Source organism: Stagnihabitans sp. (genome assembly GCF_964946895.1).
This window is the reverse complement of sequence record NZ_CBBQHX010000013.1, coordinates 57,672-114,601: the sequence shown is the minus strand read 5'-3', so window position 1 is coordinate 114,601 and position 56,930 is coordinate 57,672. Positions and strand designations below refer to the sequence as shown.

The following is a 56,930-nucleotide window of genomic DNA, read 5'->3' as shown; positions in this document are numbered from 1 at the left end:
ACGCCCGAACCTGCAAAAGTCCAGGCGTGTTTGGCAATGGCCTTTGCCAGCACACGCACCGCCAAAGGCGCTGGCAGCAACCGGATGACGCGCTGCGCAAAGCCCGGGATGCGGTGGGCGAGGATATAGCTCCCAGTCGCCAGACCCGCCTGCCGCAGCAGATCGGGCGCTTGGTCCGGCAGCCAGGTGCAGACGGCACGGTGCAGCCGGATCACGTCGGTTTCCGGCAGCATCCCGGCGTCAGGGGGCGGCAGCGCCACGCCGGCATCGGCGAACAGACCCTTGCGGGCGCGCTCGCCGATGGCACGGTCAAGCACCGGCACCAGTTGCAGAATGGCGTTGGGGCCAATTCGCGCCGGTTCGTGGCGAAAGCTGCCGTCCATCGCGCTTTACTCCGCCACTTCGGTCATCTGCTGCGTGCCACCGCCACAGGCCATCGGAGCGCCTTCCTCCGGCATCTGGAATTCCTTGATGGCACTGCGCTCGGCGGCGCGTTCCTTGACCTGCGCGCGCACGGCCAACTGCCGTTCGCGGGCGCGGGCGGCCTTGTCGGCGGTGGCGTCCCAATCCTCCATCTGCGCTTCGGCAATTGTGCGGGTCTCGTCGAAGTGGAAGTCGACCTTGCCCTTGGTCTGCGGCCCCCAATAGCCCGCCTTGCCAAGGTCATAGAAGGTCCGCCCCACCCCGGCCTTCAGGAACGCCCTAAGGCAGCCCAGCAGATATTTCCGCCGGAACCCGGTGCCGCGCCACGGATAGTGGAACAGTGCCTTGCGCATGTAGAACCGCCGGTAGTTCTTCATCACGCCGTCCAGAAGTTCGCCCCTAGTCATGGCGGCGGGCTTCATGATCGGCGTGACGAAGTTGTATTTCGAGAAGTCAAACACCTCGACCTGATCGCGGAGTTCCTGAAACAGCGGGGTAAAGGGCCACGGCGTATACATCGCCCAGTTGGCAAGGTCCGGCTGCCAATCCCACGCCATCTGGAAGGTTTCCTCCAGCGTCTCGGGCGTTTCATTGTCCAGACCGACGATGAACTGCGCCTCGACGAAAATGTCGGCATCCCGCAGCAGTTTGATGGCCTCCTTGTTCTGCGCGACGGTGGTTTCCTTGTTGAACACCTCCAGCTTCATCTGCGCCGCAGCTTCGGTGCCCAAGGACACGTGCACCAACCCGGCCTCGCGGAAGAATTTCAGCAGTTCCCGGTCGCGGTAGATGTCTGTCACCCGCGTGTTGATGCCCCACTTGACCTTGTGGTTCAGGCCACGGTCGATCAACTCCTGACAGAATTCGATGAATTTGCGGCGGTTGATGGTGGGTTCTTCGTCGGCAAGTATGAAAAACCCAACCTGATGGTCGTTGACCAGCCGCTCGATCTCATCCGCCACTTTCTTGGGATCGCGCACCCGGTAGTCGCGCCAGAACTTCCACTGGCTGCAGAAGGAACAGGTGAAGGGACAACCGCGCGCCATGTTCGGAATGGCGACCCGCACGCCCAGCGGCGTGTAGATATACTTGGACCAGTCCAGAATGGTCCAATCCGGGTCGATGCCATCGAGGTTCTTCACCGTCGCCGCCGCCTGCGTGGCGACGATCTCGGTGCCGTCCATATAGGCCAGACCCTTGATCTTGGCCTTGTCGGCGGGCCAGCGGCCGTCCTGCACGGCTTGCATCAGGGCGGTGATGATCTCTTCGCCCTCGCCACGGACGATCACGTCAACCCAAGGCGCCTCGGACAGGACCTGACGGTACATGAAGGTCGCGTGGATGCCCCCCAGCACCCGCAGCGCGTTCGGCACCACCTCTTGCGCGATCTTCAGCACGGTTTCCGCCTCATAGATCGCCGGCGTGATCGCGGTCGTGCCCACCACATCGGGCTTCAACTCCGCCATGCGCTGGCGCAGATCCTCGGCCGAGACGTTCATCGTCATCGCGTCGATGAAGTGGATGTCATCAAATCCCGCCGCCTTCAGCGAACCGGCCAGATAGGCAACCCAAGCTGGCGGCCAAGTGCCGGCAATCTCGGCCCCGCCCGAATGATAGTTGGGATGGACGAACAGAATCCGCATGGCACCCTCCGCTGTTTTGCAAAAAGTGACACATTTTTCGTCAATCAAGGTTGACACAGATCAAAGCTGCGCCAGATGGTGAAGGGTTAGAAGACAAGCGCCGCCGCAACAGAAAAAAGCCCCCCGAAGGGAGCGTTTTCCAAGCCAAGGATCAGGCCAAATGCTATTCGTCGTCTTTGCTCAAAAGACCGAACTTGCGCAGCTTGACGTACAACGATTGCCGGGACAGGCCCAGCATTTCCGCCGCCGCAAGCCTGTTGTTGCGCGTCAGGTCCACCGCCGTCTGAATGCACATCTTTTCAACGACATCCGTGGTTTCAGCGACAATGTCCTTGAGCGTGGAAGACCCCACCAACTCCATCACGCCGCGCATCGCGTCGTCGTTGCCGGCAAAGCCCGGTCGTCGCAACAACTCGGCCCGGCTGGAATCGCGGATCACCAGACCATAGCCGGGCTTGGGCCTGTCATTCAGATAGGTCGCCGAAATCTCCACCGGAATCTGGCCGTTGAATTCATTCAGGACCTTGGTGGCATAAAGCCGCAATTGGCGCGATCGTCGCGAATTGTCGAGGATCACGCGCAGATCAACCGATCCCCGCGCCAGAAAATCAGCCAGCGAGCGGCCCCGCACATTTGACAGATGCGTGCTGTCGGTCAGCTTCAGGAACGAGTCATTGCCAAAGGCAATCGCGCCATCCTGATCCAGAAAGACAATCGCATCGACGCCTTCATGGAACAGACGCTCCAGATTGTCGGCCACTTCGCTTTGCGCGACATTCACCTGCTCGGTGGTTTCCAGCCGGCACAGCATCAGCCGTTCGCCCGCCGCACGGAACAGCTTGGGGATCACGCGCAACTTGCGCTGCGACCGGCGCGCCACCAGCTCCACCGGGCTGACCGCATCGGCAGAAGCGATGTTGGACAGGCTTTCCAGAAACTCGCCCCGCCGGCGGCCCTCGAACTCCTGCGCGATCGCGGCACCGATCAGGTCTTGCCGGGCCCCACCCAGCATGGCCGCCGCCGCCGCGTTCAGATCGGCAATCCGGCCGTTGTTCATCGACAACAGCACCACAGCGTCGCGGGTGGCCTCCATCAGCACGCGGTAGCGCGTGTCCATTTCGCGCTGGGTCTCATAGTCGCGCTCCAGCGCGATCTGCGCCATGACCAGCTGCTGCTGCATCTCGGCGATGGGGCGCATGTCGCGGCCCAGCATCAGAATGGACTTATCCGGCCCGATGCAATGCATCACATAGCGCACCGGGAATTCCCAGATCGCCAGTCCGACATGGTTCACTTCCACCGCCAAGGACTTCGCCCCCGGCTTGAACAATTGTTCGGTCCGCCGGATCAGCTTTTCGCGGCTTTCCTCGGTGACAATGTCATGGATGTGCTGACCAACCCAATTGTCCAGCTGACCAAAGGCCAGATGATGCGGGTTCACCATCACCGAAGCCACGCGGCCGTCGGCGGAAATGATCATCGAAAGATCGGCTGCCGTCGAGACGATCTCGGCCAGAAGGCCCGGATCAATCAGCGGCATCGCCATTCCGTCGAGAAAGTGTTTGGTATCCGTGTTCACCGGTGATTTCGCCATTTTTGCCGCCCACCCGTCCGTTCGGGACAGCGGTCTGTTACGCGCGCCGGAGCACGCAAGAGGCGTCGAACTTGAGACCGATGGCCTCAAGAGCGGCGCCGATGTCATTGGAAGACAGATCAGCCCCAGTGCATGACGCGGGATCCTCCACTTTCGACATCACCGCGCCACCGACCACGATGGGACACGGCGCCTCCATGACCGTTCTCAGAAACTGCACCGTTTTGGCAACCGTCTCCAGTTTGTCCTTCGTCGCCACCGAAATCAGAATTCCATCGAACTGCCGCGCTGCCACAAGACTGCGCAACTCGTTGAAACTCGGCGCGAATCTTAGGCAGACTGAAACCCCATAGCGCCGCATCTGACCCATGGCCACCATCGGACCCAAGGTGTGCTGCTCGCGGTCCGGCACCAGCATCATGACAGTACCGTGCCCGGTGTCGCCCGCCTGATCCGCCACCCATGCCGTGCCGATCTCCCGCAAAAGGCTTTGCATCCGCCCGACACCGATCGTCACATCCATCCAGGACATTTCGTCCTCGTGCCACAGCGCGCCCATCCGTCGCGCGGCTTCCGGAATGTAGATGTCGGCCAAAGCCGCCAGACTGATCCGGGATCGCCGCACTTCCGTCAGCAACTCGGCAAAGGCGGTTTTGGTTCCCGAAAGAGAGGCCGCAATCAGGCTTGCCACCAAAGGCTCTCGCAGCTCTGACACGGCCTTTGCGGTTCGATCGGCCAGCAGCGAAACGACCTGAGATGCAAAATAGTTCACGCCGGCAATATCTTGCGCTGTCGTACGGCCCTGATCTCGTGGCTGGATTTCTTGCATCCAAGCAGCCCCCCAAAGGGTCACCCTCGAAACCGTCGCATGAGTCTGTCTGCACGATCGGGGTCATCCTTGAGGTTAACTTTCCCTTAGCTGCGATCCATTGTCAAAGAAAATTGACACTTCTGAGTATAGGCATCGCGCTAACCATTTGCAAGGCACTGTAATTTAATAGGAATACACGAAATTTTGTGCAGCAGAAACACTCGGCGTCGGGGCTCGGGGTGCAAGTCGTGTAAACCTACATTGTGTAAGTTTTGATTGACACATTAAGAATCGCGGGGCTAGGGTTGGCCTCAGGACACGCCGTCTGAAAGACCCGTCATGGCCCAGAATCGCCCAAATCAGCCCGCCCGCCGACCGCTCTACACGGCCGCAGAACGTGCCCGGCGCGATGCCACAAGGTGGACTTTGGTGCAGGGCATCCTTGCCCCGTTGCAATTTCTGGCCTTCGCGACCTCGCTGGTTCTGGTGTTGCGCTATCTGGTTTCGGGCCAGGGATATGAGGCCGCAACCGTCTCGATCGTGGTCAAGACCGGCTTTCTATATCTGATCATGGTCACGGGGGCGATCTGGGAAAAGGTCGTCTTCGGCCAATACCTCCTCGCGCCCGCGTTCTTCTGGGAGGATGTCTTTTCCTTTGCCGTGATCGCCTTGCACACGGGGTATTTGATAGCGCTTTGGACTGGCGCTTTGTCCCCGATTGGCCAGATGACTTTGGCCTTGGCCGCCTATGCGACCTATGCGATCAACGCAACCCAGTTCATCTTCAAGTTGCGCATGGCCCGGCTGGATGCGGCCCGCACCGACACGGTGCAAGCATGAACGCGCCCCTCCCCGCACTTGGCTGCACCACGACGCCCGTCCTGAAAGAGCGTGGCCAGCGCGAGGTGTTCTGTGGCCTGACCGGCATCATCTGGCTGCACCGCAAGATGCAGGACGCCTTCTTCCTCGTCGTAGGCTCCCGCACCTGCGCCCATCTTTTGCAATCCGCCGCGGGGGTTATGATCTTCGCCGAGCCGCGCTTCGGCACAGCCATTCTCGAAGAGAAAGACCTCGCCGGCCTCGCCGATGCCCAGACCGAGCTTGACCGCGAGGTGGATCGCCTGCTGTCACGCCGCCCTGACATCCGTCAACTGTTTCTGGTCGGCTCCTGCCCCTCGGAAGTCATCAAACTGGACCTCCATCGCGCCGCCGAACGGATGTCGATGAAGCACGCGCCGCATGTCCGCGTGCTGAATTATTCCGGCTCGGGAATCGAGACGACGTTCACGCAAGGGGAAGACGCCTGCCTTGCGTCGATGGTTCCGACACTTGCGTCCAGCGCCGAAAAACAACTTCTGCTTGTGGGCGCCCTGCCCGATGTGGTCGAGGATCAGGCCGTGGCCCTGCTGACCGCTTTGGGCATCAAGACCATCCGCTGCCTGCCCGCCCGCCGCTCGGCTGATGCGCCCTCGGTCGGCGCCAACACCGTCTTCGCCCTGGTGCAGCCCTTCCTCGGCGACACCGCCCATGCCCTCACCGGTCGCGGCGCCCGCCACATCGCCGCCCCCTTCCCCTTCGGCGCCGAGGGCACCACCCTCTGGCTGCAAGCCATCGCGACCGAGTTCGGTGTCTCGCCCGAGGTGTTCGCCCAAGTCACCGCCGCCCCGAAGGCCCGCGCCGAAAAGGCCATCGCCGCAGCGGCCCAGACCCTCACCGGCAAGTCGATCTTCTTCTTCCCCGACAGCCAGCTGGAACTGCCCCTCGCCCGCTTCCTGACCCGCGAATGCGGCATGACCGCGATCGAGGTCGGCACCCCCTTCCTGCACCGCGACCTGATGGCCCCCGAACTGGCCCTCCTCGCTGCCGGCCCAACCCTCTCCGAAGGCCAGGACGTCGACAAGCAACTCGCCCGCGCCCGCGCCGCCCGCGCTGACCTGACCGTCTGCGGCCTCGGCCTCGCCAATCCGCTGGAGGCCGAGGGCCTCGCCACCAAGTGGGCCATCGAACTGGTCTTCACGCCCGTCCATTTCTACGAACAGGCCGGCGACCTCGCCTCCCTCTTCGCCCGTCCCCTCCGCCGTCGTGCCCTGCTTGCCCCGCTGGCCCCAACCCTTGAGGCTGCCGAATGAAGCTGACCCTCTGGACATATGAAGGCCCCCCGCACGTCGGCGCCATGCGTGTCGCAACCGCGATGAAAGGCCTGCACTACGTCCTGCACGCCCCGCAAGGCGACACCTACGCCGACCTTCTCTTCACGATGATCGAGCGTCGCGACCACCGCCCGCCGGTCACCTACACCACTTTCCAGGCCCGTGACCTTGGCGGCGACACCGCCACCCTGTTCAAGACCGCCTGCCAGGACGCCGTCACCCGCTTCAATCCGGAAGCCATCATCGTCGGCGCCTCCTGCACTGCCGAACTCATTCAGGACAACCCCGCAGGCCTTGCAGGCTCCATGAACCTCGGCCTGCCCGTCATCGCCCTCGACCTGCCCTCCTACCAGCGCAAGGAAGGCTTCGGCACGGATGAGACCTTCCTGCAGATCGTCCGCCATCTCGCCAAACCTGTCGAGCGGACCGCGCAGATCACCGCCAACCTGATCGGCCCGACGGCCCTCGGCTTCCGCCACCGCGACGACATCACCGAACTGACCCGCATGCTCTCGGAAATGGGCATCGGCATCAACGTCGTGGCCCCGATGGGCGCCCGCCCCTCCGATATCGCCCGCATGGGTGCCGCCCATTTCAACGTCCTGATGTACCCTGAACACGCCGAATCCGCCGCCCGCTGGCTGGAAACCAACCTCAAGCAGCCTTACACCAAGACCGTCCCGATCGGCGTCGGCGCCACCCGCGATTTCCTCGCCGAGGTCAGCAAAATCACCGGCCTGCCCGCGAAAACCGACACCTCCCGCCTGCGCCTGCCATGGTGGACCCGCTCGGTCGACTCCACCTACCTCACCGGCAAACGTGTCTTCCTCTTCGGCGACGGCACCCACGTGCTGGCCGCCGCCCGCATCGCGCGCGAGGAGATGGGCTTCGAAGTCGCAGGCCTTGGCTGCTACAACCGCGAAATGGCCCGCCCGATCCGGGCGCTGGCTAAAGAGTACGGAGTCGAGGCCCTGATCTCCGACGACTACCTCGAAGTCGAAGCCGCCATCGCCGCCCTGCATCCCGAACTGATCCTCGGCACCCAGATGGAACGGCACATCGGCAAGCGCCTCGGCATCCCCTGCGCCGTCATCTCTGCCCCTGTCCATGTGCAAGACTTCCCCGCAAGATATTCCCCGCAAATGGGCTGGGAAGGCGCCAATGTGATTTTCGACACCTGGGTCCATCCCCTTGTCATGGGCCTCGAAGAACACCTCCTCACCATGTTCCGCGACGATTTCGAGTTCCATGACGAGGCTGGCGCCTCCCACCACGGCGCCAAGCACCAACCCAAGGAATTTGCTACCGAAGCCGCCCCTGCGGCCGCGACCGAAGCGGCCTCGATGGCCGCTGAGGTCGCACCCGCCACGCTGCCAACCGTCCAGCCCTCCGGCCAGATCGTCTGGCTGCCCGCTGCCGAAAACGAACTGAAGAAGATCCCGTTCTTCGTGCGCGGCAAGGCCAAGCGCAACACTGAGAAATACGCCGAAACCAAGGGCGTCACCGCGATCAGCATCGAAACCCTGTACGAGGCCAAGGCCCATTATGCGCGCTGACAGCCCTCTCTCCGGAACCCGTGTCTGCTACAACATCGTTGTGGTCACCCTTGACCAGCACGCCGCAGGCCCCGCCGCCCGCATCGCCCCGCGTCTGGCGAAAGACTTCCCCGGCCTCAACATCTCGATCCACGCCGCCGCCGAATGGGCCGAAAATCCCGCCGCCCTCTCGCGTTGCAAGACCGCGCTCAAGACCGCCGACATCGTCGTGGCCAACCTGATCTTCATCGAAGAACACATCAACGCCATCCTCCCCGACCTGACCGAGGCTCGCAGCCATGCCGACGCCTTCGTCGGCCTGATCGCGGACTCAGCCATCGTTAAGTTGACCAAGATGGGCGACTTGGACATGTCCAAGCCAGCCTCGGCAGCCATGGCGCTTTTGAAGAAGCTGAAACCCACCGCCAAGACCTCGTCCAATTCCGGCGAAAAGCAGATGTCCATGCTGCGCCGCCTGCCCAAGATCCTGCGCTGGATCCCCGGCAAGGCGCAGGACCTGCGCGCCTGGTTCCTGTCGATGCAATACTGGCTGGGCGGGTCCGACGACAATATCGAACAGATGATCCGCTTCCTGATCGGCCGCTACTCCACCCGCAAAGACTGGCGCGGCACCGCCTCCAAAGCCCCTGTCGACTACCCCGAGGTTGGCCTTTACCACCCCAAGGTCCCCGGCCGCATCACCACCACCCTCGCCGACCTGCCCCGCCCCGCCGGCGCCAAGCTGACCGTCGGCCTGCTGATGCTGCGCTCCTACATCCTCGCCTCCGACACCGCGCACTACGACGCCGTGATCGCAGCGCTTGAGGCGAAAGGCATCGCCTGCATCCCCGCCTTCGCCGGCGGCCTCGACGGACGCCCTGCGATCAACACCTACTTCAAGACCGCGCACCACGTCGACGCCATGGTGTCGCTCACCGGCTTCTCCCTCGTCGGCGGCCCGGCCTACAACGACAGCCCCGCCGCCGTCGAAGCCCTCAGCGCCCTCGACGTCCCCTACATCGCCGCCCATCCGCTGGAATTCCAGACCCTCGGTCAATGGGCTGACGCCGGCACCGGCCTCGGCCCGATCGAAACCACGATGCTGATCGCCCTGCCCGAAATTGACGGCGCCACCAACCCCACTGTCTTCGCCGGACGCCACGGTCTTGACGGTTGCAAGGGCTGCCCGATCCAGTGCAAAGGCTCGCCCGACAGCCGCGCCATGTCGCCCTGCCCCGAGCGTGTGGCCTCTCTCGCCGAGAAAAGCTTCCGCCTCGCCAGCCTGCGCCAGAAGCGCAACGCCGACAAGAAGGTCGGCATCGTCCTCTTCGGCTTCCCGCCAAACGCAGGCGCCGCCGGCACCGCCGCCTATCTGTCCGTCTTCGAAAGCCTGCACAACACCCTGAATTCCATGAAGGCCGAAGGCTACACCCTCGACGTTCCCGCCACCGTCGATGACCTGCGCGAGGCTGTCCTGGGCGGCAATTCGAAAACCTACGGCCAGCCCGCCCATGTCGCGGCCATGGTCGACGCCGACACCATCGTGCGCCAAACCACGCACCTCAAGGACGTCGAGGCCGTCTGGGGCCCCGCCCCCGGCAAAGTGCAGACCGATGGCCGCAACCTCTTCATCCTTGGCCGCCAGTTCGGCAACATCTTCGTCGGCCTGCAACCGACCTTCGGCTACGAAGGCGACCCGATGCGCCTGCTGTTCGAACGCGGCTTTGCGCCCACCCACGCCTTCGTGCAGTTCTACCTGTGGCTGCGCAACACCTACCAAGCCGACGTCTACCTCCATTTCGGCATGCACGGCGCTTTGGAATTCATGCCCGGCAAGCAAGCCGGCATGGGGGCCCGCGACTGGCCCGACCGTCTGATCGGCGAGGTTCCGAACATCTACCTCTACGCCGCCAACAACCCCTCCGAGGCCACCCTTGCCAAGCGCCGCTCCAACGCCGTCACCATCACCCACCTGACGCCGCCTCTCGCGCAAGCCGGCCTCTACAAGGGCCTGATCGAGCTGAAGGACAGCCTCAAGCGCTGGCGCTTCATGGCGCCCAACGCACCGGAACGCGCCGAACTCGAAACCCTGATCGCCGAGCAAGCCTCTGCCGTCGACATGCCCAACCAGAAGCCCGCCGCCCTGTGGCTGAAGCTGCTGGAGGCCGAAGACGCCCTGATCCCCGATGGTCTGCACGTGGTCGGCAAGCCAATGACCCAAAAGGCCCGCGCCGAATACCTCGACCTTCTGCCGCCGATGGATGACATCCAGCGCGCCAAGATCGACAAGCAACTGCAACAGGATACCGAAATCCCCGGCATCCTGCGCGCCCTCTCAGCCCGCTTCATCACCCCCGTCCCCGGCGGCGACCTGATCCGCTCGCCCCAAATCCTGCCGACGGGGCGCAACATCCACGCCTTCGACCCGTTCCGGATGCCCACCGAATTCGCCCTGCGCGACGGTGCCGCCCAGGTTGACCGGCTCTTGGCCGCCCACCCCACCCTGCCGCGTTCGATCGCACTGGTCCTGTGGGGCAGCGACAACATCAAATCCGACGGCGGCCCGATTGCCCAAGCCCTCGCCCTGATGGGCGCCCGACCCCGGTTTGACAGCTACGGCCGCCTGTCCGGCGCCGACCTGATCCCCTTGGCGCAGCTTGGCCGCCCGCGCATCGACGTGCTGATGACCCTGTCCGGCATCTTCCGCGACCTCCTCCCCCTGCAAACCAAGATGCTGGCCGAGGCCGCCTACAAATGCGCCATGGCCGACGAACCCCTGTCCCAGAACTTCATCCGCGCCCATGCGCTGGCCTATGCCGAGCAGATGACCTGCGACATGGAAACCGCCTCGCTCCGCGTCTTCTCGAATGCCGAGGGTGCCTATGGCTCGAACGTCAACCAGTTGGTCGACAGCTCTGCCTTCGGCGAGGAAGACGAACTCGCCGACGCTTACGAGGCCCGCAAGAGCTTCGCCTATGGCATGAACGGCAAGCCGGTGAAGCAGGCCGCGCTGATGCAAAAGGCGCTGAAGAATGTCGAGATGGCCTACCAGAACCTGGAATCGGTCGAATTGGGCGTCACCTCGGTCGACCACTACTTCGACACGCTGGGCGGCATCGCCCGCGCGGTGAAACGCCAGCGCGGCACGGAAACCCCGGTCTATATCTCGGACCAGACCCGCGGCACTGGCAAGATCCGCACCCTGCGCGACCAGATCGCGCTGGAAAGCCGGTCCCGCGCCTTGAACCCGAAGTTCTACGAAGGCCTTTTGAAGCACGGCGCCGAAGGTGTCCGCCAGATCGAATCCCACGTCACCAACACGATGGGCTGGTCGGCCACTGCCGAAGCGGTGGAGCCTTGGGTCTATCAGCGCCTGTCGGAAACCTTCGTGCTGGACGAAGCAATGCGCAAACGGATGGCGGCGCTGAACCCGCAAGCCGCTTCGCGCATGGCGAACCGCCTGATCGAAGCCTCGGAACGGTCCTACTGGACCCCCGACGCCGCCACTTTGGCCGCCCTGCAAGGGGCTGCCGACGAACTGGAAGACCGTCTGGAAGGGATCGCAGCCGAATGATCGCGTCCTTCACCACCTCTGCAGACCCCACCGCCGGAGCCTCCGGCGGGGATATTTATGAACACATGAAAGGGGCAGAAGCATGAGCCTTGATGCAGTTCCAATCCTGCGCGGCCTTGACGGTGAAGGCTCCGTTCAGGTCCATCAGGACGCCGACGCCAAGATCGAAGGCGCCAAGGTGTTTTCGGTCTATGGCAAGGGCGGGATCGGGAAATCCACCACCTCGTCCAACCTGTCGGCCGCCTTTTCCATGATGGGCAAGCGCGTGCTGCAGATCGGCTGCGACCCCAAGCACGACAGCACCTTCACCCTGACCGGGCGCTTGCAGGCCACGGTGATCGACATCCTGAAAGAGGTCGATTTCCATGCCGAAGAACTGCGGCCGGAAGACTATGTGGCCGAGGGCTTCAACGGCGTGAAATGCGTTGAAGCGGGCGGCCCGCCCGCGGGCACCGGCTGCGGCGGCTATGTCGTGGGGCAGACGGTGAAACTGCTCAAGCAGCACCACCTTCTGGACGACACCGACGTGGTGATCTTTGACGTTCTGGGCGACGTGGTCTGCGGCGGCTTTGCGGCCCCCCTGCAACACGCCGACCGGGCGGTGATCGTCACCGCCAACGATTTTGACAGCATCTACGCCATGAACCGCATCATCGCCGCGGTTCAGGCCAAGTCCGGCAACTACAAGGTGCGCCTGGCCGGTTGCGTCGCCAACCGTTCGCGCGAGACCAACGAGGTGGACCGCTACTGCGCCAAGGTCGGTTTCAACCGTCTGGCCCATATGCCCGACATCGACGCCATCCGCCGCTCGCGCCTGAAAAAGAAGACCCTGTTCGAGATGCCGGACGAACAGGATATCGTCATGGCCCGCGCCGAATACATGCGGCTGGCCGATACGCTGTGGCGGTCTGTCGGCGGCGAAGGCTCCTCGCCCGCGCCCTTGCCCGACCGCGAAATCTTTGAACTTCTGGGGTTTGACTGATGGCCGACTACACCGCCACCCTCTCGCGCGTCGAACACTACTTTGACCGCTCCGCCACCAAGGTGTGGGAGCGGTTGACGTCGGACGCCCCGGTCAGCCGGGTCCGCCAGACCGTGCGTGAAGGCCGCGACAAGATGCGCGCCCTGATGCTGTCCCGGCTTCCTGCGGACCTGCGCGGCGCAAGGGTGCTGGACGCCGGCTGTGGCGCCGGGCAGATGACGGCAGAACTGGCCGCGCGCGGGGCCGATGTGGTGGCGGTGGATATCTCGCCGGCGCTGGTCGACATCGCCCGCGCCCGCCTGCCAGCCGAACACGCCCACAAGGTCAGCTTCGCCAGCGGCGACATGACCGCCGATCACGGACGCTTCGACTTCGTCGTCGCGATGGACAGCCTGATCTACTACGACACCAAGGACATCAGCAGCGCGCTCGACCGTCTGGGACAGAACACCGACCAGGCCGTGGTCTTCACCGTCGCACCGAAAACCGCCTTCCTGATGACCTTCTGGACCATGGGCAAGCTGTTCCCCCGCGCCGACCGCAGCCCGACCATGGTGCCGCATGCCTTCCCCACCCTGCACCGGGCGACCGCGGGCCGCCTGACCAAGATCGACCGCATCTCGCGCGGTTTCTACATCTCGGAATGTCTGGAGTACCGGCCGTGATCATCTTCAAATCCAAACATATCCAGAACCTTGGCACCAAATGGATGCCGTTCGCCGATGCCGCCTCGGAGGGATTGCCGCTGCTGCAATTGCTGCGGCTGGGGCTGTTTCAGGTCTCGGTCGGCATGGCCTATGTGCTGATGATCGGCACGCTCAACCGTGTCATGATCGTCGAACTGGGCGTGCCGGCCACCGTGGTCTCGTTGATGATCGCCCTGCCGGTGATCTCGGCCCCGTTCCGCGCGCTTCTGGGCCACAAGTCTGACAATCACAAAAGCTGGATCGGCTGGAAGCGCATTCCCTACCTGTGGTTCGGCTCCCTGTGGCAGATGGGCGGCCTGGCGATCATGCCTTTCGCGCTGATCATCCTGTCGGGCGATCAGACCCATGGGCCGGTCTGGGCTGGCAAGGCGCTGGCCTCGGTTGCCTTCCTGATGACCGGCATCGGCATGCACATGACCCAGACCGCCGGCCTCTCCCTCGCCTCCGACCGCGCGACCGAGGAAACCCGGCCCCGCGTCGTGGTGCTGCTCTACGTCATGTCGCTGCTGGGCATGGCGGTCTCGGCGCTGGTTCTGGGTGCCCTGCTGCGCGACTTTGATGAAATCAAGCTGATCCGGGTCGTGCAGGGCTGTGCGGCAACCACCATGGTGCTGAACGTCATCGCCCTGTGGAAGCAGGAAAAGGTCCGCCCGATGACACAGGCGGAAATGGCGCAGACCGCCCCGGTCTTCCACGAAGGCTGGCGCGATCTGATGGCCGGGGGCACCGCCGCGCGCCTGTTGGTCGTCGTGCTCTTGGGTACCATCGGCTTTCAGATGCAGGATGTCCTGTTGGAGCCCTATGGCGCCGAGGTTCTTGGCCTGTCGGTCAGCGCCACAACGCTGCTCAGCTCCTGCTACGCGATGGGCGTGCTGTCGGGCTTCGTTCTGGCCGGGCGCTGGATCGGCCTCGGCCACGATACCTTCCGCATGGCCGGGCGCGGCATCCTTGTCGGCATCGCGGCCTTCGTGATCGTCACCCTCGCGGCCCCGATGCAGTCCGAGGCGCTGTTCTTCGCAGGATCGTTCAGCATCGGCCTTGGCTCGGGCCTCTTCGCCGTCTCGACCCTGATCGGGGCCATGGCGCTGCCGGAAAAGGGCATGGCGGGGCGCGGGCTGGTGCTGGGCGCCTGGGGGGCGGCGCAAGCCACCGCCACGGGCCTGTCCATCGCGGTGGGCGGCTGGCTGCGCGACACGACCGGCGCCTCTGCCCTGCAGGGCCACTTTGGCGCGGCCCTGCAAGCGCCAGCCACAGGCTATGCCTGCGTCTACCTGACGGAAATCATCATCCTGTTTGCAACGCTTCTCGCTCTGGCCCCGCTGGTCCGCGTGACGCTGTACCGTTCCCAAACCAAGGCCAACGCCGCCCGCCTGGGCCTCGTTGACTTCCCCAACTGATCTTCGGAGGACACCATGATAGGCGTACACTTCTTTGGCAACTTCGACCTTGCCGCACTGGCGATCTGGCTATTCTGGGGCTTCTTCGCATTGCTGATCTACTATCTGCAGACAGAGAACATGCGCGAAGGCTACCCGCTGGAACTTGAAGACGGCACCCCGGCGCCCAATCAGGGCCCCTTCCCGCTGCCCAAGCCCAAGACCTTCATCCTGCCGCATGGCCGGGGCGAAGTCACCGTGCCCAACGGCGCCCGCGAAGCGCGCGAGGTGGCCTTGGGCCGCACCTCCGTCTCCGAGGGCTTCCCGCATGCCCCCTTGGGCGATCCGATGGTCGATGGCGTCGGCCCCGCCGCCTGGGCCCCGCGCCGCGACATTCCCGAGCTTGACGGCCACGGCCACAACAAGATCATCCCGATGGCCGCAGCCCCCGCCTTCGGCGTCACCGCCGGGCGTGACCCGCGCGGCCTGCCGGTGCAGGGCGGCGACAACGAGGTGGTCGGCACCATCTCCGACATCTGGGTCGACGCCCCCGAACAATGTGTGCGCTATCTGGAAATCACCCTGAACTCCGGGGCCAGAAAGCTGGCCCCGATGCCGATGATCAAGATCTGGAAAGACCGGGTCCGGATCAATTCGCTGACCTCGGACCTGTTCGAAGGCGTCCCGGTCACCAGATCGGCCACCGAAGTGACCCTGCTCGAAGAAGACAAGATCTGCGCCTACTACGCCGGCGGCACGATGTACGCTGCGGCCAAGCGCAAGGGCGGTTCGGAGTCCTGGAAGCCATGAACACGCAAGACGATTACGACATCGAGCCGGTCCGCGGCCTGCCCGAACGCCCCCCGGTCGGCGAAGAACTCCTCTGGCAAGGCCGCCCCGCGACCTTCGCCCTGGCGCGCGATGCCTACAAGGTCACCTGGATCGCCGGCTACTTCCTGGCCCTGGCGCTGTGGCGGGCCACCGTCGTGGCGCAAGGCCCGGTAGAGTTCATCGCGGTCATGCTGCCCTACCTCGGCATCGGGCTGGTGGCCTGCGCGATCCTTTACGGCATCGCCGCCGTTCAGGCCCAGTCCACCGTCTACACCCTGACCACCGCCCGCGTGGCGATGCGGATCGGCGCGGCGCTGAACGTCACCCTGAACATCCCCTTCGTTCAGGTGGCCAACGCCAACCTCGCCCTGCGCGCCTACGGCACCGGCACCATCGCGCTGGAGACGCTGGGCGATACCCGCATCTCCTACCTTGTCTGCTGGCCCCATGTCCGGCCCTGGCACTTTGCCCGCACCCAACCCGCCCTGCGCTGCATCCCTGATGCGGCACGGGTGGCCAAGATGCTGGCTGACGCCGCGGAAACCCGGCTCAACGAACCCCGTGTCGCCCAGCGTTCGATGGGCGGCATGGCTGTCGCGGCGGAGTGACCCTGATGCAAGCCCAAGCCCGCCCCACCCTCGCCGCCAAGGCCCGCCCCTCCGACAGCAAGGACATGATCCCCAAGCCGCTGCTCTGGGCCATGCTGGCGCTGGTGCTGACCAGCCTGACCCTCGTCAGCTACTCGGTCTACACCGGGCGCGCCCATGTCGGCGTGCCCAAACCTGCCGCCATCGTGGCAGAGCGTGACATCATCCTGCAAGGCGGCGGGGCGCAGGCCGTCACCGTGCTCGACAAGGATGGCACTGTGCTGATGGACCTGCCGCATGGCGGCTTCATAACCGTCATTCAGAACGGGATGGAGCGGGCGCGCTACACGGCAGGCGTTGATAAACTGCTGCCCGTGCGTATTGTGGAATACGCCAATGGCCGCCTGACTGCATTGGATGACTACACCGGATGGAGTGCCGAATTGGGCGCCTTCGGTTCCGACAACAGGGCCGCATTCGAACGGCTCATGTCACAGCACTGACAACCAATATGGGAACCAAATCATGGGAATTTTCAGCAAATACGCCGAGGACGTACCCTGCACCGTCGAAGTCAGTCACCGCTTCGAAAGCCTGCACGCCCACGTCCGCTTCAACAATGGCGCCGTCATCTATCCGGGCGATGAGGTTCTGGTGCACGGCAAGCCGATCCTGGCCGCCTACGGCGAGCTGATCGTCGAGGACCGTCAGGCCACCATCACCCGCGCCTCCGCCATCGAACGTCTGTGGACGCGGATGACCGGCGATTTCGGCTTCATGGAACTGTGCGAATTCTCCTTCTCGGATGAGGTGACACTATGAACGCCACACCGCAGGACCTCTATCCCGACAGCGGCCACGAAATCGCAGCCGGTCTGGTCAACACGACCGACACCACCGCGATGGCCACCGAAACCACGCTTCTGAACCCACGCTTCTACACCACCGACTTCGACGAGATGGACCGCATCGACGTCTCCTCGGTCCGCGAAGATTGGGACAACCTCTTGGCCCAGATGCGCCGCGACCCCAACAAGGGCCACTTCAAGAAAAACGCCGACTGGGACGCCGACTGGGCGAACATGGACCCCAAGCTGAAGCGCGAATTCATCGACTTCCTGGTGTCCTCCTGCACCGCCGAATTCTCCGGCTGCGTGCTCTACAAGGAAATGAAGCGCCGCGGCAACAACCCCGACATCTGCGAGCTGTTCAACTTCATGGCCCGGGACGAGGCCCGCCACGCCGGCTTCATCAACGACGCCCTGCGTGAGGCGGGCGTCGCGGTAAACCTCGGCTTCCTGACCAAGGCGAAAAAGTACACCTACTTCCGCCCCAAGTTCATCTACTACGCCACCTACCTGTCGGAAAAGATCGGCTACGCCCGCTACATCACGATCTTCCGCCACCTTGAAGCGAACCCCGACCACCGCTTCCACCCGATCTTCAAGTGGTTCCGCGAATGGTGCAATGACGAGTTCAGCCATGGCGAAGCCTTCGCGCTTCTGATGCGCACCGACCCCAAGCTGACCAACACATTCGCCAACAAGCTCTGGATCCGCTTCTTCCTGACCGCCGTCTACTCCACCATGTACGTCCGCGACCATGCGCGGCCTGAATTCCACAAGGCCCTCGGCGTCGACATCGAGTGGTACGACCAAGAGGTGTTCCGCAAGACCTCCACCATCGCCCGCCAGGTCTTCCCGGTTGAGATCGATATCGACCACGCCCGCTGGCTGCCCAACCTGCGCAAGATGCGCGACGCCTTCGGCCAGATGGACGCCGGCAAGCGCAAGGGCGGCCTCGGCGGCTGGCTCACCCACAAGATCGGCGCCACCAAGGCGGCGCTGGCCTTCGCGTCGCTCTACACCATCCCGGTGATCCACCGCGAACCGCCCAAGAATGTGCGGCTGGAGCCGGTCTATTGACCGTCACCCCGCATAAGGCCGGAGGTTCGGGGCGGGCGCGCCCCGGCCTCCGGCTGCCTCCTCATATCCATACAATTTGCCTAAAATCCTCCCTGCCCGCTTCATCTTGGTCCAAATACTCCACGGGGGTGCGGGGGTGCGAAACCCCCGCCGCCGGGCGGGGGGCGCAACGATGACCGCCAGCCCCTGGCTCGCCGCCATCACCACGCTGTTCCTCTGGTGGTTCTCCACCGGCATCATCCTGTGGCGGGTGCGCGTGGCCGATAACGGCACCGCGCAGGACCACCTGAACTCGGTCTTCTTCGGCCTGCCGCTTCTGGTGATCGGCGTCGTCGCCACCCGGGCCTCGCTGGCCGACCTCTCGGCCAATGGCATTTACCTCGCCTTCCTCGCCGCCCTGGCCCTTTGGGGCTGGATCGAGCTGGCCTTCCTCTCGGGCATCGTCACCGGCCCCAACCGGGACCCCTGCCCGCCCTTCGCCCGCCAATCCGACCGTTTCCGCCGCGCCGTGGGCACCATCCTGTGGCACGAACTGGTGCTGATCGGCACGCTGCTCTGCCTCGGGCTGGCCACGATCCATGCCGCCAATCCCTTCGCCTTCGGCACCTTCGGCCTGCTCTTCGTCGCCCGCATCTCGGCCAAGCTGAACCTTTTCCTCGGCGTGCCGCGCATCAACACGCAATTCCTGCCCCGCCCGCTGTCGCACCTTGCCAGCCATTTCCGGCAAGGCCGCATCACCGCCTTCTTCCCGATTTCCGTTTCCGCCCTGACCGTCTTTTCCGCCCTTCTTCTGGAACGGGCCATCAACGTTGAACATCCCGGCATGTCGGCAGGCTACAGCCTTCTGACCTGCCTCTGCCTTCTGGCCCTGCTGGAGCACTGGTTCATGGTTCTCCCCCTGCCGGACGAAAAACTGTGGCGCTGGATGATGCCAGATCTTCACAAAGCCGCCGCAAAACCAACCAAGAAGCTTGAGGACGCCAATGGACTTTGACCAGATCTTCCGCAGCCAACTTGAAACCCTGAAATCCGAAGGCAATTACCGCACCTTCGCCGAGTTGGAGCGCAAGCGGGGCAGTTTCCCCAAAGCCGCCAACCACAAGAACGGCGAAGTGTCTGAAATCACCGTCTGGTGCTCGAATGACTACCTCGGCATGGGTCAGCACCCCGATGTCGTCAAGGCGATGATCGACAGCATCCAGACCGATGGCACGGGGGCGGGCGGCACCCGCAACATCTCGGGCAACAACCACAAGCACCTGCTGCTTGAGGCTGAACTGGCCGACCTGCACGGCAAGGAATCAGCCCTTCTTTTCACCTCCGGCTACGTCTCGAACTGGGCCGCCCTCTCCACCCTCGGCAGCCGCATCCCCAACGTGGTGATCCTGTCGGACGCCGGCAACCACGCCAGCATGATCGAAGGTGTGCGCCATTCCCGCGCCGACAAGGTGATATGGAAGCACAACGACTGGCGCGATCTGGACCGCAAACTGGCGGCTGCAGGCGACCGGCCCAAGATCGTGGCCTTTGAATCCGTCTACTCGATGGACGGCGACATCGCCCCCATCAAGGAAATCGTCCAGGTCGCCAAAGCCCACGGCGCCCTGACCTATATCGACGAGGTGCACGCCGTCGGCATGTACGGCAAGCGCGGCGGTGGCGTAACCGAACGCGAAGGCCTCGCCGACCAGATCGACCTGATCGAAGGCACCCTTGGCAAGGCCTTCGGCGTCGTCGGCGGCTATATCACCGGCTCGCACGCCCTGTGCGACTTCATCCGCAGCTTCGCCAGCGGCTTCATCTTCACCACCGCCCTGCCCCCCGCCGTGGCCGCCGCCGCCACCGCCTCGATCCGCCACCTCAAGACCAGCCAGATCGAACGCGACCGCCAGAAGCAGCAGGTGGCCAAACTGCGCGCCCGGCTCAACCAGCTGGGCATCCCGCACATGGCCAATGACAGCCATATCGTTCCCGTCCTGATCGGCGATCCGGTCAAATGCCGGATGATCTCCGATATCCTGATGCGCGACTGGGGCATCTACGTCCAGCCGATCAACTACCCCACCGTCGCCAAGGGAACCGAGCGTCTGCGCATCACCCCTTCGCCCTTCCACAGCGATGCAGATATTGACCATTTGGCCAACGCGCTACATTCCTTGTGGCAACACTGCGCCTTGTCGCGGGCCGTGGCTTGACCTATCCAAAAAGTGATCTGGCAAAACGCCAGAGACGTATAAAACCTGAATGTCGAACGAGGAGAACCTGATGAAATTCGAATTGGCCATTCTTGCGGTCCTGGCCACCGCAGCAGCCCCCGCCTTCGCCGCCGGCGACGCCACCAAAGGCGCCGACGTGTTCAAGCAGTGCCAAACCTGCCACTCGGTCATCGACAAGGATGGCAAGATGCTGGCTGGCAAGGGCGGCAAGATCGGCCCGAACCTGTTCGGCGTGTTCGGCCGTCAGGCTGGCACCTATCCGGACTTCAAGTACGGTGACGCCATGATCGCCGCCGGCACCGGTGGCCTGATCTGGAACGAGACGGATTTCGTGGCCTATGTCCAGAATCCGGCGGAATACCTCAAGACCAAGACCAACAATCCCGCCGCCGTCGCCAAGATGTCCTTCCACGTCAAAGACGCCGCCACGGCAGAGGATGTCTATGCCTACCTGTCGCAGTTCAGCCCGCCCGCCGCGAACTGAGCCTGCCGCCCCTGAATGCCAAAAGCCCCCGGTCTTCCGGGGGCTTTTGCTTTGCCGACGCTCTGGTTCAGACGCTCTGGTTCAGACGCTCTGGTTCAGGCCCGCCGCGCCAAGGCCTGCGCCGCAGGCAGCGCGCCGGTCACCGTCCGCACGATATCGGCCACCGTCAGCCCGGCATCGGCATACATCGCCGCAGGGCTGGCCTGTTCGATGAAACGGTCCGGCAAGGTCATCGTGCGCAGCCGCAACCCGTGGTCCAACCCGCCCGAGTTCGCCAGATACTGCAGCACCTGCGCGCCAAAGCCGCCGCCCGCGCCCTGCTCGACCGTGATCAGCGTGGCGTGATGCCGCGCCAACTGGTCGATCAGGCCGGTGTCCAAGGGCTTGGCAAACCGCGCATCCGCCACCGTCACCGAAACGCCCTGCGCCGCCAGGGCCTCCGCCGCCATCAGACACTCGGGCAAATGCGCGCCAAAGGACAGCAGCGCCACATCCGTCCCCTCGCGCATCACGCGGCCTTTGCCTATCTCCAGCACCTGCCCCCGTTCGGGCATCTGCACGCCGGACCCCTCGCCGCGCGGATAGCGGAAACTGATCGGCCCGCCGTCATAGGCCGCCGCTGTCGCCACCATATGCACCAGTTCCGCCTCATCCCCCGCCGCCATGACAACAAAGCCCGGCAGGTTGGCCAGGTAACCCACGTCAAAGGCCCCGGCGTGGGTGGCGCCATCCGCCCCCACCAACCCCGCCCGATCAATCGCAAACCGCACCGGCAGGCCCTGCAGCGCCACGTCATGCACGATCTGGTCATAGCCGCGCTGCAAGAACGTCGAATAGATCGCCACGAAAGGCTTCAGCCCGCTCGCCGCCATCGCCGCCGCAAAGGTCACCGCGTGCTGCTCGGCAATCCCTACGTCAAACACCCGCTTGGGGAACCGCTCGGCCATGATGTCAAGGCCGGTGCCTGACGGCATCGCCGCCGTCACCGCCACGATCCGGCCATCCCGCGCCGCCTCATCGGTCAGCGTCTTGCCAAACACCGCCGTATAGGCCGGCGCATTCGACTTGGCCTTGGCTTGCGTGCCCGAGACGACATCGAACTTCGCCACGCCATGATATTTGTCGGCCGAGGTTTCGGCCGGCCCATAGCCCTTGCCCTTCACCGTCACCGCATGGATCAAGACCGGCCCGGTGGCCCGCGTCTTGGCTGCCCGCAGCGTCGCCAGCAACTCGGGCATGTTGTGGCCATCGACCGGGCCTATGTAGCTAAACCCCAATTCCTCAAACAAGGTACCGCCGCCCGGCGTGCCCGTCACCAAGGCCCGCGCCCGCCGCGCGCCATCCCGCAAAGGCCCCGGCAAAGCCGCCTCAAACCCCTCCGCCATGCCGCGCAAGGCGGCAAAGGGCGTATGCGCCGAAAGCCCGTTCAGATACTTGTTCAGCGCCCCCACCGGCGGCGCAATGCTCATGTCATTGTCGTTCAGAATGACGAACAGCCGCTTGCCCAGATGGCCCGCCGCATTCATCGCCTCATAGGCCATGCCCGCCGTGATCGCGCCGTCGCCAATCACCGCAATCGCATCGCCGGTGGGCATTCCCATGTCCCGGCCAATGGTGAACCCCAAAGCCGCCGAAATCGAGGTCGAGCTGTGCGCCGCCCCGAACGGGTCATAGCCACTTTCCGACCGCTTGGTGAAGCCCGAAAGCCCGCCGCCCTGCCGCAATGTCTTCATCGCCTCGCGCCGACCGGTCAGGATCTTGTGCGGATAGCATTGGTGCCCCACGTCCCAGATCAGCTTGTCCAGCGGCATGTTGAACACCGCATGGATCGCCACCGTCAGCTCCACCACCCCCAACGACGATCCCAGATGCCCGCCGGTCTGGCTGACCACGTCGATCACCTCGCCCCGCACCTCGTCGGCCAGCCGCGCCAGATCGCCATCGCTCATCCCTTTCAGGTCGGCAGGAGAACGCACCTTGTCCAAAAGCGGAGTATCGCGCATCATGGCATGGCCTTTCCGGGATATCTTTGGGAAAAAAGGTGCCGGGTGTGTCAGGCACTCGGCACCAGGTCCCTGTCGCCAACAGGAAGGGAACCGGGCTGTGGAATGGGCCCAGGTCCGGACCGGCATATGGTCCGAACGTCAGTGCGGGCCGGACGGCGTACCGCCCGGCCCGAAGTTCGTCAGACGACCTCGTGCACCTGCACGATTTCAATCGCGCTGTAGGGCGAGGGCATCTGTTTGCTTTGCGCGGGCAACAGCAGGCTGACCACCCAGACCGCGAACAGGACCCCGGCGATCACCGCCAAGACCACGCCGGCCAGAAACGCGCCCCAGACCATCTGCCCCAAGGCCCAGACCCGCAGGCGGATGATGTGGTTGTCGCCGTCGTAAATATTCTGCTCAGACATGATCACTCCTATTGCAGCGGCGCATAGCCGTGGTCTTGCGCCCAGACATACCAGTTGTCGACCACCGTGCCGGTCAACAGGATGCCGATGCCACCGCAGATCGGCACCAGCACCGCAAACCACCAGGCCCAGCGGTGAATGCCTTCCATCGTGGCGTTGAAACCCATGGTCCAGCGCCAGAACAAGGCCGCCCGTTCCGAGGCCGTGCCGCGGTCGACGATCTGCTCCAGCTCGCGGTCGCCGCCCAGACGGGTCACCGACAGGATGGTGGCCCCATGCATGGCAAACAGCAGGGCTGACCCATACAGGAAGGCGATCGAAAGCGCGTGGAACGGGTTATAGAACAGGTTGCCATAGGTCAGACTGAACAGGTTGGTCCAATCCAGGTGCGGGAAGATGCCGTAAGGCACCGCCTCGGACCAGTGGCCCATCAGCACCGGCCGGATCAGACCCAGCACCATCACCAGCCACAGGGCGGCGGCAAAGGCCCAGGACACGTGCTTGCCCATGCCCAAAGCCTCGGCCCGCAGATAGGTGCGGATCCACCAGGTCCACAGGGAGATGAAGAAGAAGAACCCCGCCACAAGGAACAGCCCACCCTTTTCCATCGGCGGGATCGACAGGCCATATTCCGGCGCCGGCGGCTCCAGCGACATCCAGAACAGGTCGCGCAGGAACACCGCCGGGTTATACCCCGCCAGATGCCAGAACCAGCCGCCGATGATCATGAACCAGATCGCCCCGCAGGCCAGACTGATCACCCCGAAGGTGCCCAGATAGATCGGCCCCAGCTGCGCGTTGCCAAACAGACCCAGAAGCGTCGAATAGGTCGCCCCCTTGGTGCGGTTGCCGACGTCGACATCCTCGATCAACCCCATCTCGGGCTCGGCCGCAACTTGAACCTGGGTGAAGAAGTTCTGATACTCAACCATTGATGCCTCCATGGACGCCGGCGAAGATCGGCAGACGCAGCCACCACGACCACCAATCCACCCACTGGTCGAAGTAGATCGTGCCCGACACGACAATGCACATCGCGCTGAAGAAAGCCGCACTCATCGCCAAAAGCATGCCCAGACGGTGGATGCCCAAGGTGCCCACCGAATAGCCGATCAGATCGCGGAAGAAGGTATCCTCGTGATCGGGCGTCTTCATGACCTTGCCCTTGCCGGGATTGGCCGCCGACAGGATCAGACCGCCGTGCAGCGACAGGGCCAGCGCATTGGTGAAGAAGAAGCTCACCGCGATCATGTGGAACGGGTTGTAGTGGAAGTTGCCGTAGGTGTAGCCGGTGTTGCTGACCCAATCGAGGTGGCTGAAGATGCCATAGGGGAAGGCATAGCCCCAGGCCCCCATCAGGATCGGCCGGAACACAACCAGCGTGCAATAGGCGAAGATCGCCACGCTGAAGGCCATCGGCACATGCAGCCCGATGCCCAGCTTGCGGCAGATTTCCACCTCACGCAGGGCCCAGCTGACAAAGGCGCCAATCGCACAGCCGGTGATGATCTGCCACAAGCCGCCCTTCATCAAGGGCGCCGCCGCCAGCCCCAGCTTCACATCCGGCGGGTTGATCGAGATCAGCCACGGGTCCCAGGTGGGGCCCATCGCCGCGCCGTACAGGATCAGCAAGGTGCCAAGCCCGGCGAAAAAGATCGTCGTGACGCCAAAGAAGCCGACGTAGAAGGGCCCGACCCAGAAGTCGAACAGATCCCCGCCGACAAGCGTACCCCCAGGCACGCGGTATTTTCGTTCGAAGCTGAGCAGTGCCATGCTTCCCTCTCCGCCATTGGACGCGTCAGCCTAAGTCGCACGTGGGCGCGGCAGAACCGTCACTCGCTTCTGAATGCATCGGATGATTTGGTGCGGCCGACCCAGGCCGCCCGCACCATAAGCAAGCCCGTCAGGGCGACTTTGCCGCATCGGCCGGTGCCGCAGCATAGCCATGCTTGGCCGCCGCGATTTCCAGCCAGTTGTAAGACGGGTTGGACAACAGCACGAGGTGGATCATCACCGCCAGCAGGAACAGGAACACGCCCTGCGCCACGAAGACGCGACGGGGATCGAATATCAGCCAGATCTTGTAGAACTTGCCCATTTCATTCTCCCCTTAGAACCACGGACGCCACAGAAACACAGCCACATGGGCGATCACGGCGATGGTCACGAACAACCAAAGCCCGCTCATGTAGACCGAGTGCAGCTCTTGCGCCTGCTGGTCGGTTAGACCTGTAAAAGACAGGTCGGATTTATCAGCCATAGTATCCTCCGGATATTCGGACTGACGCCACAATCCCTGCGGCCGGGCCACGGCGGGCGGAATGCCCCTCCGATGCTCCGCCCTCCCGCGAGGCTTGTGCCCATTGCGGAAGAGCGAATTCTGTAATCGCGGTTACCCGCGGAAAATCATGGGCGTGACCGCCTGCGCATCCTTCCAGGCCCGCGCCACCGGCGACAGCCGGGGCATCTGGGCATGGCGGACAAGCTGGTAGGTCCAGCCCAGCACATGCGGCAGAACCGCAAGGCTGAAGATCAGGGCGAAGTAGACGACGAACTCGGCCTTGTTCACGCGTTTGACGTGATGCATCTCACCGTTGGCGGTGTAGTCGCTCATGTTCTCTCTCCCTCGTTGCGCGAAAACCTTGCCCCCGGCAAAGCCTCCACAGTTTCTCGCACCACCCGCTCGGCGCCGGCATCCAGCGCCGCCTTCTCCGCCGCATTGCGCAGCGAAAGCGCTGCACTGATGCGCGTCAAAATCGGATGAGTGTTCACAATGCGTTCCAGCGCGTCCTGCGCATCGACATCCCACGGGAAATCCCGGCGCAGCGTCGTCGGCGTGGCCGCGACCGAGTCCATCTCGGTCCCCAAGGGCAGAATATGGAACAGCGCATCAAACAGGCTGTTGCACACCTCTTGCAGCACCCAGACCGCGCCCGAATATCCCATCATCGGCGTGCCGATCGCCCGCCGGATCGCAGCGCCCGGAAACGACGCCGGAATGAAACTCGGGCTTGGCCCGAAGCCGCCCTTCATCTCTGCCAGATACATCTTTTCATTGATCGACCCGAACACCACCAAGGGCCGATGCTGCTTCAACAGCCCGCGCACCGCCTCGTTGTTGGTCTTCTTGCCGGGAATGCGGGCGACCGCAAAGGCGCAAGGCAGCCCCAGATCGCCCTCAAGATAGGCCCGAACCCCCCGCGCATAGGTCTCGTTCGCCACGATCCCGAACGAGGCCGTCGCAAAGAAATCCTGCGTCACAGACCGCCACAGGTCCCACACCGGCTTCAACGTTGAGTGCTTCTCGCGCTCAATGAACGGCTCCGGGTCCAGCCCCAGCAATTCGCCCAAAGTCCGCAGGAACTTCGTGGTGGAATCGATCCCGAACGGCGCCTGCAAATACGGCTTGCCCAACACCTCCGCCAGGCCCCGCCCAAACTCGCGGTACATGGTGATATTCACATCGGCATTCACAAGGTTCCGCATCTCGGCCACATGGGCGCCCAAGGGCATCACCATGTTGACCTCGGCCCCAATCCCCTCGACCAGCCGCCGGATCTCATGCAGGTCCGACGCCATGTTGAACACGCCGTACATCGGCCCAAGGATATTGACCCGCGGCTTCGACCCAGCAGGCCGCGCCGTCTCCGGCGGCATCCGCCCCTTGGTCTGGCCGAACTCGGTGAAAATCCAGGTCATCGCCCGGTCCGCCGTCTGCCACTGATCCTCGTCAATCGTGCGCGGCAGGAAGCGTTGAATGTTGGTCCCCATCGGCGTGACACCACCCCCGATCATCTCGGCAATCGAGCCCGTCACGACAACCGCAGGCAAAGCCGGGTCCAGCGTCTTCCAGGCCCGCCGCATGGCACCCTCGGTGCCATCGCGCCCCAGCTCTTCCTCGCCCAAGCCCGTCGCCACAATCGGCAACTCATGTGGCGGCAGCGCATCGGTGTAATGCAGGACCGAGGTCACCGGCAGGTTCTCGCAGCCCACTGGCCCGTCGATCACAACCTGCAGTCCCTTGACCGCACAGAAGGCGTAAACCGCCCCCCAATACCCGCCTGCCCGATCGTGGTCTTGAATTAACATTTCAATGACCCACCGCGCTGCGTGTAGCTACAGATGCACTACGCAAACCCGACACGGAAACGACGGAGAACTTACAGCGTTTCATATCATCTCCTCCGCCTTAGCAGCCTTCGCCGCCTTGTCGAGTTTCTTCTGATGCAGCGCCCGGAAGTCCGGCCGCAGGTTGGGTGACCCCTCCCAGATGCCCGCCGTATCGCCCTTGCCGACACCCTCGAAGAAGGCCTTCATCCCCTCCATCCGGGTCTTGCCCGCGATGGCCGCATTGACCACCTGCCCCAAAGACCCCGCCCCCGCAGGCCCCATCAAGGGCCGCGCCGAAATCAGGTTCGTGAAGTAAAGCGCTGGAATCGCGAGCTCTTTTGCCTTTTGCACCAGCGGAGTGGTCCCAATCGCCAGATCCGGCCGGATGCCCTCCATCGCGGAAGCATCATCCTCCAGCGAGGCGCGGAACTTCACCTTGACACCCCTTGCCTCCAGCCATTCCAGATCCGGCGCGCTCCAAGGCGTCTTCGGGCAAGCCGTGCCGACATAAGGCACATTGGCCCCGCTCTCGATCAACAACCGGGCCACCAGCAATTCGGACCCTTCATAGCCCGAAAGCGTGATGGTCCCCTTGATCGGAGCCGCCGAAAGCGCCCCCTTTATAGCCGGAAGGAAAGCATTCTGCGCAGCAGAAACCCGTGCAGGATCAACGCCATAAGCCTCGCCAATCGCCTTCAGCCAGGCCGCCGTGCCATCCACCCCAACCGGAGCCGACCCCACAACCTTGCGCCCCGCCGACTGGAATTCCCGGACCGCCGCCGTGTAGAACGGATGGATCGCCGCCACGACATCGCAGTCGAGCGCGGCATACAATTCCCGCCATTCCCGGCACGGCACCACAGGCCCGCACGCAAGCCCTAGCGGTGCCAGCATCGCGCCCAACATCATCGGGTCCGCCGGGAACATCTCGCCCAGCAAGGCAACCTGCGGCCGGTCACTGCGACCGGATGCCGGAGCCTGCACCGGCCCCGCCTCAATCTCGGCCCGCGCGTATTTCAGCATGGCGCCAGCCAGAACGTCCTTCGCCTCTGCATGGGTAGGGATACCAAAGCCGGGAACATCAATCCCGACAATCCGCACCCCGTTGATTTCACTTGGCAAAAGCTTCAGCGGCACGCCCGAAGCCGTGGGCACGCACAGATTGGTCACCACAATCGCATCATTCCTCGCGGGATCGGCCAGCTCATGAACCGCGTCGCGAATGTCCTCAAACAGCTTCCCGGTAACCAAAGATTCAGAATTGAAGGGTACATACCCGACAGAGCGACGTGCCCCGTAGAAGTGACTGACGAAGGTCAACCCGTAAACACAGCAAGCCGACCCTGAAAGGACCGTAGCAACCCGCCGCATCCGCAGACCAACCCGCAACGACCCAAAGGCCGGACACATGCTTTGCGGCTTGTCATGCGGCCCCTGCGGGTAGTCCCGCGCATATTGATCCAGAAGTTCGGAATTCCCGGCAGCCCGCGCCGCCGCTTCCATCGTCGCAGCGCCCGCATGACAGCCCATCCCGTCAACAGGCTCGGCGCCCTGCGGTTCAGGCAGATCAACCGAGGCGATCTCGGTCAACGGTGCCTCTTGGGCGTTGTCATACGAGATCTGAGTCATTTGCGACCCGTCCCCGAGATGCGTTGCAGCAGCTCTTCCAGTTTTGCGAGGCTGTCGAGATCAAACATTGTCGTAGATCACTTCCAGGGACTTCTTTAGAACGGCATTCTTGCCGCGCATGTCTTCATCGCTCGCCGGGGTCAGCACGAAATCCGCCCCCGTCACCTCAGCCGAGAACAGCGCCAGCAACCCGTCCTGATTGACCGGCGACGGGCGCACCGGCGGAGCAATCGCCACCGCCTCGGCCAAGGCGGCAAACATCGGCCCCCACTGGCTTTCATAGCTGCCAACTATCTGATAATTAGCGCTTTTCTTGCGAAGGTCATCGTCCTGCGGAATGGCCGCCAGCACCGGAATCCCGACCGTCTTGGCGAAAGCCGCAGCCTCACCCGTGCCGTCATCCTTGTTGATCACCAGCCCGGCGATCCCCACGTTGCCACCCAGCCGCCGGAAGTATTCCACCGCCGAGCAGACATTGTTGGCCACATACAGCGACTGCAAATCATTCGACGCCACCAGGATCACCTTCTGCGCCATGTCGCGGGCGATCGGCAGACCGAAGCCGCCGCAGACCACGTCACCCAAGAAGTCCAGAAGCACATAGTCAAAGTCCCAATCATGGAACCCCAACTTCTCAAGCAGTTCAAAACCATGGATAATCCCGCGACCGCCACAGCCACGACCCACTTCGGGCCCGCCCAGCTCCATCGCAAAGACACCGCCGCGCTTGAAGCAGACGTCACCGATCTTGACCTCTTCCCCGGCCAATTTCTTCTTGGTCGAGGTTTCGATGATCGTCGGGCAAGCCTTGCCGCCAAACAGCAGGCTCGTCGTGTCAGACTTCGGATCGCAGCCGATCAGCAGCACCCTTTTGCCCATCTCGGCCATCATGTGGCTAAGGTTGGCGAGCGTGAAACTCTTGCCAATCCCGCCCTTGCCATAGATCGCGATGATCTGGGTCTTCTTGGTCGGCTCGCCGTGCGGCACTTCCAGCGTCGGCTCTTCCGCCGCTTCCTGGCGCAAACGGGCGTCGAACTCTTTCAGATTGGGAATGTCGAGAGTCATGCGTGGCCCTTCCAGTCGAGGATCATCTTCAGGCAGTCGGGGTCGGTGAAGGCAGTCTCATATGCCTCTGGTGCGGCATCGGCGCGCCGCGTGTGCGTCACCAAACCTCCCAAGGAAAGCGCACCAGATTCAACGAGTTGCCTTGTCGCCACCATGTCTTCGGCGGCCCATTCCGCAGCAATCCGGAAGCGGGCTTCCTTCATGAAAGCCGGCGCGAAATGGAAGGAAATCGGTTGCGTGTAAAAGCCCGCCAGCACCACCTCACCGCCCTTGGCGATGCGCCCGATCAGGCTGTTGAGCAGATCCGGCGCACCCGAAGCGTCATAGATCGCCTTGTAATTGCGGCGCGGATCGGCGTCGGGCTGGATCACCTCATAGCCCACAGCGCCGGCATGGCGGGCCGCGTTGGTTTCCCAGACTGTCGGCGGCGGCGCGCCAGCGGCAACCGTCAAACGCGCCAGCAGCCGGCCCAAAACACCGTGGCCCACGATCAGATCAGGCAAGGCGCGGTCAAACCCGGCCAAAGCGTGCCGCGCTGTGGCTGCCAAGGCCAGCAAAGCCCCTTGCGCGCCAAAGCCCGCGTCGATCCGCGTCACCCGCGCACCCGGCGTCACCAGCACCCGAGAGGCCGCGCCGAACAAGCCGCGAACCGGACCCAAGTCATTGGCCTCAAAGCAATTTGCGCCGGGAACGAAAACGTGGTCGCCCACAGCCAGACCGGACTCAGACCCCGCCTCAACCACCTCGCCGGCCGCTTCATAGCCCGGCACCAGCGGATACCCCATGCCCGGAAACGGCGGCATCGTGCCGGACCAGAACAACTTTTCGGTGCCAGTGGAAATGCCGGAATGCGCCACCTGAACCACCACATCCGCCACACCCGGGCGCATCAGGCTCACCTGACCCAAAGCGAGGTTTTTCGGCCCTGACAAGATGACGGCATTGGTTTTCACGTTCATTCCCCAAGACAGCTTCGGTGAACCTTTGGCTTAGATTCTTCCGACCGCCTTCCCTTGAGTGTCATTCTAGACTTACATACTTAACTGTCAAACAAAATAGACACTCTGACAGGGAACTGTTTACAACTTCTGCTTTTCCGCCGTGATGACAGAGGTCACGAACGGGCGGAAACCTGCTTTGATTTCAATGGCTACGAAGCCTGCTTGCATCAAAATCGCGCGAATTTCCTCGGGGGAGCGCGTCCGTCCGGTTTGCATCGCCAGCGTGTAAATGGCGAAGTAGACGTCATTTGTGCGGCAAGGATTTGCGCCACCCGACATCGGCTCGGACAGGATCAGGCGCCCGCCCGGCGGCAGGGCGGCATGCACGGCGGCCAGCAAAGCGGCCACGGTAGAATCATTGTGATCATAAAGCACCCGGATAAGGCTGATCACATCGGCCCCGGTGGGCAGCGGATCGTCGCGGAAACTGCCGGGATGCAGGGTCACGCGGCCTGACAGGCCCGCCTGCGACAGGCGGGCGCCGGCCCCCTGCAGAACCACCGGCAGATCGAAGAGGTCCAGGGCCAGATGTGGATGGGCGGCCCCGACGGCGGCCAGAAAGGCGCCGGTGCCGCCCCCAACATCCATCAGCCGGCGCGCCGAGGACAGGTCGACAAGGCGCAGCGTATCTTCGGCGACGAGGATCTGGCTCTCGGCCATCAGGCTGGAATAGGTCGCGGTCACGGCCGGATCGACCGCGCCGGCTGCACCGAAGACATAGGGCCAAAAGCGTGACAATTCCGTGTCTTGCCCGCTGCGAAAGAACGCGACCGGGTCGGACAGGTCACTGTAAAGCGCCCGGTGATGCCGGATCATCGCCTCCAGCCCCGGCACCCCCAGCAACGAGGCGCCGCGCAGGGCCAAGCCAAAATCGCCATTGCGGTGCCGCCGCAGCAGGCCCAACCCGGCGCCCGCCTGCAGCAGAACCTGCATTCGCTCCACCGGAACGGCACAAAGCCCGGCAAGGTGACGCGCCGGGACCGGGCCATCTTGCAGCAGATGAAGAATACGGAATTCCACAAGCGCCATAAGGGTTTGGCTGTTCACGAAGCCCGCAACCAGATCAAACAGCGCAGCCCCCTCGGCCCGCGCGATGCGGCGCAAGACCGGCATGCGCGCGGCCCAGGCCTGAAACCGTCGTGACGCCGCCAGTCGCAGAAACCATCCCTTCGGCGCGGGCTTGGCAACGGAAATGGCCGTCATCCTAGCGCCGCGCTTCGGCCTGATGCAGGGCCGGGGCAACCGGCGTCATCCGCTCGGCATAGCGGCGGACCATGTCGGCCAGCATCGCTTCGCCCGGACAGGCCGGGATCGAGGCGATGGCGCCGCCCAGAATATCCTTCAAGCGCCGGATAGCCCCCTGCACCCCCAGTGAGGTGACAGCGTTCGGGCGGTTGTGTGCGGCATCCTGCCCGGCGGGCTTGCCCAGGGTCTCGGCATCGTAAAGCGCGTCCCGCAGGTCATCAGCCACTTGAAAAGCCTCACCAATCCGCGCGCCAAGTTCTTCCCACTGCTCGGCATCCTGACCAGCCGCCAAGGCGCCCATCTGGGTGGCGGCAATGAACAGGGCGCCGGTCTTGGCCCGGTGATAGGCTGAAAGGTTGACCTGCGCCTCACTCTCCCATCCCTGCCCGGCACAGATGCCGTGCGGCATGCCGGTGCGCTTGGACAGGACGCGGATCATCTTCAGCGCCCGATCGCAATCTTGCCCTGCGGCCTCGGCCAGCACGTCAAAGGCCAGCACGATCAGGCTGTCCCCGGTCAGCACCGCCAAAGGCTCGGAATAAGCCTTGTGGACGGTGGCCTTGCCGCGCCGCAGATCGGCGTCGTCAAAGCAGGGCAAGTCATCGTGCACGAGGCTGGCGCAGTGGATCAGCTCCAGCGCCACCGCAGCCGCGTCGGACAACTGCGGGCGGTCATCGCCGCAAGCCATCGCCACCGACAGCAGAATCGTCGGCCGGATCCGCGCCCCACCAGGGGTCACCGCATAGTGAAGCGCCTGCGCCAGCTTGGCGGGCGCGTCAGCCCCGCCCATCGCCCGCGCCAAAACAGAAGCCGTGGCCGCATCAAGTCGCGCTGTGATGGACATTCGATCCCCCCTGCCGGCGCAATGGTCGGAATATGTCACGTCAAATTGACACATTCATGTAAATCACACTGGACAGATTTATCCTGCGAGTCAACAATCAGCCATGATAAATCCCGAAGGGACGCGAAAGGTCGTGGTGATCGGCGCAGGCATGGGGGGCCTATGCGCCGCGATCAAGCTTGCGCTGTCCGGCCTGTCGGTGACGCTGGTCGAGACGCAGGCTTACCCGGGCGGCAAGATGCGGACCCTGCCCTCGGTCGCCGGGCCGGTTGATGCGGGGCCTACGGTTCTGACTCTGCGGTCCGTGTTTGATGACCTGTTTCGCGCGGCCAAAGATCGGCTGGAAGACCATGTCACGCTGATCCCACAACCGGTTCTGGCGCGGCACTGGTGGCTTGATGGCAGCCGGCTCGACTTGTTTTCGGACCCCGAGGCCAGTGCGGCGGCGATAGCCGAGCTGGCCGGGGCGCAGGCCGAGGCGGAGTTCGTCCGGTTTAACCGGTTGTCCGCACAGCTTTATCAGGCCTTTGACGCGGCAATGATGCGGGCCGCGGCACCTCGCCTGGCGGGAATCGCCTTGCACAGCCTGGCCGCGCCCTCGATCTGGCCTGCCCTGGTGCCCAACCGCAGCCTTGGCCGCCATCTGGCAGCCGCGTTCAGCGACCCGCGCCTGCGCCAGCTGTTTGGCCGCTACGCCACCTATGTCGGCGGGATGCCAGAGATGTCGCCCGCCGTACTGGCCCTGATCTGGCAGGCCGAGGCGCAGGGCGTCTGGGCGGTAAAGGGCGGCATGCACCAGCTGGCCCGCGCCCTGGCTGGCTTGGCCGAGCGTGTTGGCGTGACCCTGCGCTATGGCGTGGCGGCGGTGAAAATTGTGCGCAAATCCGGGCGCGCGTCGGAAGTGATCCTGTCCAACAGCCGCAGTCTGAAATGTGACGCCGTGGTCTTCAACGGCGATCCGGCAGCACTGCTGGCCGGGCTTCTGGGCAACGGCCCGCAACAGGCGGTGGTGCAGGCCCAGGCCCATCCGCGCAGCCTTTCGGCCTGGGTCTGGTCCTTTGCCGCCAAGCCCGCCGGGGCGGAGTTGATCCACCACAATGTCTTCTTCGCCAGCAACCCCGCCCGCGAATTCGGCCCGATCGCCAAAGGCCGCATGCCGGACGAGGCCTCACTGTATGTCTGCGCGCAGGATCGCAGCCTTGGACCGCCGGAAGGCCCGGAACGGTTCGAGATCATCATGAACGCCCCGCCGAAACCCTCGCTTTCCCCCCATGAGGTTGCCGAATGCCGCGCCAAGACCTTTCCACAACTGGCCAGGTTCGGCCTGACCTTCGATCAGGCGCCGCCGGATCAGGCGCTGATGACGCCGCACGGCTTCGCGGCGCTATTTCCCGGCTCGCAGGGGGCGATCTACGGGCGCAGCCCGCACGGGACGCTGGCGAGTTTCCAGCGGCCCCGGGCGCGGACAGCACTGCCGGGGCTCTATCTGGCGGGGGGCGGAGCGCATCCGGGGGCCGGGGTGCCGATGGCGGCCTTGTCCGGCAAGCACGCGGCAGAGGCGATCTTGAACGACCTGACTTCCGGGTCGAGGTTCATCCCGACGGTTATGCGTGGTGGTATGTCGATGGTGTCTCGGCTGACGGGACGCGGGCGGTAAGCGTCATCGGCTTCATCGGCTCGGTGTTCTCGCCGTGGTATGCTTGGTCAGGCCGGCGCGATCCGCAGAACCATTGCTGCATCAACGTGGTCACCTATGGCCCCGGCGGGCGCTTTACCATGACGGACCGGGGACGGACTGCCTTGAAGCAATCCCGCGACGCCTTGCAGGTGGGGCCTAGCCGGATGGCTTGGGTCAATGGCAGCCTTGTCATTGATGTGAATGAGATTTCTTCGTTGCCTTTGATTTCCCGCGTTCGGGGCCAGATCCGCCTGACCCCCACGGCGGTAACCGGGGTCGAGGCGCGATTGACGCCGGATGGCAGCCACATCTGGCGGCCCTTCGCGCCCTCGGCCCGCATCGAGGTGGATCTGAGCCAAGGGCACACATGGCAGGGTCACGGCTATTTCGACGCCAATTTCGGCTCGGCGGCGCTGGAGGCGGACTTCCGGCGCTGGACCTGGGGCCGGTTTCCGCGCGCACATGGCGGGGCGACCTGCTTTTATGACGGCACCCGGATGGACGGATCAACGCTGGCGCTGGGGCTGGAGATCAGCGCCGACGGCCACGCCGCAGAGATCACGCCGCCGCCGCTGACCCGGCTTGGACGTACCGCCTGGGGCATATCGCGCGACACGCGCTGTGATGTGGGGGCCAAGCCCCGGCAGACCATGGCCCTGCTGGAGGCGCCGTTCTACAGCCGGTCTTTGGTGCAGACCCAGATCGAGGGCGAAACCACCGTGGGCGTGCACGAGGCTTTGGACCTGACCCGCTTCCGGTCGCCCCTGATCAAGGCAATGCTGGCGGTGCGGGTGCCGCGACGGGCAGGCTGGCCTTAGCCGACCTGCGGGTTCAGACGCATCGTGGTGAAGTTCAGCGCCCCGGCTATGGTAACCCAGACAAGGTAAGGCAGGAACATCAGCCCGGCGAGGAAATCGATCCCGAAGAAAGTCCAGGTGCAGGCCGCCACCGACAGCCACAGACAGACCATCACCACCATCGCGGCGCGCAGGCGGTGCAGGCCGAAGTAGATCGGCGTCCACAGCGTGTTGAAAGCGATCTGCATCGACCAGAAGGCGGTCGCCTGTCCGTTGCCGGTATCCTGCGCCACCCGCATGCCGGCCAGCGACATCAGAACATACAGCGATGTCCAAGCCACCGGGAACACCCAACGCGGCGGGGTCCAGCTGGGTTTGTTCAGCTTGTCATACCACTCGCCCGGCTGGATCATCGCGCCGGTCGTCGCGGCCGCGCCGCAGGCGGCGAGGTAGGTGAAAAACAGGCTCCAGTCCATCGCGGTCCCTCCGGTGGCACATCAGGACAACGGCCTTGCCGCCTGATCTGCGAAACTCAGAGAGTTTCTGGTCTCTAGCTATGCCACAGACCCGCCCGATCCAAGGGCCTGCGGTTGCGATCTTTTGCCTCAAGCTGCGCCAGAACTGAAAACAGCGCGTCCGACCGGCTGAATCGGTCTGATCTGCGGGCGGCGGCATCAACAAGGAAGGCGACTTCCGGCAGGGGTGGGGCATACAGCACCGCCGGATTGGGCCAGACGACCGAGGCTGCCGTGCGCGCCACCGACAAGGCCAGCCAGCCCAGCTTCTGCCGCCCGTTGGTGCGGGCGCGGCGGCTGATGCTGTCATAGCCCAACCGCGCCACGGCGCCGCCAATGCCCGCATAGACATGCCGCGCCGCATAGATGCCGGGGCGGCTGGTGAAGGGCAGCACCGGCACCCCGGATTCAGAGCGCGTGTACATCGTGTCCGCCTCGTCCAGCAGACGGCGGGTCAGGCGCTGCAAGCGCGGCGCAGGGAGGGGATTGGCCAGAAAGGCGTCCGGATCAAGCCCTTCGTCCTTCATCCAAGCCATCGGCAGGTACAGACGACCCGCGCGGGCATCCTCGCCCACGTCGCGGGCGATGTTGGTCAGCTGCATCGCCAGACCCAGATCACAGGCCCGGGCCAGCGCGTTGGCATCGCGCACCCGCATCAGGACGCACATCATGGCCCCGACGGCGCTGGCCACGCGGGCGCAATAGGCGCGCAGGTCGGACAAGGTGTCATAGCGTTGTCCACAGGCATCCCAAGCCAACCCCTCCAGCAAGGCGTCAGGCAGGGCGCGGGGCATTTCGAAATCCTGCACCACGGCCGCAAAGGCCCTGTCCGCCGGGGCATTTCGCGGCCGGCCGGCATAGACCAGATCCAACCGGTCGCGCAGGGCCAGAACGGCAGGGGCCTTGTCGTCGCTGTCATCCACGGCATCGTCGGCCAGACGGCAGAAGGCGTAAAGCGCCAGTGCCGGATCGCGCACCCGTGACGGCAACAGCCGCGAGGCAGCGTGGAACGACAGCGATCCGGTGCGGATCGCCTCGCGGCAATGGTCCATATCGGCCTTGTCGATCATTCCGCAGCCATCCTCAACGCTGTGCGCCGGGGCGCATCGGGCACCAGCTTGCCCAAGACCTCGGCCGACGAAATCACCCCCGGCAGCCCTGCCCCGGGATGGGTGCCCGCGCCAACCAGATAGAGCCCCTTGGCCTCTTCCGAGACATTGTGCGGCCGGAACCATGCCGATTGCAGGATGCGCGGTTCAATCGAAAAGCCACTGCCGTAAGGCGACAGGTAGCGGGTTTCGAAGCTGTTGGGGGTAAAGACCAGTTGTTCGGACAGATGGTCGCCAAGTCCCGGCAGCAGTCGTTCCTCCAGCATCTTCTGCATCTTGATCCGGTAGGGTTCCGCCTCGCTGGCCCAATCGGTGTCACCGATGCCAAGGTGCGGCACCGGAGACAGGGCGTAGAAGGTATCATCGCCCAGCGGCGCCACCGAGGGGTCGGTGACCGAGGGCCGGTGAACGTACAGGCTCATGTCATCGGCCAGACGGCCGCGAATGAAGATGTCGCGGATGTGCTCTTTGTAGCGCGGGCCGACGACGATGGTGTGGTGGCCGACGTCGGGCCATTTCAGCTTGGTGCCCTTGGTGCCAAAGTACCAGACGAACAGGCCCATCGACCAGCGCTTGCGGGACAGCTTTGCCGGGGTCCAGCGCTTGCGCGGCTGGTTGCGCAAGAGACGGTCGTAGGTGTGGCCGGCATCGGCATTAGAGACCACGACATCCGCCGCCAGCATCTGCCCATCGGCCAGCCGCACGCCCTTGGCGCGGCCACCCTCCAGCACAATCTCGTCCACTTCGCTGTCCAAGAGCAGTCGCCCGCCCTGGCTGGCAATGACCCCCGCCATGGCCACCGCAATCGCCCCGACGCCGCCCATGGCGTAGTGGACGCCGAACGCCTTCTCCAGATGGCTGACAAGGATGTACATCGAGGTGACGTGGAACGGGTCGCCGCCAATGAACAGCGGATGGAAAGACAGCGCGAACCGCAGGCGTTCGTCCTTCACCCGCGACGCGGCATGGGCATAGACCGACTTGTCAGCACGCAGGGCGGCGAAGGTCGGCAATACCTTGGCAAGATCCCGCAGCCGGTGCATGGACCGGCGGCCAAGGCCTTCAAAGCCGAACCAATAGCGCCGCTCGCTGTCTTTCAGGAAACGGTCATAGCCGGGCAGATCAGAAGGCGACAGCCGCGCCACCTCGGCCCGCATCGCCGCGCCCGATTGTCGGGCCGTGAAGGTGGAGCCGTCGTCAAAGCGGATCTCGTAAAAGGGGTCAAGGGCGCGAAGGTCGACGTCGCGGTCAAAATCGCGACCGCAGGCGGCCCACAATTCGCGCAAGACCTGCGGCACGGTGACGATCGTCGGCCCAAGGTCGAAGCGGTGGCCGCCTTGCGTGATCGACGATCCGCGCCCGCCCGGCATGTCCAGCCGGTCGATCACGGTCACCCGGTAGCCCTTGGCGCCAAGCCGCATCGCCGCCGCCAGCCCGCCAAGGCCCGCCCCGATGACAATGGCATCCGCCCCCGAAGTGGGCGGCATTTTTGCAGTCTGAGAGTCGGCATGTGTCAGCATGGCTTCACGATATACTGTCCAGTTCAATTTACAACACCTGCGTTTCTGCTGCAGAATTTTCGCCTTCCCCCTTTGAAGTCGCCGCAGAAACTGTCAGTCTTGGGTGACAGTTACGGGAGGCCGTCTTGAATACCGTGAGTCTCAGCCTGTTCCGGTTCGCCACGCTGCCTGCCCGGCTTTGGGCGTTTGGGCAGATGGGTGCCGCGCGGCTGGCTTTCCTGCGCATGCCAGAGGTGGGGTTCTACAAACTCTGCGGCTCTGGCACGGGCGAGGGGTTTACCCCGCGGCCAAACACCGCCGTCTGGGCGATTCTGGCGACATGGCCTGATGTGGAAACCGCGCGCCACCGCATCCAGACCGCCCCGGTCTATCGCCGCTGGCTGGCCCATGCGGCCGAAAGCTGGACCATCCTGCTGGAGCCCACCTCGTCCCGTGGCAAATGGTCCGGACAGCAGCCTTTCACCCCGACCGACGCACCCAACACCGGCCCGGTCGTCGCCCTGACCCGTGCCACGATGCGCGCCTCGACTTTCCTGCGGTTTTGGCGGCGGGTACCCGATATTTCTGCGGTGATCGGCCAGGACCCCAACATCATCTTCAAGATCGGCATCGGCGAGGTACCCTTGCTGCATCAGGTCACCTTCTCGATCTGGCCTGACGTGGCGGCGATGGCCAACTTTGCACGGGGCAATGGCCCGCATGGCCGCGCCATTCAGGCGGTACGGGCCGAACACTGGTTTTCCGAAGAACTCTATGCCCGCTTCCGCATTCTGGACAATTGGGGCACATGGGATGGAAAACATCCGCTTGCGACAAAGGACGCCGCATGAGCCAGCCTTTCCCGTTTTCCGCCATCGTCGGACAAGAGGCGATGAAGCAGGCCATGGTGCTGACCGCGATTGATCCCGGCATCGGCGGTGTTCTGGTGTTCGGTGACCGCGGCACGGGAAAATCCACCGCTGTCCGCGCCTTGGCGGCCTTGCTGCCCGAGATCACGGCGGTCGAAGGTTGCCCGGTGAACTCGGCCCGGGTCGAGGACGTGCCGCATTGGGCGCATGGCGCCACGGGCAAGCTGGTCAAGCGCCCGACCCCGGTGATCGACCTGCCTCTGGGCGCAACCGAGGACCGCGTGGTCGGCGCCTTGGACATCGAGCGCGCCTTGACCCGGGGCGAGAAGGCCTTCGAACCCGGCCTTTTGGCCCGCGCCAACCGGGGCTATCTTTACATCGACGAAGTGAACTTGCTGGAGGATCACATCGTCGACCTCCTCCTCGACGTGGCCCAATCGGGTGAAAACGTGGTGGAGCGCGAGGGCCTGTCGATCCGCCATCCGGCCCGCTTCGTGTTGGTCGGCTCCGGCAACCCCGAGGAAGGCGAATTGCGGCCCCAGTTGTTGGACCGCTTCGGCCTGTCGGTCGAGGTTGCCTCGCCGCGCGATGTCGAGACGCGGGTCGAGGTGATGCGGCGGCGCGATGCCTATGAGAACGACTTCGACACCTTCATGAAGAAGTGGCGGGCCAAGGATACCGGCTTGCGCAAGGCGATCCTTGCCGCCCGCGCCGCCCTGCCGGGGCTGAAGACGCCGGGCGTGGTTTTGCATGATTGCGCAAGCCTTTGCATCGCCTTGGGATCAGACGGTTTGCGCGGCGAGTTGACCCTGTTGCGTGCCGCCCGCGCCCATGCGGCGTTTGAAGGCGCCACGACCGTCACCCGCGCCCATCTGAAGGCTGTGGCCGCCAGCGCCCTGTCGCACCGCCTGCGCCGCGATCCGTTGGACGAGGCGGGTTCAGGTGCCCGTGTCGCCCGCATCCTGGCCGAAACCCTGCCGTGAACGACCCGCTTTCCCCTTGGGCACGCGTCGAGGCGGCCTTGGCGGTGCTGGCGGTCGATCCTGCGGGGGCAAAGGGCCTTTGGCTGCGCGCCCGCGCCGGGGCGGTGCGCGACAGGGTGACGGCGGCTTTGCCTGCGGCGCGGCGCATCCATCCCGGCATCGACGACACCTCGCTGTTTGGGGGCGTCGATCTGGCGGCCACCTTGGCCACGGGCCAACTGGTGCGCAGCCGAGGTCTGCTGGCCGAACCTGCCCCCCTGATCCTGACCATGGCAGAGCGTGCCCCGTCCGGCCTGTCCGCCCGCCTGTCGCGCTGGCTGGATGACGCAGGCCCCTGTGTGATTGCCCTAGACGAAGGGGCCGAGCCGGAGGAAAGCCTGCCCTCTGCCTTGGCAGACCGTTTGGGCCTGTTTCTGGACCTTGGCGATCTGGGCTGGTCAGACACCGAACCGCTGGTGTTGCCCGACGACCGTATCACCCGGGCCCGCGGCCTGCTGCCCCAGGTCAAACTGCCCAAGACGGCGCTGGAAAGCCTGACTGCGGTGGCCTTTGCCATGGGCATCGCGTCATTGCGGGCGCCTTTGCTGGCGGTAGCCGTGGCGCGGGCGCTGGCCGCATGGCGCGGAGAGGCCACCGCCTCGGATGACACCCTGCGCCATGCCGGCGAACTGACCCTCGCCCACCGGGGCGACCTGCCGCAAGCGCCCGAGGACCGCGAGGCCCCTCCGCCACCGCCGGAACCGAGCGAGGAGGAAAGCCAGCCGCAGAACAGGACGGACCGCCTGCCAGACGAAGTGCTGCTGGAGGCGATCCGCGCCGCCCTGCCCGCTGACCTGCTGGCGCGATTGGCGGCTGGCAAGGCGGCGCGGTCGGCCAAGGGGTCAGGCTCGGGCGCGCAGCGCAAGGGCAACCATCGCGGCCGCCCCTTGCCCTCGCTGCCGGGGGTCCCGGGGTCGGGGCGACGGATTGATCTGGTGGCCACCTTGCGGGCCGCTGCCCCTTGGCAGCCATTGCGGCGCAGAGGCCCGGTGACCGACCAGCTGAAGCTGGAAATCCGCAAGTCCGACCTGCGGCTGAAGCGCTATCAGGAAACCTCGGACCGGGTGCTGATCTTTGCCGTCGATGCCTCGGGATCATCTGCCTTCGCACGGCTGGCCGAAGCGAAGGGCGCGGTGGAGCTGTTGCTGGCGCAGGCCTATGCGCGGCGCGACCATGTGGCGCTGGTGGCGTTTCGTGGGCAAGGGGCGGAACTGCTGCTGCCGCCGACCCGGTCCTTGGTGCAGACCAAACGGCGGCTGGCCTCATTGCCCGGCGGGGGCGGCACGCCTTTGGCGGCGGGGCTGCGGATGGCGTTCGAACTCGCCTTGCAAACGCGCGCGCGGGGCATGACACCCACCGTAGCCCTGCTGACCGATGGGCGCGGCAACATTGCGCTGGACGGTACCGCCAACCGCGAGATGGCCGAGGCTGATGCGCTGCGGATGGCCCGCGCCTTGCGGGCGGCGGGCATGCCGGGGCTGGTCATTGACATTGCCAATCGCCCGCAACCCAGCCTGCGCCGCATGGCCGAGGCGCTGGATGCCCCCTATCTGCCCCTGCCCCGCGCGGATGCCCAGCGACTGTCCGCTGTTCTGCAATCCGCCCTGGGAAGCTGAGATGCGGGCGCTGAGAATCCCGCAGGATTGGCCCAACCGTGCCGCCTCACGCCACATAGCCTGCCGTCCGCATCTTTGGCACGTGCAGGACTTGGGGGAGGGCCCGACGCTGCTGCTGATCCACGGCGCGGGCGGGGCAACGCACAGTTGGCGCAACCTGATCCCGTTGCTGACCACACATCACCGGGTGATCGCGCTGGACCTGCCGGGTCAGGGCTTTTCCGTGCTGGGGGACCGCACGCGCTGCGGTCTGGATACCATGGCACAGGATATTGCCGCCCTGTCCGCCCAAGAAGGCTGGGCCCCGGCTGCGGTCATCGGCCATTCAGCTGGCGCCGCCATCGCCCTGCGGCTGGCCGAGATCACCGAGATCCGCGCCGTGATTGGCATCAACGCGGCCCTGAGCAAGTTTGATGGCATCGCAGGATGGCTTTTTCCGGCGATTGCCCGGCTTTTGGCCATGACGCCGCTGGTGCCGCAAATCTTCAGCCGGATCGCCGGGACGCCGTCACAAGTGCATCAGTTGCTGACCTCGACCGGGTCCCATATCGAACCCGCCGGAGAGGCGCAGTATCTGCGCCTGCTGCGAATGCCCAGCCATGTCGATGCAACCCTGACGATGATGGCGCAATGGAATCTGGACGGAATGCTGCGCAGGCTGGGGCAGCAGCGACAGCCTTGCCTCTTGATCACCGGGTCCAACGACCGCGCTGTCCCGGCAGCCGTCTCGCAAAAAGCAGCCGCCGAGATGCGGGATACGCGCGTGGCGAGTTGTCATGGCTATGGCCATCTGGTCCATGAAGAAGCGGCAGATCAAATCGCGGGCCTGATCATCCCCTTCCTGCGGCAATGCCAGATCGCGGCGTCCGGGCCAGGCTCCAACACCCTGCCGTTGACCTGACGCGGGCCCAGCCAGACCGCAGGCCTCAATCAAGGTGTTCGGGCAAAGCCTTGACCTGGTCTTTCGTCCAGGCAGTTTTCGCATAGACCGCACTGTCGTCGGCGCGCTGGAAGCTCAACGCGCCGATCGGAATGGCAATGCGCTTGGCGCCGATCCCCAGAAAGCCGCCGACGTCGACCACCACCTGCAGGGTTGCACCAGAGCCGTGGAGATGCAGGACCTTGCCGATCCTTACGTCATCGGCGCCAAAGACCACGGCATGGATCAGCGTGGCTTGGTTCAGTTCATCTTCGGTCAAGGCGGCGTGGGTTGGCAGGTCCATGGGGGCGTCCTTTGTTGTGCGGCACAGCAGGATTGCTTGCGCATTCAACGTCCGTGGGCCAATCCGGTTCCCACGGCCCCCGAACCGGGGCCCCCCAACCAAGGGCCGCAGGCCATAGCCCCCCTTTTACCCAACCGGCTTTGCCAGGCCGAGGGCCCATGTTCAGCCCGCGCGGTCCGGCCCTGCCTTGGCCATCTTTACGCGCCCCTTACGCGCAAGGCCTACCTTCGACATAGCACCCTGACGGGCCAAGAGCGCATCTTTCCGGGACAAAACCCGGAGAACCCCATGTCCGACCTTCTGTATCTCGCTTTGGCATTCGCCGCCTTCGGCGGGTTTGCGGTGCTGATCCGTATCCTTGACCGTCTGTGAGGACCCCATGTTCGACCTGATCCTAGGCCTTGTCGTTGCGGCAGGGTTGTTCGTCTATCTTGGGCTGGCGCTGATCGCCCCGCAGAAATTTTGAGGGCAGATGCCATGACCCTGTTCGCTTACATCCTGTACTTCTGCGTCCTGACCGCGTTGGGCCTTGGCCTGGCCATCTGGATGGAGCGCGTCCTTGAAGGCCGCATCACGATCCTTGCGCGGATCGACCAGGCCCTGCTGCGCGGCGCGGGTATCGCCCCAGACCGAAGCATGACCTGGACCGCCTATGCCATGGCGGTGCTTGCCTTCAACCTTGTGGGCTTTGTGGTGCTTTACGCGCTGCTGCGCCTGCAGGGGGTCTTGCCGCTGAACCCGGACGGCATCGGCGCGATGCCCCCCGACCTTGCCTTCAACACCGCGATGAGCTTTGTGACCAACACCAACTGGCAGGCCTATTCCGGTGAGGCGCAGCTGAGTTACCTGAGCCAGATGGCCGGGCTGACCGTGCAGAACTTCCTGTCCGCCGGGACTGGCATCGCCATTGGCGTGGCAGTCATTCGCGGTTTTGTCGGTCCGAAAGACGGGGGCCTCGGCAATTTCTGGACGGACATGACACGGTCGGTGCTGTGGGTTCTGCTGCCGCTGTCGATTGTGCTGGGTCTGTTTCTGGCGCAACAGGGCGTGCCGCAGACGCTGATGGGCGCCGTTCACGCCACCGGCATCGAGGGTGCCGACCAGATCATCCCGCGCGGGCCCGCTGCGGCGCAGATTGCCATCAAGCAACTGGGCACCAACGGTGGCGGCTTCTTCGGCGTCAACTCGGCCCATCCGTTTGAAAACCCCACGGTCGCCTCTGATCTTGCCCAATGCCTGTCGATCCTGCTGATCCCGGTCGCATTCTGCTTCCTGTTTGGCCGCATGGCACGCGACAAGCGGCAAGGCTGGGCGATCTTCGCGGCGATGGGGCTGATGTTCGTGGCAGGCCTTGCGGTCATCCACGTCTACGAGGCGATGGGCAACCCCTCCCTCGGCCTTGGCGCCAATATGGAGGGAAAAGAGACCCGTTTCGGCGCCCTCTTGTCGTCGCTTTGGGCGGCCTCCACCACGGCGGCGTCCAACGGGTCGGTCAACGCGATGCATGACAGCTTCATGCCGCTGTCCGGCCTGGTGATGATGGTCTTCATGCAGGTGGGCGAGGTGATCTTTGGCGGCGTAGGTTCCGGCCTTTACGGGATGTTGCTTTACGTCGTCGTGGCGGTGTTCCTGTCCGGCCTGATGGTGGGCCGCACCCCCGAATACCTTGGCCGCAAGATCGAAGCGCGGGAGGTGACGCTGGCCGTGATCGGCTTCCTCTCGATGCCGGTGGGTATTCTGGTGGTGGGCGCGCTGGCCACGACCCTGCCAGCCGCGACGGCAGCCATTCAGGACCCCGGCCCCCATGGCTTCAGCGAAGTGCTTTACGCCTATTCCAGCGCCACCGGCAACAATGGCTCGGCCTTCGCGGGCTGGAACGCGGCGCTGCCGTGGCACACCACGGCCATCGGGCTGGTCATGGCGCTGGGGCGTTATGCGATCATCGTGCCCCTGCTGGCCATTGCGGGCGCCCTGTCGCGCAAACCCAAGGCCACCGCAACCGCAGGCACCTTTCCGACCCATGGCCCACTGTTTGTCGTGCTTCTCATCCTGACCGTGCTGATCCTTGGCGCGCTCACCTTCTTCCCCGTCCTTGCCCTTGGCCCCATCGCGGAAGAGACCGCGCGGCTGGCCGGGCAAAGCTTCTAAGGGCTGATCCCATGTCCCATCCTGTCAAATCCGCCAGCCTGCGCGACCTTGCGCCCGATGCGCTGCGGCAAAGCGTCCTCAAGCTTGATCCGCGCGGACTGGCCCATAATCCGGTGATGTTCACCACCGGCATCGTCGCGCTGATGACCACGATCCTGGCCCTGCGCGACATTGTCACCGGGGCCACCGGCGGCTGGCCTGCCTTGCACATCTCGCTTTGGCTCTGGCTCTGTGTCCTGTTTGCCAACTTCGCCGAGGCCTTGGCCGAAGGACGCGGCAAGGCCCGCGCCGATACGCTGCGCGCCACCAAGACCAAGGGCTATACCAAGCGGCTGGAGGCGCCGGATGCCACGTTCGATCTGGCTTTCCTGACGCTGACCGAAGAATTGGAAACCGGTCAGTACCTTCTGGTCGAGGCCGGAGACCTGATCCCCACCGATGGCGAGGTGGTGCGCGGCATGGCTTCGGTGAACGAGGCCGCCATCACTGGCGAAAGCGCCCCGGTGATCCGTGAGGCGGGGGGCGATCGATCGTCTGTCACGGGCGGCACCATGGTGGCGTCAGACTGGCTGGTGATCCGCGTCACGGCAGAACCGGGCAAGAGCTTTCTGGACCGGATGATTGCGCTGGTCGAGGGGGCCGAACGCCAGAAAACCCCGAACGAGATTGCGCTGAACATCCTTTTGGCCGGGCTGACGCTGATCTTCCTGTTCGTCGTGGTCACCCTGCCCGCCTTTGCCAGCTTCTCGGGCCTGAAGATCCCGGTCGTCACGCTTGGGGCGCTGTTCGTCACCCTGATCCCCACCACCATTGGCGGCCTTCTGTCGGCCATCGGCATCGCGGGCATGGACCGGTTGGTGAAGTCCAACGTCATCGCCAAATCCGGTCGGGCGGTAGAGGCGGCGGGGGATGTGGACACGCTCCTTCTGGACAAGACCGGCACAATCACCTTCGGCAATCGCATGGCCGATGCCCTGATCCCCGCACCGGGTGTGGATATGACCACGTTGGCCGAGGCGGCCTGGCTCGCCTCGCAAGCCGATGAGACGCCTGAGGGAAAAAGCATCGTCGAAAGGGCGCGTGCGATCCTGGGCCGCGAGGTTGCGCCACGACAGGCGGCCGTGGCGGTTCCCTTCACCGCGCAAACCCGGCTGTCGGGCCTTGACCTGCCCGATGGCATCCGCCTGCGCAAAGGGGCCGCCGATGCCATCGTGCGTCTGACCGGCCAAACCCCGCATCCCACGCTGACGCTGGCCGTGGAATCCATCGCCCGCTCGGGCGGAACGCCGCTGCTGGTGGCGCGCGGCGATACGATCCTGGGCGCAGTGCATCTGAAAGACGTGGTCAAACCCGGCGTGCGCGAGCGTTTCGGCGCGTTGCGGGCCATGGGCATCCGCACCGTGATGATCACCGGCGACAACCCCCTGACCGCCGCCGCCATTGCTGCCGAGGCCGGCGTGGATGACTATCTTGCCGAAGCCACGCCCGAGATGAAGCTGGACCTGATCCGGCGGGAACAATCCGGCGGCCGGCTGGTGGCCATGTGCGGTGACGGATCGAACGATGCGCCGGCGCTGGCACAGGCGGATGTGGGTGTGGCGATGAACGCGGGGACGGCTGCAGCGAAAGAGGCGGCCAACCTCATCGACCTCGACAGCGACCCGACCAAGCTGATCGAGGTGGTGATGGTGGGCAAGGAATTGCTGATCTCTCGCGGGGCGCTGACCACGTTTTCCATCGCCAATGACGTGGCGAAATACTTCGCGATCCTGCCCGCGATCTTCGTGTCAGCCTATCCCGGATTGGGCGTGCTGAACGTCATGAAACTCGCCTCGCCCGGTTCGGCGATCCTGTCGGCGGTAATCTTCAACGCTTTGATCCTGATCGCGCTGGTTCCATTGGCCCTGCGTGGCGTGAAGTACAAACCCGCCTCCGCAGCCGCCCTGCTGCGCCGCAATCTCACCGTCTACGGGCTTGGCGGGCTTGTGGTGCCCTTCGTCGGCATCAAGGCCATCGACATGGCCCTTGTCGTCCTGCATCTGGCATAAGGAGATCGTCATGCTGTCCCAGCTTCGCCCGGCCATCACACTGACGCTTGGCTTCACCCTGCTGACCGGCCTGGCCTATCCCCTGGCCATGACGGGCCTGTCGGGTGCCCTGTTTCCCGATCAGGCCGGCGGCAGTTTCCTGCACAAGGACGGCCAGATCATCGGCTCCTCCCTGATCGGACAGCCTTTCGCAGGGGCTGGCTATCTGCATCCGCGTCCCTCGGCCTCGTCCTACGGGGCTGTGCCGTCGGGGGCGTCCAACCTTGGTCCGACCAACGCCAGCCTGATCGCCACGGTGGCGGCGCGACGCGCGGCTTATGAGGCCGAAAACGGCACGGCCGCGCCGATTGACGCGGTGACCGCCTCGGCCTCGGGGCTGGACCCAGACATCAGCCCGCAGAACGCCGAGGCGCAGGCCGACCGCATAGCCAAGGCCCGCAAGGCCGATCCGGCCGCTGTCCGCGCCTTGATGGCCAGCCATGTCATGGGCCCGGTTTTCGGCCTTTACGGCGACCCCACCGTAAATGTGCTTGAAACCAACCTCGCGCTTGACCAAGCCTTTCCGGCAAGCCCCACAGGTGGCTGAGGACCCTGCCCGATGAAGCCCGACCCTGACACCCGCCCCAATCCGGATGCGTTGCTGAGCAAGGCCGCGCGTGAGGGGCGTGGGCGGTTGAAGATCTTCATCGGGGCGGCACCCGGTGTGGGCAAGACATGGTCCATGCTGGAGGACGCCCATCGGGAAAAGGCACGAGGTGTTGACGTGCTGGCCGCCCTGATCGAGACCCACGGCCGGGCGGAAACCGAAGCCAAACTTTCGGGCCTGACCGTCTTGCCGCGCCGACCGGTCCTGTACAAGAACCATGTTCTGACCGAGATGGATCTGGACGCCCTTTTGGCGCGTCATCCGCAACTGGCCTTGATCGACGAACTGGCCCATACCAACGCCGAGGGCGGGCGCCACGACAAGCGCTGGCAGGATGTCGAAGAGGTGCTGGCAGCGGGCATCGACGTCTATACCACGCTGAACATCCAGCATATCGAGACGCTGAACGAGACGGTCGCCCGCATCACCGGGGTGCGGGTGCGTGAAACCGTGCCCGATCACGTGCTGGAACTGGCCGATGAGATCGAACTGATCGACCTGCCACCCGACGAACTGCTGGAACGGCTGAAGGCGGGCAAGATCTATCCGCAGGATCAGGCGGCGCGGGCGCTGGCCTCGTTCTTCCTCAAGGGCAATCTGACCGCCTTGCGCGAACTGGCGATGCGGACAGCGGCAGACCGGGTCGATGCGGACCTGCGCGAACACATGGCGGCCCATGCGATTGAAGGGCCTTGGCCGACACAGGACCGCATTCTGGTCTGCCTGAACGACAGTCCCGCCGCGCGCGAAGCGATCCGGGTCGCCAAACGCTCGGCAGACCGGGCGCGGGCGGACTGGATCGCGCTGAACGTCACATCATCGCGGCACCGCGAGACTGGGCCGCCGCAAAGCGACCGGATTTCCGCCGCCCTGCGTCTGGCGGAACGGCTGGGGGCGGAAGTCGCCTCGGTCGAGGCCGAACAGGATACCGCCGAGGCGATCCTGACCTTCGCCAAGGCGCGCAACGTGCGCCGGATCGTCGTGGGCCACCCCCGCCGCAGGCCGTTTCTGACCCGATGGCTGCACGAGGACGTGGTGGCCGGGCTGATGCGGCGGGCGGGCTCGTTCGAAATCACCGTCGCTTCGGAGATCGGCGAGGATTTTCATCCGGCGCGGCTGTCCTTCGGACTGGAACGCCCCGCGCTGTGGGGCTTTGGCGAGGCGGTGGTGGCGACGCTTCTGGCGATCCTGGCAGCGACGCTGGCCGACCGCATGTTCCCGGTGGCCTCGTTGTCATTGATCTTCATGACCTCGGTGGTCGTCGTGGCTTCGCGTCAGGGCAACCTGCCTGCCGTCCTCGCCTCGGTTCTGGGGTTTTTGTCTTACGACTTCTTCTTCGTCGATCCGCGCTTCACCCTGACCATCGTCAACCGGGGCGAGGTTCTGACGCTGACCCTGTTTCTGGTGGCCTCGCTGATCACCGGCAATCTGGCGGCGCGCTTGCGGCAACGTGCCCGTGTGCAAGCCGAAATCGCCGAGCGGACCAACAAGCTTTACGATTTCAGCCGCAAGGTGGCCGCCGCCGCGGGGGCGGATGATCTGATCTGGGCCGTGGTCAGCCATGTGGCGATGACACTACGCTGCGAAAGCATCCTGCTGCTGCCGGATGCCGCAGGCGCGTTGGCGGTGGCCGGAGGTTTCCCGCCCGAAGACCGGCTGGAGGTGCGCGATCAGACCGCAGCGCAATACGCCTGGGACAAGAACGCGCCTGCCGGTCACGGCTCTGACACGCTGCCCGCCGCGCATTGGTACTTCCTGCCCCTGAAGGCGGCGGATCAGCGGCTTGGCATCCTTGGGATCGCCTTCGACGACAGCGGCACCCTGCCCCGGCTGGACCACCGCCTGCTGGAGGCCCTGACCGACCAGATCGTGCTGGCCTTGGAACGTTTGCGCCTGACCGAGGACCTTGCCGCAACCCGGTTGGCGACCGAAACAGAGCGGTTGCGCGCTGCCCTGCTGTCTTCGGTCAGCCATGACCTGCGCACGCCTTTGGTGACCATCATCGGCGCGGCCGGCAGCCTGAGCGACACCCCGAACCTGCCGGAAACGGCGCGCCACGACATGGCCGAACTGATCCGCGAGGAAGGCGAGCGGCTGGACCGCTATGTGCAGAACCTGCTGGACATGACCCGGCTTGGTCATGGCGCCCTGAAACCCCGGTTGACCCAGGTCGATCTGGGTGAGGTCGTCGGGGCCGCCCGCCACCGGATGCGCAGCATCCTGCGCCAGCATCCCCTTGTCACCGATCTGGCCGCGCATCTGCCGCAGCTGCATGCCGATCCGGTGCTGCTGGAGCAGGTCCTGGTCAATATCCTCGACAATGCTGCAAAGTATGCGCCCGAGGGCAGCGCGATCACCCTGTCGGCCAAGGTCTCTGGGTCGGTCATGACGCTCACGATCGAGGACTGCGGCCCCGGCATCCCCGAACAGGACCGCGACCACGTGTTCGAGATGTTCTACCGCGTGGAAAGCGGGGATCGCCAGCGGGCGGGCACGGGCCTGGGTCTGGCAATCTGCCGTGGCCTGATCGAGGCGATGGGTGGCACGATCCATGCGCAAGCGGCTTTGCCAAATGGCACGGGGACCCGTATCGTGCTCCGGCTGCCGGTGCCCAACCCCGCGCAGTCCTGAACCAAGGCCCCTTTCCCGCATGTCAGCCGCAGCCCGTATTCTGGTCATTGACGACGAAGCCCCGATCCGCCGCTTTCTGCGGCTGGCGTTGGAATCCGAAGGGCATGCCGTGCTGGAGGCCGCCAATGCCCGCGAGGGCCTGCTGGCGGCCGCCCGCGAAACCCCAGCGCTGGTGATCCTTGATCTGGGCCTGCCCGATGCCGATGGCCTGAGCGTCCTGCATGACCTGCGCGGCTGGAGCCAGATCCCGGTTCTGATCCTGTCGGTCCGCGCGGATGAGGCGGGCAAGGTGGCGGCTCTGGACGCCGGGGCGCAGGACTACGTGGTCAAACCCTTCAGCGTGAAGGAACTTCTTGCCCGCGTCCGCACCCTTCTGCGCGACCGCAGCCCAAGCCACCCGGTGCCTGTGGTGATCGAGGCCGGCGATTTGCGCATTGACGCGGCCCTGCATCAGGTCACCCAGGCGGGTCGCCCCCTGCACCTGACCCGGCGGGAGTTCGACCTGTTGTGGATGCTCGCCTCCAACGCAGGGCGGCTGGTGACGCAGTCGATGATCCTGAACACGCTGTGGGGTCCGGCCCATGTCGAGGACAGCCAGTACCTGCGCGTCTTCATCCGGCAACTGCGCGCAAAACTGGGCGACGATGCGGCCAACCCCCGATATCTGATGACCGAGCCCGGTGTGGGCTATCGCTTTGCGGCCAGCGCCGGCCCGGATGAGCCGGGACGTCCGCCGCAGCTTTCGAAGGAATGACCATGGACAAGCCCCACCCCACCCGCACCGCCCTGATCGCCGGAGGCGCAGGCGGCATGGGCGTTGCCATCGCCCAACGTCTGGGACGCGATGGCTTCCGACTGGTCATGGCCGACCTGCCCGGCCCACGTCTTGACGACACGGCAGCCCGCCTGTTGGCCGAGGGGCATCACGTGCTTGCGGTCCCGCTCGACATCCGCAACCCCGCCGACTGCCGCAGCGCCGTGCAAGCGGCGGTGGATTGGGCAGGTCCCTTGCACGCGCTGATCAACGCCGCCGGGGTCTGGGCAGAGGGCGCGCCCGAAGCGATGACCGAGGCCGATTGGGACCTGGTTCTGGACATCAACCTCAAGGGGCCTTTCTTCCTGATCCAGGCAGCCCTGCCGCATCTGGGCGAAGGCGGCTCCGTCGTCAACATCGCCAGCGATGCCGGGCTGGTGGGCAACAAGGGGGCTTCGGTCTACTGCGCCTCGAAGGGCGGGCTGGTGCTGTTGACCAAGGCGCTGGCACTGGACCTTGCGCCGCGCGGCATCCGCGTCAACGCGATTTGCCCGGGCGATGTGGCCACGCCGATGGTGGACTATCAGGCCAACCGCTACGGCAACGGCGACCCCGAGGGCTACAAGACCGCCCTGCTGGCCCATTATCCGCAGGGCCCCAAGGCGCGCTTCATCCGGCCCGAGGAAATCGCGCGCATGGTGTCCTACCTGTGCGAGGTGGCAGCCAGTCCGGTGACCGGAGCGGCGCTCAGCATCGATTTCGGCGTCACGGCGGGATACTAGGTCAGCGCTGGCGTCCGACCCGGGGGCTGGCGATAGGGCCCGGTCGCCTCGAACGCCACGGCCAGTTGCAGCAGGGCGGTGTCGTCCCAGGCCCGGCCAGCAAAGGTCAAACCGGCGGGCATGCCGATATCGGCCATGATCCCCATCGGCACGCTCACCGTGGGAATTCCCAGATGCCGGATCGCCAGATTGCCGTTGGCGACCCAGACCCCATTGCGCCAGGCCAGATCCGCCGAGGCGGGGTTCACATCGGCGTCGGCGGGCCCGACATCGGCGAGGGTCGGAAACACCACGGCGTCCAGACCGAGCTTGTCCATCCAGTCCTCCAGATCCATCCGGCGTGTCTCCTCCAAACCCCGAAACCCCGCCTCAAGATCAGGAATGTCACGGAAGTCCGCCGCCAGATGGGCGCGGGCGTGGGATGGATAATCTGCAATGTCATCGTCAAATCCGGTGAAGCGGTCGGGCAGGCTGCCGGGCGGCGGCGGGAAAATCCGCGCACCATCGACCTGCGCCAGACGGTTCAACTTGGGGTCGCCATTGGCCTGCAGAAAGTCATCCCAGGCCCAGACCGACAGATCCACGATCTCGCGCTTGAGGTACGCCGGACTGACCAGCCCCCGCGTCTTGATCGTCGGGCATCCGGGCCGGTCCCCCTCGTAGTTTGACACCACCGGGAAATCGACCACCACCACCTCGGCCCCCGCCGCCTGCAGCGCGGCGCGGGCCGCCTGCCACAGGTCGATGATCGCGGCGCGGGTCTGGATCGCCTGCCCGGTCGGCCCGCCGATCCCACCTTGCGGGTTGGTCCCGGCCAAGGGATCGGCATTGACATACATTGCCGGAACCCCAAGACGCTTGCCCGTCAGCAGGCTCCCCCGTGCCAGCGCGGGGTAGGACGCGGGCCGCACCTGCGAGGCCTTGGGGATGGCGACCCAGGATTGGCTGCGCCACAGATCCCCCCGGGTCTGCGGGTCATCGGCCACGATCACCTCCAGAACTTCCAGCAGATCCGCCATGCTGCGCGCGTGCGGCACCACCACGTCCATCGTCGGCACCAGGGGCCAGTTGCCGCGCACCGAAATCACGCCTCGGCTGGGGGTATAGGCACACAAGGCGTTGTTGGCCGCAGGGGCCCGGCCCGAGGACCAGGTCTCCTCGCCCAATCCAAATGCCGCGAAACTGGCTGCGGTCGCGGTGCCAGACCCGTTGGAGGAGCCCGAGGCGAAGGCCGCCGTCAGCCAGTCGGCCTTGTAGGGACTTTCCGCCCGGCCATAGACCCCGCGCTGCATGCCACCATTGGCCATCGGCGGCATGTTGGTCAACCCGATCAACACAGCCCCCGCCGCCCGCAAGCGGGCAATGGCAAAAGCGTCGTCTTGCGCCACAAGATCGGCAAACGCCGGCGACCCCGCCGCGACGGTCAACCCTTTTACCTTGTAGCTGTCCTTGGCGGTATACGGGATGCCGTCCAGCGGACCGCGACTTTGCCCCTGACGGCGCCGCAAGTCCGAGGCCCGCGCCTCTTCAAGCGCGGCGGGGTTGAGGACGGGAACCGCATTGAGGCGAATTCCGCTGGAATCATAGGCCGCGATCCGGGCCAGATAGGCCGTCACAAGACCCACACTGGTGACACGTCCCGCCTGCAGGGCCGCCCGCAGGTCAGCAATCGAGGCGTCTACAACGTTCATTCCCGGCTCCTGATACTGGCGACTGTGTGCGCAACCCTAAGCACAGCTTGACCCTGGCTTGAAGGGAACGCGGACCCCGCCACTGCCTAAAGTGCCGTCAGGGCCGTGGGTTTCAGGATCGACGAGGCGATATTGGCGACGATCGGCCCTTCGGCCTCACTCGCCGCGCGGCCGGCAATCCACTCCGGATCGCGGACGAAGGCGTCCCAAGCGGCCTCGCGTTCGGCCAGCGTCTCCCATGCCAGCAGATAGGTCAAATCGTTGCTGCCCGGTCCGATGGCCGTGGTCCAGAACCCCGAAGGCCGAAAGCCGTGCCGCTTGAAAAGGCGCAGGGTCAGCCCCTCGAACCGCGCCAGAAGCCTTGGCATCTGGCCCGGCAGCACGGTGTAGATGCGCAATTCCTGAATCATCATCGTCTGTCCTTTGTCTCGATGCCCGCAGATCTGCCAGCAGACGATCCCTGCTGGCCAGAAGGAAATGCCGTTCATCCGTTCAATCGACAAAATAGTGTCCGCGGCGACCATCGGATGCGGCGGGGCAACCTGAATTTCGATGACAGAGCGCCGGAATTGGCAAATGATGGCTGGGCGAGTCCCACGGCGCGCAGCCGCAAACCCGAAGATTGGTGGAGACGGCGGATGGTTTCGAACTGGCTTTGCCTGATCCTGCCCGCAGCCCTGCTGGCAGTGGCCCCGCACTATGCCCTCGCGGGCCCGCCCAGCTTTGACTGTACGCTGGCGCAAAGCGCGGATGAAATCGCGATCTGTCAGGACCCCTATCTGTCCGCACTGGATGTACTGGGGACGATGGGGTTCGACTATGTGACGCGCGCCTATGGCAAGGCGCGGGCGCGGGCCGTGGGGCGTCCGTTCCTGATCGCGCGGCGGGCCTGTGGTGGCGACACCGCCTGCATCGAAGGCGTGCAAACTCAGGCCGTGGCGGCTTGGCAAGGGCTTGGCGCGCCCATCAGCTTGCCGGATGGTACTGCCCCGGTCGGGGATACTTTGCCGCAAAGCATCGGTTCCTGCGCTGACACCCAGATCTCTGACATCGAAGGCCGGCTGAGCGGCGACCAAAGCTTCGAGACGGGCACTGTGGTGGTCTTCACCAACGGCGGCAGTCAGGTCAGCTATGATCGCGAAGCCGCCATCATCCATTCGCGCATTGGCGATACGGTATCGATGTGTCTGGTCCATGTGCCAACAGGCTGCCCGCCGGGGGATGACCGGGGCCGGGTCTATCAATCCACCAACCAGCGCACCGGGGCCAGCTGGACCCTGCCCGATGCCGAACATGAATGCGGCGGGGCGTGAGACGGGCGATCTTGTCCGCTCCGATCGCCGCCCCATCTGGCGGATTGCTTTGCCCGGCAAGCCCCATCCGGGGGCTGTGCACAGGATATGCGCAGTCCTGCGGCGGCAGGGTTCGGCACAGCATCTTAACCTTGTCCACCCGGCGTGAATTTTCTTGACTATGGCGACAACCAAACCACCGTTACGACACAGCGGGCCACAGAGTCCGCCGACCACAGGGGGTCACATGGAAGCTGCGTTGAAACAGGTCGAAGGCCGCGCGCCCTTCGGCCCTTACGAAACCTGGTATCGGATCACCGGTGATCTGAAGTCCGGCAAACCACCGATCTTTCTGCTGCATGGCGGACCGGGCGTCGCGCACAATTACATCGACAGCTACAAGCTTCTGGCGCGCGATGGACGGGCGGTGATCCACTATGACCAGATCGGCTGTGGCAACTCCACCCACCTGCCGGAAAAGGGTGGCGACTTCTGGGTGCCGCAACTTTTCGTGGATGAGCTGGAGAACCTGATCGACCATCTGGGCCAGCGCGCCGGGTTTCACGTTCTGGGACAAAGCTGGGGCGGCATGTTGGGGGCGGAATACGGGGTGCGGCGTCCCAAGGGTTTGAAGTCGCTGGTGATCGCCAACTCGCCGGCCTCGATGGACCTGTGGTGTTCGGAGGCGATGCGCCAAAGGTCCCTGATGCCGCAAGAAATTCAGGACGCCTTGAACAAGTACGAGGCGCTGGGAGATTACGACAACCCCGCGTACAAGGCCGCGACCGACTGGGTCTATGCCCGCCACGTCTGCCGCGTGGTGCCCAACCCGCCGGAGGTGGTGGCCAGTTTCACCCAGACCGCCGCCGACCCGACCGTCTATCACACCATGAACGGACCCAATGAATTCTTCGTTGTGGGCACGTTGAAGAATTGGGACATCACGCCCGAACTGCACAAGATCAACGTGCCGACCCTGTTGATCTCGGGCCGCCATGACGAGGCGACGCCTGCCACCGTGCAGCCCTACAAGGACCACATCAAGGGCGCCACCTGGGTGATCTTTGAAGAGTCCAGCCACATGCCACATGTCGAAGAGAAAGAGTTCTGCATGGGCGTCGTGGGCGGTTTTCTGAACATGCACGACCAATAAAAACACCAACCGGGAGAGTTCTATGAAGAAGCTTCTTATGGCCACGGCCACCGCCGGTTTGATCGCCGGCGTCATGGCTCCGGCCCATGCCGAATACCAGACGGCCCATCGGGGCGGCACCATGCGGATCGTGGCCCATTCGGCTGCGGGCACGGTCGACCCGATGATCAACTATACGCTGCAATACTGGCAGATTTATCAGGGCCTGTATGACGGGCTGATGGCATTCAAGAAAGCGCCGGGGGCGGACGGCTTCACCAAGGTCCCCGATCTGGCCGAGGCGGCGCCCGTCATCTCCAACGATGGCAAGAC

Annotated in this window: 54 protein-coding genes (2 of these 54 cut by a window edge); 31 read left to right on the top strand and 23 right to left on the bottom strand. The window is 64.6% G+C overall.

Annotation, left to right across the window (positions count from 1 at the left end; translation table 11 throughout):
• The 4 genes from bchJ to AC1Y2B_RS10740 form a co-directional block, all read right to left on the bottom strand.
• Window positions 1-383, bottom strand: partial view of a bacteriochlorophyll 4-vinyl reductase gene (gene bchJ, locus AC1Y2B_RS10755; protein WP_482253082.1) — the 5' portion only. Its footprint begins 214 nt before the window's first position; the window shows 383 of its 597 coding nt (coding positions 1-383); it begins with the start codon at window positions 381-383; its stop codon lies beyond the left edge, outside the window.
• A 6-nt stretch (window positions 384-389) separates the two neighbouring features.
• Window positions 390-2,066, bottom strand: a complete 1,677-nt coding sequence (gene bchE / locus AC1Y2B_RS10750; RefSeq protein WP_482253081.1) for a magnesium-protoporphyrin IX monomethyl ester anaerobic oxidative cyclase — start codon at window positions 2,064-2,066, stop codon at window positions 390-392.
• A 163-nt stretch (window positions 2,067-2,229) separates the two neighbouring features.
• A complete protein-coding gene (ppsR, locus tag AC1Y2B_RS10745; protein ID WP_482253080.1) occupies window positions 2,230-3,660 on the bottom strand; it encodes a transcriptional regulator PpsR in 1,431 nt (476 codons plus the stop codon).
• A 37-nt stretch (window positions 3,661-3,697) separates the two neighbouring features.
• Window positions 3,698-4,432, bottom strand: a complete 735-nt coding sequence (locus tag AC1Y2B_RS10740; RefSeq protein WP_482253079.1) for a cobalamin B12-binding domain-containing protein — start codon at window positions 4,430-4,432, stop codon at window positions 3,698-3,700.
• Between the two features lie 378 nt (window positions 4,433-4,810).
• Between AC1Y2B_RS10740 and bchF the strand changes: the two genes are divergently transcribed.
• From bchF to AC1Y2B_RS10665, 15 genes are all read left to right on the top strand, one after another.
• On the top strand, window positions 4,811-5,311 hold the full coding sequence (bchF, locus tag AC1Y2B_RS10735) for a 2-vinyl bacteriochlorophyllide hydratase (RefSeq protein WP_482253078.1): 501 nt from the start codon (window positions 4,811-4,813) through the stop codon (window positions 5,309-5,311).
• The gene (locus tag AC1Y2B_RS10730) at window positions 5,308-6,600 is read left to right on the top strand and encodes a ferredoxin:protochlorophyllide reductase (ATP-dependent) subunit N (RefSeq protein ID WP_482253077.1); all 1,293 of its coding nucleotides are present in this window, start codon (window positions 5,308-5,310) and stop codon (window positions 6,598-6,600) included. The genes bchF and AC1Y2B_RS10730 overlap by 4 nt, the downstream gene beginning before the upstream one ends.
• Window positions 6,597-8,177, top strand: a complete 1,581-nt coding sequence (gene bchB, locus AC1Y2B_RS10725; RefSeq protein WP_482253076.1) for a ferredoxin:protochlorophyllide reductase (ATP-dependent) subunit B — start codon at window positions 6,597-6,599, stop codon at window positions 8,175-8,177. The genes AC1Y2B_RS10730 and bchB overlap by 4 nt, the downstream gene beginning before the upstream one ends.
• On the top strand, window positions 8,167-11,730 hold the full coding sequence (locus tag AC1Y2B_RS10720) for a magnesium chelatase subunit H (RefSeq protein ID WP_482253075.1): 3,564 nt from the start codon (window positions 8,167-8,169) through the stop codon (window positions 11,728-11,730). The genes bchB and AC1Y2B_RS10720 overlap by 11 nt, the downstream gene beginning before the upstream one ends.
• A gap of 82 nt (window positions 11,731-11,812) precedes the next feature.
• Window positions 11,813-12,712, top strand: a complete 900-nt coding sequence (bchL, locus tag AC1Y2B_RS10715; RefSeq protein ID WP_482253074.1) for a ferredoxin:protochlorophyllide reductase (ATP-dependent) iron-sulfur ATP-binding protein — start codon at window positions 11,813-11,815, stop codon at window positions 12,710-12,712.
• Entirely contained in the window at window positions 12,712-13,377 is a 666-nt protein-coding gene (gene bchM / locus AC1Y2B_RS10710) for a magnesium protoporphyrin IX methyltransferase (protein ID WP_482253073.1), read from the top strand. The genes bchL and bchM overlap by 1 nt, the downstream gene beginning before the upstream one ends.
• Window positions 13,377-14,816 (top strand): PucC family protein, encoded by a 1,440-nt coding sequence (locus tag AC1Y2B_RS10705; RefSeq protein WP_482253100.1) that lies wholly within the window; start codon window positions 13,377-13,379, stop codon window positions 14,814-14,816. Before bchM ends, AC1Y2B_RS10705 begins: the two co-directional genes overlap by 1 nt.
• A 15-nt stretch (window positions 14,817-14,831) precedes the next feature.
• Window positions 14,832-15,605 carry a photosynthetic reaction center subunit H gene (gene puhA, locus AC1Y2B_RS10700; RefSeq protein WP_482253072.1) on the top strand — a complete coding sequence of 258 codons (774 nt, stop codon included), beginning with the start codon at window positions 14,832-14,834 and terminating at the stop codon, window positions 15,603-15,605.
• A complete protein-coding gene (gene puhB, locus AC1Y2B_RS10695; protein WP_482253071.1) occupies window positions 15,602-16,234 on the top strand; it encodes a photosynthetic complex putative assembly protein PuhB in 633 nt (210 codons plus the stop codon). Before puhA ends, puhB begins: the two co-directional genes overlap by 4 nt.
• A 5-nt stretch (window positions 16,235-16,239) precedes the next feature.
• Complete coding sequence (gene puhC / locus AC1Y2B_RS10690; RefSeq protein WP_482253070.1) at window positions 16,240-16,716, top strand: photosynthetic complex assembly protein PuhC; 477 nt, start codon at window positions 16,240-16,242, stop codon at window positions 16,714-16,716.
• 22 nt (window positions 16,717-16,738) lie between these two features.
• Window positions 16,739-17,035, top strand: coding sequence for a hypothetical protein (locus tag AC1Y2B_RS10685; RefSeq protein WP_482253069.1), 297 nt, complete (start codon window positions 16,739-16,741; stop codon window positions 17,033-17,035).
• Entirely contained in the window at window positions 17,032-18,138 is a 1,107-nt protein-coding gene (acsF, locus tag AC1Y2B_RS10680) for a magnesium-protoporphyrin IX monomethyl ester (oxidative) cyclase (RefSeq protein WP_482253068.1), read from the top strand. The genes AC1Y2B_RS10685 and acsF overlap by 4 nt, the downstream gene beginning before the upstream one ends.
• 172 nt (window positions 18,139-18,310) lie before the next feature.
• Window positions 18,311-19,132 (top strand): putative photosynthetic complex assembly protein PuhE, encoded by an 822-nt coding sequence (gene puhE, locus AC1Y2B_RS10675; RefSeq protein WP_482253067.1) that lies wholly within the window; start codon window positions 18,311-18,313, stop codon window positions 19,130-19,132.
• On the top strand, window positions 19,122-20,333 hold the full coding sequence (gene hemA / locus AC1Y2B_RS10670) for a 5-aminolevulinate synthase (RefSeq protein WP_482253066.1): 1,212 nt from the start codon (window positions 19,122-19,124) through the stop codon (window positions 20,331-20,333). The genes puhE and hemA overlap by 11 nt, the downstream gene beginning before the upstream one ends.
• Before the next feature lie 70 nt (window positions 20,334-20,403).
• Window positions 20,404-20,838: a c-type cytochrome gene (locus AC1Y2B_RS10665; RefSeq protein WP_482253065.1), complete on the top strand. Its 435-nt coding sequence runs from the start codon at window positions 20,404-20,406 to the stop codon at window positions 20,836-20,838.
• A 95-nt stretch (window positions 20,839-20,933) separates the two neighbouring features.
• On the opposite strand, the gene dxs is transcribed toward AC1Y2B_RS10665, so the two are convergent.
• The 13 genes from dxs to AC1Y2B_RS10600 form a co-directional block, all read right to left on the bottom strand.
• Window positions 20,934-22,844: a 1-deoxy-D-xylulose-5-phosphate synthase gene (gene dxs, locus AC1Y2B_RS10660; RefSeq protein ID WP_482253064.1), complete on the bottom strand. Its 1,911-nt coding sequence runs from the start codon at window positions 22,842-22,844 to the stop codon at window positions 20,934-20,936.
• A gap of 179 nt (window positions 22,845-23,023) precedes the next feature.
• Window positions 23,024-23,251, bottom strand: a complete 228-nt coding sequence (gene pufX / locus AC1Y2B_RS10655; protein WP_482253063.1) for an RC-LH1 core complex protein PufX — start codon at window positions 23,249-23,251, stop codon at window positions 23,024-23,026.
• A gap of 8 nt (window positions 23,252-23,259) precedes the next feature.
• On the bottom strand, window positions 23,260-24,183 hold the full coding sequence (gene pufM, locus AC1Y2B_RS10650) for a photosynthetic reaction center subunit M (protein WP_482253062.1): 924 nt from the start codon (window positions 24,181-24,183) through the stop codon (window positions 23,260-23,262).
• Complete coding sequence (gene pufL, locus AC1Y2B_RS10645; protein WP_482253061.1) at window positions 24,176-25,024, bottom strand: photosynthetic reaction center subunit L; 849 nt, start codon at window positions 25,022-25,024, stop codon at window positions 24,176-24,178. The genes pufM and pufL overlap by 8 nt, the downstream gene beginning before the upstream one ends.
• 130 nt (window positions 25,025-25,154) lie before the next feature.
• On the bottom strand, window positions 25,155-25,349 hold the full coding sequence (gene pufA / locus AC1Y2B_RS10640) for a light-harvesting antenna LH1, alpha subunit (RefSeq protein WP_482253060.1): 195 nt from the start codon (window positions 25,347-25,349) through the stop codon (window positions 25,155-25,157).
• 12 nt (window positions 25,350-25,361) lie between these two features.
• Window positions 25,362-25,511 carry a light-harvesting antenna LH1, beta subunit gene (gene pufB, locus AC1Y2B_RS10635; protein WP_482253059.1) on the bottom strand — a complete coding sequence of 50 codons (150 nt, stop codon included), beginning with the start codon at window positions 25,509-25,511 and terminating at the stop codon, window positions 25,362-25,364.
• A 132-nt stretch (window positions 25,512-25,643) separates the two neighbouring features.
• A complete protein-coding gene (gene pufQ / locus AC1Y2B_RS10630) occupies window positions 25,644-25,865 on the bottom strand; it encodes a cytochrome PufQ (protein ID WP_482253058.1) in 222 nt (73 codons plus the stop codon).
• Window positions 25,862-27,340 carry a chlorophyllide a reductase subunit Z gene (bchZ, locus tag AC1Y2B_RS10625; protein ID WP_482253057.1) on the bottom strand — a complete coding sequence of 493 codons (1,479 nt, stop codon included), beginning with the start codon at window positions 27,338-27,340 and terminating at the stop codon, window positions 25,862-25,864. The genes pufQ and bchZ overlap by 4 nt, the downstream gene beginning before the upstream one ends.
• Before the next feature lie 81 nt (window positions 27,341-27,421).
• Complete coding sequence (bchY, locus tag AC1Y2B_RS10620) at window positions 27,422-28,990, bottom strand: chlorophyllide a reductase subunit Y (RefSeq protein WP_482253056.1); 1,569 nt, start codon at window positions 28,988-28,990, stop codon at window positions 27,422-27,424.
• 60 nt (window positions 28,991-29,050) lie between these two features.
• Entirely contained in the window at window positions 29,051-30,055 is a 1,005-nt protein-coding gene (locus tag AC1Y2B_RS10615; protein ID WP_482253055.1) for a chlorophyllide a reductase iron protein subunit X, read from the bottom strand.
• Complete coding sequence (gene bchC / locus AC1Y2B_RS10610; protein ID WP_482253054.1) at window positions 30,052-31,008, bottom strand: chlorophyll synthesis pathway protein BchC; 957 nt, start codon at window positions 31,006-31,008, stop codon at window positions 30,052-30,054. Before bchC ends, AC1Y2B_RS10615 begins: the two co-directional genes overlap by 4 nt.
• A 126-nt stretch (window positions 31,009-31,134) precedes the next feature.
• Window positions 31,135-32,250, bottom strand: coding sequence for a methyltransferase (locus AC1Y2B_RS10605; RefSeq protein WP_482253099.1), 1,116 nt, complete (start codon window positions 32,248-32,250; stop codon window positions 31,135-31,137).
• 10 nt (window positions 32,251-32,260) lie between these two features.
• On the bottom strand, window positions 32,261-33,145 hold the full coding sequence (locus tag AC1Y2B_RS10600; protein WP_482253053.1) for a polyprenyl synthetase family protein: 885 nt from the start codon (window positions 33,143-33,145) through the stop codon (window positions 32,261-32,263).
• Window positions 33,146-33,248: 103 nt separating this feature from the next.
• Between AC1Y2B_RS10600 and crtD the strand changes: the two genes are divergently transcribed.
• Both crtD and crtC read left to right on the top strand, forming a co-directional pair.
• Entirely contained in the window at window positions 33,249-34,802 is a 1,554-nt protein-coding gene (gene crtD, locus AC1Y2B_RS10595) for a 1-hydroxycarotenoid 3,4-desaturase CrtD (RefSeq protein WP_482253052.1), read from the top strand.
• 5 nt (window positions 34,803-34,807) lie between these two features.
• On the top strand, window positions 34,808-35,641 hold the full coding sequence (gene crtC, locus AC1Y2B_RS10590) for a carotenoid 1,2-hydratase (RefSeq protein WP_482253098.1): 834 nt from the start codon (window positions 34,808-34,810) through the stop codon (window positions 35,639-35,641).
• Here crtC and tspO read toward each other — a convergent pair.
• The 3 genes from tspO to AC1Y2B_RS10575 all read right to left on the bottom strand — a co-directional run bounded on the left by tspO (window position 35,638) and on the right by AC1Y2B_RS10575 (window position 38,731).
• The gene (gene tspO / locus AC1Y2B_RS10585) at window positions 35,638-36,096 is read right to left on the bottom strand and encodes a tryptophan-rich sensory protein TspO (RefSeq protein ID WP_482253051.1); all 459 of its coding nucleotides are present in this window, start codon (window positions 36,094-36,096) and stop codon (window positions 35,638-35,640) included. The genes crtC and tspO overlap by 4 nt on opposite strands.
• 74 nt (window positions 36,097-36,170) lie before the next feature.
• Entirely contained in the window at window positions 36,171-37,205 is a 1,035-nt protein-coding gene (gene crtB / locus AC1Y2B_RS10580) for a 15-cis-phytoene synthase (protein WP_482253050.1), read from the bottom strand.
• Window positions 37,202-38,731 (bottom strand): phytoene desaturase, encoded by a 1,530-nt coding sequence (locus tag AC1Y2B_RS10575; RefSeq protein WP_482253049.1) that lies wholly within the window; start codon window positions 38,729-38,731, stop codon window positions 37,202-37,204. The genes crtB and AC1Y2B_RS10575 overlap by 4 nt, the downstream gene beginning before the upstream one ends.
• A gap of 158 nt (window positions 38,732-38,889) precedes the next feature.
• On the opposite strand from AC1Y2B_RS10575, the gene crtA reads away from it, so the two are divergent.
• Genes crtA through bchO form a run of 4 tightly spaced genes read left to right on the top strand, consistent with a single transcriptional unit; the run spans window position 38,890 to window position 43,151 of the window.
• Entirely contained in the window at window positions 38,890-39,594 is a 705-nt protein-coding gene (gene crtA, locus AC1Y2B_RS10570; RefSeq protein ID WP_482253048.1) for a spheroidene monooxygenase, read from the top strand.
• Window positions 39,591-40,595, top strand: coding sequence for a magnesium chelatase ATPase subunit I (bchI, locus tag AC1Y2B_RS10565; protein ID WP_482253047.1), 1,005 nt, complete (start codon window positions 39,591-39,593; stop codon window positions 40,593-40,595). The genes crtA and bchI overlap by 4 nt, the downstream gene beginning before the upstream one ends.
• Window positions 40,592-42,250, top strand: coding sequence for a magnesium chelatase subunit D (locus AC1Y2B_RS10560; RefSeq protein WP_482253046.1), 1,659 nt, complete (start codon window positions 40,592-40,594; stop codon window positions 42,248-42,250). Before bchI ends, AC1Y2B_RS10560 begins: the two co-directional genes overlap by 4 nt.
• 1 nt (window position 42,251) lies before the next feature.
• Window positions 42,252-43,151 (top strand): alpha/beta fold hydrolase BchO, encoded by a 900-nt coding sequence (bchO, locus tag AC1Y2B_RS10555; RefSeq protein ID WP_482253045.1) that lies wholly within the window; start codon window positions 42,252-42,254, stop codon window positions 43,149-43,151.
• 25 nt (window positions 43,152-43,176) lie between these two features.
• Here bchO and AC1Y2B_RS10550 read toward each other — a convergent pair whose 3' ends face one another.
• Entirely contained in the window at window positions 43,177-43,473 is a 297-nt protein-coding gene (locus AC1Y2B_RS10550; RefSeq protein WP_482253044.1) for a PRC-barrel domain-containing protein, read from the bottom strand.
• Between the two features lie 358 nt (window positions 43,474-43,831).
• Between AC1Y2B_RS10550 and AC1Y2B_RS10545 the strand changes: the two genes are divergently transcribed.
• From AC1Y2B_RS10545 to AC1Y2B_RS10515, 7 genes are read left to right on the top strand one after another with little or no spacing between them, the layout of a single operon-like run.
• Complete coding sequence (locus tag AC1Y2B_RS10545; protein WP_482253043.1) at window positions 43,832-43,939, top strand: potassium-transporting ATPase subunit F; 108 nt, start codon at window positions 43,832-43,834, stop codon at window positions 43,937-43,939.
• Window positions 43,940-43,950: 11 nt separating this feature from the next.
• Entirely contained in the window at window positions 43,951-45,621 is a 1,671-nt protein-coding gene (gene kdpA / locus AC1Y2B_RS10540) for a potassium-transporting ATPase subunit KdpA (protein ID WP_482253042.1), read from the top strand.
• 11 nt (window positions 45,622-45,632) lie between these two features.
• Window positions 45,633-47,669 carry a potassium-transporting ATPase subunit KdpB gene (kdpB, locus tag AC1Y2B_RS10535; RefSeq protein ID WP_482253041.1) on the top strand — a complete coding sequence of 679 codons (2,037 nt, stop codon included), beginning with the start codon at window positions 45,633-45,635 and terminating at the stop codon, window positions 47,667-47,669.
• Between the two features lie 10 nt (window positions 47,670-47,679).
• Window positions 47,680-48,255, top strand: coding sequence for a potassium-transporting ATPase subunit KdpC (gene kdpC / locus AC1Y2B_RS10530; RefSeq protein ID WP_482253040.1), 576 nt, complete (start codon window positions 47,680-47,682; stop codon window positions 48,253-48,255).
• A 12-nt stretch (window positions 48,256-48,267) separates the two neighbouring features.
• Window positions 48,268-50,946, top strand: a complete 2,679-nt coding sequence (locus tag AC1Y2B_RS10525; protein WP_482253039.1) for an ATP-binding protein — start codon at window positions 48,268-48,270, stop codon at window positions 50,944-50,946.
• A 19-nt stretch (window positions 50,947-50,965) separates the two neighbouring features.
• Complete coding sequence (locus tag AC1Y2B_RS10520; protein ID WP_482253038.1) at window positions 50,966-51,700, top strand: response regulator; 735 nt, start codon at window positions 50,966-50,968, stop codon at window positions 51,698-51,700.
• A gap of 2 nt (window positions 51,701-51,702) precedes the next feature.
• The gene (locus tag AC1Y2B_RS10515; RefSeq protein ID WP_482253037.1) at window positions 51,703-52,482 is read left to right on the top strand and encodes an SDR family NAD(P)-dependent oxidoreductase; all 780 of its coding nucleotides are present in this window, start codon (window positions 51,703-51,705) and stop codon (window positions 52,480-52,482) included.
• Here the strand turns inward: AC1Y2B_RS10515 and AC1Y2B_RS10510 are convergent.
• Both AC1Y2B_RS10510 and AC1Y2B_RS10505 read right to left on the bottom strand, forming a co-directional pair.
• Entirely contained in the window at window positions 52,479-54,173 is a 1,695-nt protein-coding gene (locus AC1Y2B_RS10510; protein WP_482253036.1) for an amidase, read from the bottom strand. The genes AC1Y2B_RS10515 and AC1Y2B_RS10510 overlap by 4 nt on opposite strands.
• Before the next feature lie 86 nt (window positions 54,174-54,259).
• Window positions 54,260-54,586, bottom strand: a complete 327-nt coding sequence (locus AC1Y2B_RS10505) for an NIPSNAP family protein (RefSeq protein WP_482253035.1) — start codon at window positions 54,584-54,586, stop codon at window positions 54,260-54,262.
• 225 nt (window positions 54,587-54,811) lie between these two features.
• On the opposite strand from AC1Y2B_RS10505, the gene AC1Y2B_RS10500 reads away from it, so the two are divergent.
• From AC1Y2B_RS10500 to AC1Y2B_RS10490, 3 genes are all read left to right on the top strand, one after another.
• Complete coding sequence (locus tag AC1Y2B_RS10500; protein ID WP_482253034.1) at window positions 54,812-55,486, top strand: lysozyme inhibitor LprI family protein; 675 nt, start codon at window positions 54,812-54,814, stop codon at window positions 55,484-55,486.
• Window positions 55,487-55,712: 226 nt separating this feature from the next.
• The gene (locus tag AC1Y2B_RS10495) at window positions 55,713-56,618 is read left to right on the top strand and encodes a proline iminopeptidase-family hydrolase (protein WP_482253033.1); all 906 of its coding nucleotides are present in this window, start codon (window positions 55,713-55,715) and stop codon (window positions 56,616-56,618) included.
• Between the two features lie 22 nt (window positions 56,619-56,640).
• Window positions 56,641-56,930 carry the start of an ABC transporter substrate-binding protein gene (locus tag AC1Y2B_RS10490; RefSeq protein ID WP_482253032.1) on the top strand. The gene runs 1,369 nt beyond the window's last position, so 290 of the gene's 1,659 nt are visible here — the first part of the coding sequence; its start codon is at window positions 56,641-56,643; its stop codon lies beyond the right edge, outside the window.

Bases quoted from the DNA above. Each gene is read 5' to 3' on its own strand.
- bchE (WP_482253081.1), bottom strand. From the start codon at position 2,066: ATGCGGATTCTGTTCGTCCATCCCAACTATCATTCGGGCGGGGCCGAG.
- ppsR (WP_482253080.1), bottom strand. From the start codon at position 3,660: ATGGCGAAATCACCGGTGAACACGGATACCAAACACTTTCTCGACGGA.
- bchF (WP_482253078.1), top strand. From the start codon at position 4,811: ATGGCCCAGAATCGCCCAAATCAGCCCGCCCGCCGACCGCTCTACACG.
- AC1Y2B_RS10730 (WP_482253077.1), top strand. From the start codon at position 5,308: ATGAACGCGCCCCTCCCCGCACTTGGCTGCACCACGACGCCCGTCCTG.
- bchB (WP_482253076.1), top strand. From the start codon at position 6,597: ATGAAGCTGACCCTCTGGACATATGAAGGCCCCCCGCACGTCGGCGCC.
- AC1Y2B_RS10720 (WP_482253075.1), top strand. From the start codon at position 8,167: ATGCGCGCTGACAGCCCTCTCTCCGGAACCCGTGTCTGCTACAACATC.
- bchL (WP_482253074.1), top strand. From the start codon at position 11,813: ATGAGCCTTGATGCAGTTCCAATCCTGCGCGGCCTTGACGGTGAAGGC.
- bchM (WP_482253073.1), top strand. From the start codon at position 12,712: ATGGCCGACTACACCGCCACCCTCTCGCGCGTCGAACACTACTTTGAC.
- puhA (WP_482253072.1), top strand. From the start codon at position 14,832: ATGATAGGCGTACACTTCTTTGGCAACTTCGACCTTGCCGCACTGGCG.
- puhB (WP_482253071.1), top strand. From the start codon at position 15,602: ATGAACACGCAAGACGATTACGACATCGAGCCGGTCCGCGGCCTGCCC.
- puhC (WP_482253070.1), top strand. From the start codon at position 16,240: ATGCAAGCCCAAGCCCGCCCCACCCTCGCCGCCAAGGCCCGCCCCTCC.
- AC1Y2B_RS10685 (WP_482253069.1), top strand. From the start codon at position 16,739: ATGGGAATTTTCAGCAAATACGCCGAGGACGTACCCTGCACCGTCGAA.
- acsF (WP_482253068.1), top strand. From the start codon at position 17,032: ATGAACGCCACACCGCAGGACCTCTATCCCGACAGCGGCCACGAAATC.
- puhE (WP_482253067.1), top strand. From the start codon at position 18,311: ATGACCGCCAGCCCCTGGCTCGCCGCCATCACCACGCTGTTCCTCTGG.
- hemA (WP_482253066.1), top strand. From the start codon at position 19,122: ATGGACTTTGACCAGATCTTCCGCAGCCAACTTGAAACCCTGAAATCC.
- AC1Y2B_RS10665 (WP_482253065.1), top strand. From the start codon at position 20,404: ATGAAATTCGAATTGGCCATTCTTGCGGTCCTGGCCACCGCAGCAGCC.
- dxs (WP_482253064.1), bottom strand. From the start codon at position 22,844: ATGATGCGCGATACTCCGCTTTTGGACAAGGTGCGTTCTCCTGCCGAC.
- pufX (WP_482253063.1), bottom strand. From the start codon at position 23,251: ATGTCTGAGCAGAATATTTACGACGGCGACAACCACATCATCCGCCTG.
- pufM (WP_482253062.1), bottom strand. From the start codon at position 24,183: ATGGTTGAGTATCAGAACTTCTTCACCCAGGTTCAAGTTGCGGCCGAG.
- pufL (WP_482253061.1), bottom strand. From the start codon at position 25,024: ATGGCACTGCTCAGCTTCGAACGAAAATACCGCGTGCCTGGGGGTACG.
- pufA (WP_482253060.1), bottom strand. From the start codon at position 25,349: ATGGGCAAGTTCTACAAGATCTGGCTGATATTCGATCCCCGTCGCGTC.
- pufB (WP_482253059.1), bottom strand. From the start codon at position 25,511: ATGGCTGATAAATCCGACCTGTCTTTTACAGGTCTAACCGACCAGCAG.
- pufQ (WP_482253058.1), bottom strand. From the start codon at position 25,865: ATGAGCGACTACACCGCCAACGGTGAGATGCATCACGTCAAACGCGTG.
- bchZ (WP_482253057.1), bottom strand. From the start codon at position 27,340: ATGTTAATTCAAGACCACGATCGGGCAGGCGGGTATTGGGGGGCGGTT.
- bchY (WP_482253056.1), bottom strand. From the start codon at position 28,990: ATGACTCAGATCTCGTATGACAACGCCCAAGAGGCACCGTTGACCGAG.
- AC1Y2B_RS10615 (WP_482253055.1), bottom strand. From the start codon at position 30,055: ATGACTCTCGACATTCCCAATCTGAAAGAGTTCGACGCCCGTTTGCGC.
- AC1Y2B_RS10600 (WP_482253053.1), bottom strand. From the start codon at position 33,145: ATGTCCATCACAGCGCGACTTGATGCGGCCACGGCTTCTGTTTTGGCG.
- crtD (WP_482253052.1), top strand. From the start codon at position 33,249: ATGATAAATCCCGAAGGGACGCGAAAGGTCGTGGTGATCGGCGCAGGC.
- tspO (WP_482253051.1), bottom strand. From the start codon at position 36,096: ATGGACTGGAGCCTGTTTTTCACCTACCTCGCCGCCTGCGGCGCGGCC.
- crtB (WP_482253050.1), bottom strand. From the start codon at position 37,205: ATGATCGACAAGGCCGATATGGACCATTGCCGCGAGGCGATCCGCACC.
- AC1Y2B_RS10575 (WP_482253049.1), bottom strand. From the start codon at position 38,731: ATGCCGCCCACTTCGGGGGCGGATGCCATTGTCATCGGGGCGGGCCTT.
- bchI (WP_482253047.1), top strand. From the start codon at position 39,591: ATGAGCCAGCCTTTCCCGTTTTCCGCCATCGTCGGACAAGAGGCGATG.
- bchO (WP_482253045.1), top strand. From the start codon at position 42,252: ATGCGGGCGCTGAGAATCCCGCAGGATTGGCCCAACCGTGCCGCCTCA.
- AC1Y2B_RS10550 (WP_482253044.1), bottom strand. From the start codon at position 43,473: ATGGACCTGCCAACCCACGCCGCCTTGACCGAAGATGAACTGAACCAA.
- kdpA (WP_482253042.1), top strand. From the start codon at position 43,951: ATGACCCTGTTCGCTTACATCCTGTACTTCTGCGTCCTGACCGCGTTG.
- kdpB (WP_482253041.1), top strand. From the start codon at position 45,633: ATGTCCCATCCTGTCAAATCCGCCAGCCTGCGCGACCTTGCGCCCGAT.
- kdpC (WP_482253040.1), top strand. From the start codon at position 47,680: ATGCTGTCCCAGCTTCGCCCGGCCATCACACTGACGCTTGGCTTCACC.
- AC1Y2B_RS10525 (WP_482253039.1), top strand. From the start codon at position 48,268: ATGAAGCCCGACCCTGACACCCGCCCCAATCCGGATGCGTTGCTGAGC.
- AC1Y2B_RS10520 (WP_482253038.1), top strand. From the start codon at position 50,966: ATGTCAGCCGCAGCCCGTATTCTGGTCATTGACGACGAAGCCCCGATC.
- AC1Y2B_RS10515 (WP_482253037.1), top strand. From the start codon at position 51,703: ATGGACAAGCCCCACCCCACCCGCACCGCCCTGATCGCCGGAGGCGCA.
- AC1Y2B_RS10510 (WP_482253036.1), bottom strand. From the start codon at position 54,173: ATGAACGTTGTAGACGCCTCGATTGCTGACCTGCGGGCGGCCCTGCAG.
- AC1Y2B_RS10505 (WP_482253035.1), bottom strand. From the start codon at position 54,586: ATGATGATTCAGGAATTGCGCATCTACACCGTGCTGCCGGGCCAGATG.
- AC1Y2B_RS10500 (WP_482253034.1), top strand. From the start codon at position 54,812: ATGGTTTCGAACTGGCTTTGCCTGATCCTGCCCGCAGCCCTGCTGGCA.
- AC1Y2B_RS10495 (WP_482253033.1), top strand. From the start codon at position 55,713: ATGGAAGCTGCGTTGAAACAGGTCGAAGGCCGCGCGCCCTTCGGCCCT.